44 protein-coding genes are annotated in these 46,491 nt (G+C 58.0%); 11 read left to right on the forward strand and 33 right to left on the reverse strand.

Annotated features, from left to right (window positions below; all coding sequences use genetic code 11):
* Positions 1-578, reverse strand: a 578-nt coding sequence (locus J3353_RS10410) for a class I SAM-dependent RNA methyltransferase (RefSeq protein WP_207684811.1), incomplete at its 3' end; no start/stop codon positions are given.
* 28 nt (positions 579-606) lie between these two features.
* Complete coding sequence (locus J3353_RS10415) at positions 607-1,470, reverse strand: AraC family transcriptional regulator (RefSeq protein WP_035394341.1); 864 nt, start codon at positions 1,468-1,470, stop codon at positions 607-609.
* 224 nt (positions 1,471-1,694) lie between these two features.
* Between J3353_RS10415 and J3353_RS10420 the strand changes: the two genes are divergently transcribed.
* A complete protein-coding gene (locus tag J3353_RS10420; protein WP_156060993.1) occupies positions 1,695-2,987 on the forward strand; it encodes a galactokinase family protein in 1,293 nt (430 codons plus the stop codon).
* Between the two features lie 88 nt (positions 2,988-3,075).
* On the opposite strand, the gene J3353_RS10425 is transcribed toward J3353_RS10420, so the two are convergent.
* The 10 genes from J3353_RS10425 to rpsF form a co-directional block, all read right to left on the reverse strand.
* Positions 3,076-3,405 carry a hypothetical protein gene (locus tag J3353_RS10425; RefSeq protein WP_097771250.1) on the reverse strand — a complete coding sequence of 110 codons (330 nt, stop codon included), beginning with the start codon at positions 3,403-3,405 and terminating at the stop codon, positions 3,076-3,078.
* 24 nt (positions 3,406-3,429) lie between these two features.
* On the reverse strand, positions 3,430-3,876 hold the full coding sequence (locus J3353_RS10430) for a hypothetical protein (protein WP_005933531.1): 447 nt from the start codon (positions 3,874-3,876) through the stop codon (positions 3,430-3,432).
* A gap of 318 nt (positions 3,877-4,194) precedes the next feature.
* Positions 4,195-5,673 carry a 4-alpha-glucanotransferase gene (gene malQ, locus J3353_RS10435; protein ID WP_207684812.1) on the reverse strand — a complete coding sequence of 493 codons (1,479 nt, stop codon included), beginning with the start codon at positions 5,671-5,673 and terminating at the stop codon, positions 4,195-4,197.
* Between the two features lie 13 nt (positions 5,674-5,686).
* Positions 5,687-6,529, reverse strand: a complete 843-nt coding sequence (locus tag J3353_RS10440; protein ID WP_156072151.1) for a carbohydrate ABC transporter permease — start codon at positions 6,527-6,529, stop codon at positions 5,687-5,689.
* Entirely contained in the window at positions 6,529-7,380 is an 852-nt protein-coding gene (locus tag J3353_RS10445; protein WP_005933523.1) for a carbohydrate ABC transporter permease, read from the reverse strand. The genes J3353_RS10440 and J3353_RS10445 overlap by 1 nt, the downstream gene beginning before the upstream one ends.
* A 96-nt stretch (positions 7,381-7,476) precedes the next feature.
* Complete coding sequence (locus J3353_RS10450) at positions 7,477-8,817, reverse strand: ABC transporter substrate-binding protein (protein ID WP_207684813.1); 1,341 nt, start codon at positions 8,815-8,817, stop codon at positions 7,477-7,479.
* A 60-nt stretch (positions 8,818-8,877) separates the two neighbouring features.
* On the reverse strand, positions 8,878-9,894 hold the full coding sequence (locus J3353_RS10455) for a LacI family DNA-binding transcriptional regulator (RefSeq protein WP_097771880.1): 1,017 nt from the start codon (positions 9,892-9,894) through the stop codon (positions 8,878-8,880).
* A 474-nt stretch (positions 9,895-10,368) separates the two neighbouring features.
* Positions 10,369-10,626 (reverse strand): 30S ribosomal protein S18, encoded by a 258-nt coding sequence (gene rpsR / locus J3353_RS10460; RefSeq protein ID WP_050762800.1) that lies wholly within the window; start codon positions 10,624-10,626, stop codon positions 10,369-10,371.
* Between the two features lie 46 nt (positions 10,627-10,672).
* A complete protein-coding gene (locus J3353_RS10465) occupies positions 10,673-11,152 on the reverse strand; it encodes a single-stranded DNA-binding protein (RefSeq protein ID WP_005933513.1) in 480 nt (159 codons plus the stop codon).
* A gap of 30 nt (positions 11,153-11,182) precedes the next feature.
* A complete protein-coding gene (rpsF, locus tag J3353_RS10470; protein ID WP_005933510.1) occupies positions 11,183-11,467 on the reverse strand; it encodes a 30S ribosomal protein S6 in 285 nt (94 codons plus the stop codon).
* A 326-nt stretch (positions 11,468-11,793) separates the two neighbouring features.
* Between rpsF and J3353_RS10475 the strand changes: the two genes are divergently transcribed.
* Positions 11,794-12,990, forward strand: a complete 1,197-nt coding sequence (locus J3353_RS10475; protein WP_154277697.1) for a cation:proton antiporter — start codon at positions 11,794-11,796, stop codon at positions 12,988-12,990.
* A 261-nt stretch (positions 12,991-13,251) separates the two neighbouring features.
* Entirely contained in the window at positions 13,252-14,010 is a 759-nt protein-coding gene (locus J3353_RS10480) for an RICIN domain-containing protein (protein ID WP_207684814.1), read from the forward strand.
* 115 nt (positions 14,011-14,125) lie between these two features.
* Here the strand turns inward: J3353_RS10480 and J3353_RS10485 are convergent, their stop codons facing one another.
* From J3353_RS10485 to J3353_RS10505, 5 genes are all read right to left on the reverse strand, one after another.
* The gene (locus tag J3353_RS10485) at positions 14,126-15,757 is read right to left on the reverse strand and encodes a CTP synthase (protein ID WP_097771883.1); all 1,632 of its coding nucleotides are present in this window, start codon (positions 15,755-15,757) and stop codon (positions 14,126-14,128) included.
* Positions 15,758-15,855: 98 nt separating this feature from the next.
* Positions 15,856-16,425 (reverse strand): ANTAR domain-containing response regulator, encoded by a 570-nt coding sequence (locus tag J3353_RS10490; protein WP_097771242.1) that lies wholly within the window; start codon positions 16,423-16,425, stop codon positions 15,856-15,858.
* A 75-nt stretch (positions 16,426-16,500) separates the two neighbouring features.
* Complete coding sequence (locus J3353_RS10495) at positions 16,501-17,820, reverse strand: glutamine synthetase family protein (RefSeq protein WP_207684815.1); 1,320 nt, start codon at positions 17,818-17,820, stop codon at positions 16,501-16,503.
* Between the two features lie 202 nt (positions 17,821-18,022).
* Positions 18,023-20,110 carry a glutamine synthetase III gene (locus J3353_RS10500; RefSeq protein WP_117504228.1) on the reverse strand — a complete coding sequence of 696 codons (2,088 nt, stop codon included), beginning with the start codon at positions 20,108-20,110 and terminating at the stop codon, positions 18,023-18,025.
* Between the two features lie 250 nt (positions 20,111-20,360).
* On the reverse strand, positions 20,361-21,590 hold the full coding sequence (locus tag J3353_RS10505; RefSeq protein WP_207684816.1) for a class I SAM-dependent rRNA methyltransferase: 1,230 nt from the start codon (positions 21,588-21,590) through the stop codon (positions 20,361-20,363).
* Between the two features lie 261 nt (positions 21,591-21,851).
* Here J3353_RS10505 and J3353_RS10510 point away from each other — a divergent pair, with 261 nt between their 5' ends.
* Complete coding sequence (locus J3353_RS10510) at positions 21,852-22,355, forward strand: CYTH domain-containing protein (RefSeq protein WP_098922209.1); 504 nt, start codon at positions 21,852-21,854, stop codon at positions 22,353-22,355.
* Positions 22,356-22,444: 89 nt separating this feature from the next.
* Here the strand turns inward: J3353_RS10510 and J3353_RS10515 are convergent, their stop codons facing one another.
* The 4 genes from J3353_RS10515 to J3353_RS10530 form a co-directional block, all read right to left on the reverse strand.
* Positions 22,445-23,935 (reverse strand): DUF1846 domain-containing protein, encoded by a 1,491-nt coding sequence (locus J3353_RS10515; RefSeq protein WP_098922210.1) that lies wholly within the window; start codon positions 23,933-23,935, stop codon positions 22,445-22,447.
* A gap of 203 nt (positions 23,936-24,138) precedes the next feature.
* A complete protein-coding gene (locus tag J3353_RS10520) occupies positions 24,139-25,119 on the reverse strand; it encodes a hypothetical protein (protein ID WP_207684817.1) in 981 nt (326 codons plus the stop codon).
* Positions 25,120-25,593, reverse strand: a complete 474-nt coding sequence (locus tag J3353_RS10525; RefSeq protein WP_207684818.1) for an RNA polymerase sigma factor — start codon at positions 25,591-25,593, stop codon at positions 25,120-25,122.
* A gap of 187 nt (positions 25,594-25,780) precedes the next feature.
* The gene (locus J3353_RS10530; RefSeq protein ID WP_207684819.1) at positions 25,781-26,497 is read right to left on the reverse strand and encodes a YoaK family protein; all 717 of its coding nucleotides are present in this window, start codon (positions 26,495-26,497) and stop codon (positions 25,781-25,783) included.
* 183 nt (positions 26,498-26,680) lie between these two features.
* On the opposite strand from J3353_RS10530, the gene J3353_RS10535 reads away from it, so the two are divergent.
* A complete protein-coding gene (locus J3353_RS10535; protein ID WP_005934478.1) occupies positions 26,681-27,508 on the forward strand; it encodes an RNA methyltransferase in 828 nt (275 codons plus the stop codon).
* 82 nt (positions 27,509-27,590) lie between these two features.
* Here J3353_RS10535 and J3353_RS10540 read toward each other — a convergent pair whose 3' ends face one another.
* Both J3353_RS10540 and J3353_RS10545 read right to left on the reverse strand, forming a co-directional pair.
* Positions 27,591-28,817 carry a 6-phosphofructokinase gene (locus J3353_RS10540; protein ID WP_097771220.1) on the reverse strand — a complete coding sequence of 409 codons (1,227 nt, stop codon included), beginning with the start codon at positions 28,815-28,817 and terminating at the stop codon, positions 27,591-27,593.
* Positions 28,818-28,911: 94 nt separating this feature from the next.
* The gene (locus J3353_RS10545; protein ID WP_005934476.1) at positions 28,912-30,135 is read right to left on the reverse strand and encodes a 6-phosphofructokinase; all 1,224 of its coding nucleotides are present in this window, start codon (positions 30,133-30,135) and stop codon (positions 28,912-28,914) included.
* Positions 30,136-30,509: 374 nt separating this feature from the next.
* Here J3353_RS10545 and J3353_RS10550 point away from each other — a divergent pair, with 374 nt between their 5' ends.
* On the forward strand, positions 30,510-31,538 hold the full coding sequence (locus J3353_RS10550) for a GDSL-type esterase/lipase family protein (RefSeq protein ID WP_035394488.1): 1,029 nt from the start codon (positions 30,510-30,512) through the stop codon (positions 31,536-31,538).
* Between the two features lie 79 nt (positions 31,539-31,617).
* On the opposite strand, the gene typA is transcribed toward J3353_RS10550, so the two are convergent.
* Positions 31,618-33,441, reverse strand: coding sequence for a translational GTPase TypA (typA, locus tag J3353_RS10555; protein ID WP_097771893.1), 1,824 nt, complete (start codon positions 33,439-33,441; stop codon positions 31,618-31,620).
* Positions 33,442-33,648: 207 nt separating this feature from the next.
* Here typA and J3353_RS10560 point away from each other — a divergent pair, with 207 nt between their 5' ends.
* A complete protein-coding gene (locus J3353_RS10560) occupies positions 33,649-35,256 on the forward strand; it encodes an MBL fold metallo-hydrolase RNA specificity domain-containing protein (protein WP_005934470.1) in 1,608 nt (535 codons plus the stop codon).
* Between the two features lie 140 nt (positions 35,257-35,396).
* Here J3353_RS10560 and J3353_RS10565 read toward each other — a convergent pair whose 3' ends face one another.
* From J3353_RS10565 to J3353_RS10585, 5 genes are all read right to left on the reverse strand, one after another.
* On the reverse strand, positions 35,397-35,762 hold the full coding sequence (locus tag J3353_RS10565; RefSeq protein ID WP_207684820.1) for a hypothetical protein: 366 nt from the start codon (positions 35,760-35,762) through the stop codon (positions 35,397-35,399).
* A 145-nt stretch (positions 35,763-35,907) separates the two neighbouring features.
* The gene (locus tag J3353_RS10570) at positions 35,908-36,549 is read right to left on the reverse strand and encodes a PrsW family glutamic-type intramembrane protease (RefSeq protein ID WP_005934466.1); all 642 of its coding nucleotides are present in this window, start codon (positions 36,547-36,549) and stop codon (positions 35,908-35,910) included.
* Positions 36,536-37,156 carry a hypothetical protein gene (locus tag J3353_RS10575; protein WP_207684821.1) on the reverse strand — a complete coding sequence of 207 codons (621 nt, stop codon included), beginning with the start codon at positions 37,154-37,156 and terminating at the stop codon, positions 36,536-36,538. The genes J3353_RS10570 and J3353_RS10575 overlap by 14 nt, the downstream gene beginning before the upstream one ends.
* Positions 37,146-37,490, reverse strand: a complete 345-nt coding sequence (locus tag J3353_RS10580) for a hypothetical protein (protein ID WP_207684822.1) — start codon at positions 37,488-37,490, stop codon at positions 37,146-37,148. Before J3353_RS10580 ends, J3353_RS10575 begins: the two co-directional genes overlap by 11 nt.
* The gene (locus J3353_RS10585) at positions 37,480-38,025 is read right to left on the reverse strand and encodes an RNA polymerase sigma factor (protein WP_005934461.1); all 546 of its coding nucleotides are present in this window, start codon (positions 38,023-38,025) and stop codon (positions 37,480-37,482) included. Before J3353_RS10585 ends, J3353_RS10580 begins: the two co-directional genes overlap by 11 nt.
* Before the next feature lie 186 nt (positions 38,026-38,211).
* On the opposite strand from J3353_RS10585, the gene J3353_RS10590 reads away from it, so the two are divergent.
* The 3 genes from J3353_RS10590 (at position 38,212) to J3353_RS10600 (ending at position 41,760) form a co-directional block, all read left to right on the forward strand.
* Positions 38,212-39,582, forward strand: coding sequence for a sodium-dependent transporter (locus J3353_RS10590; protein WP_156065802.1), 1,371 nt, complete (start codon positions 38,212-38,214; stop codon positions 39,580-39,582).
* 170 nt (positions 39,583-39,752) lie between these two features.
* Positions 39,753-40,478, forward strand: coding sequence for a LytTR family DNA-binding domain-containing protein (locus J3353_RS10595; RefSeq protein ID WP_242700923.1), 726 nt, complete (start codon positions 39,753-39,755; stop codon positions 40,476-40,478).
* Positions 40,471-41,760: a sensor histidine kinase gene (locus tag J3353_RS10600; protein ID WP_207684824.1), complete on the forward strand. Its 1,290-nt coding sequence runs from the start codon at positions 40,471-40,473 to the stop codon at positions 41,758-41,760. Before J3353_RS10595 ends, J3353_RS10600 begins: the two co-directional genes overlap by 8 nt.
* Before the next feature lie 481 nt (positions 41,761-42,241).
* On the opposite strand, the gene J3353_RS10605 is transcribed toward J3353_RS10600, so the two are convergent.
* The 3 genes from J3353_RS10605 to J3353_RS10615 are packed head-to-tail and all read right to left on the reverse strand — an operon-like array spanning position 42,242 to position 44,392.
* The gene (locus J3353_RS10605) at positions 42,242-42,679 is read right to left on the reverse strand and encodes an aspartate carbamoyltransferase regulatory subunit (RefSeq protein WP_005934452.1); all 438 of its coding nucleotides are present in this window, start codon (positions 42,677-42,679) and stop codon (positions 42,242-42,244) included.
* Position 42,680: 1 nt separating this feature from the next.
* Complete coding sequence (gene pyrB, locus J3353_RS10610; RefSeq protein WP_207684825.1) at positions 42,681-43,622, reverse strand: aspartate carbamoyltransferase; 942 nt, start codon at positions 43,620-43,622, stop codon at positions 42,681-42,683.
* A gap of 14 nt (positions 43,623-43,636) precedes the next feature.
* Positions 43,637-44,392 carry a GntR family transcriptional regulator gene (locus tag J3353_RS10615; RefSeq protein WP_005934447.1) on the reverse strand — a complete coding sequence of 252 codons (756 nt, stop codon included), beginning with the start codon at positions 44,390-44,392 and terminating at the stop codon, positions 43,637-43,639.
* A 187-nt stretch (positions 44,393-44,579) separates the two neighbouring features.
* Here J3353_RS10615 and J3353_RS10620 point away from each other — a divergent pair, with 187 nt between their 5' ends.
* Positions 44,580-45,122, forward strand: coding sequence for a GNAT family N-acetyltransferase (locus J3353_RS10620; protein ID WP_207684826.1), 543 nt, complete (start codon positions 44,580-44,582; stop codon positions 45,120-45,122).
* Between the two features lie 42 nt (positions 45,123-45,164).
* On the opposite strand, the gene J3353_RS10625 is transcribed toward J3353_RS10620, so the two are convergent.
* The coding region (locus J3353_RS10625; protein ID WP_207684827.1) for an MATE family efflux transporter at positions 45,165-46,491 on the reverse strand (1,327 nt) is incomplete at its 5' end.

Raw genomic sequence — 46,491 nt, forward strand, 5'->3', positions numbered from 1 at the left:
TTGCCCGTCTGCTCATCGTAGGGCTGGATGTTGTGGGCGGCAAAGAAATCGCAGAGGGTATTGCCGATCTCGTTCAGCACATCCGGCTGCAGCTTGCAGTCGGGGCAGGGAACAATGCGGTGGGTGCGCCCGGCGTAGAAACCGATGCAGGGCTTGCCATTCTTATCACAGCCCACCGGGAATTGAACTTTATTGCGGTAGCGGTCGATCTCGGGGGAGGGGAGGGGCGGCAGCACGGGTACATCCAGCCCGCCAATGCGGCGGAAAGCATCGGTAACGCTTTCGCCCTTAGCGCGCAGTTCAGCGGCATAATCCAGATGCCGCAGGCTGCAGCCACCGCAGGGGGCGGCCACTGCACAATCTACCGGGATACGGTCAGGCGAGGGAGTCTGAATGGCATCCAGAATACCGAAAGCGTAGCGGCCGCAATCTTTGACGATGCGGATGGCGGCAACGTCACCGGGGGCGGTGCCGGGTATGAACACAGCCTCACCGTCCGGGCTGTGAGCAACGCCGCTGCCATCGTTGGACAGGCGCTCAATGGTCAGGGTCAGCACCTGATTTTTTTGTAAGGGCATGGAAATTCTCCTTTGGAATGGGATTGGGTCAGGCTTCTTCCGAAGCGGGGGCATCTGCATTTTCGCTCTGGGCGGCAATGTATTTGCTGGGCGGCATCCCCTTGGCCCGCTTGAAGACCCGGGAAAAATAGAACTGGTCAAAGAAGCCCACCGAGATGGCGACCTCTGCAATGGAAAGGTTTCCGGCCCTCAGCAGCTTGCAGGCTTCGTTGATGCGGTATTCGGTCAGATAATCGATGGGGCTCTTGCCCACATTGAGCATAAACACCCGGTACAGATGACTGCGGGAAACGCCCACGCTCTTAGCGACATCATCAATGGAGATGTCGTGCGAATAGTTGAACTGGATGTATTTGATGGCATTCAGTACATATTGATTGGAGGAGGAAGCGTTGTGGGGGCGCGTCTCGCTGGTCTCCTTCATCAGGGCAGAGATGAACAGGTAGAGGTACCCCACCATGGCAGCCTCATCCTGAGGCTCTAACCCACGGGAAGAATAGATGTTGGTCAGAGCTGCCCGCATTCCCTCCGGGTCCTGCGTGTGGTGCACAGGAGCAGTATCGGTAAAGGGAAGCTGTGCCGCCAGTTTATGGGCGCAGGCACCGTTGAAGCCGACCCAGCTGTACTCCCAGGGCTGCTGCTCGTCGGCAGAGTAGCGGATAAGCTGACTGGGCCGGGCAAAGAACAGATCTCCCGGCACGACCTCAAAGGTCTTGCCGCCCACTTCAAAGGTGCCCTTGCCCGAGACCACCAGATGAATCAGGTAGTGATCCCGGATACCGGGGCCCCAGGTCTGGCCCGGGGCACAGCGTTCCAGACCACAGTTGAAGATGGATAATTCAATATTATTGGTGTAATTCTGCTTGAAGGACTGCTTGTAGACATCTGCCATGATCGTTTCCTCCAGTTGACCGCATTCTTGATTCCAGTATATCATAACTGTATCCGCAAATTCAACAAAAGTACATCCGAAACTTTGTTTTTCGCGCTGAAATTGGATTTTTTGCGGATTCAAATTGCAAAAGAGGGCGGAATGAAGTACAATAAGGCTAACCCAAGTGCATGGACCCTTCATGCACGGACTTTGCGGAGAACGTTTGTGGAGGAGGAGCGGCCATGGCGACCAGTACACAACTCAGACGGGAGATCCTTGCGGGGCAGTGGGACGAAGCGCTCTGCACGCTCTATGGCACAGAACCGGCGGTGCTGGCCCGCCAGCGGCAGCGGTATGCCGCCGCGCTGGAACAGTTTGAGCTTTACTATGGCCCCGGGCGGCAGGTGCATGTTTACTCGGCTCCGGGCCGGGCGGAGCTGGGCGGCAACCACACCGATCATCAGCACGGGTATGGTCTTGCGGCAGCGGTGACGCTGGATCTGGTCGCAGTGGCATCCCCCAGTGACGACGGTTTTATCCGGGTCAAATCCCGAGGTTTCAACAAGCTGGATGTCATTGACCTGAGCGAGGCCGAGCCCCAGCAGGGCGAGAGCACCCATTCGGCCAGCTTGATCCGGGGCATTGCGGAAGGTTTCCGGGCACAGGGAAAGACGGTGGGTGGCTTCGATGCCTATACCGCCAGCGACGTGCTCCGGGGCAGCGGGCTTTCCAGCTCGGCGGCCTTTGAGATGGGAATGGCGGCCATCCTGAACGGGGAATATGGCTGCAGGCTGACAGCGCCGGAGCTGGCGAAGATCTGCCAGTATGCGGAAAATACATATTTCGGAAAACCCAGCGGCCTGTTGGATCAGCTGACCAGCGCCGTGGGCGGGGTCATCTTTGCGGATTTTGCCGACCCAAAGAAGCCCCGGATAGAAAAGATCCACACGGCAGGGTTGCTCCCGGTGGGCATGACCCTTTGCGTGACCGATACCCGGGGCAGTCACAGCGAGCTGACCGGTGAATTTGCGGCCATCCGGCATGAAATGGAATCGGTGGCGGCTTGTCTGGGCGGTAAGGTGTTGGGGCAGGTCAAGGAGCAGGAGTTCTGGACGGCTCTGCCACGCCTGCGAAAAGCCTGCGGGGATCGTGCTGTTTTGCGTACGGTCCACTATTTTGAGGAGAATGCCCGCGCATTGGCCCAGCGGAATGCCCTGATCAGCGGGGAATTCAACGATTTCCTGCAGCTCATTCTGGAAAGTGGACATGCCTCTTTTGCCCTGTGCCAGAACGTTTACTGTTCCACAGACGTACGGCATCAGGGGCTCTCGGTGGCGCTTGCCCTCAGTCAGACTCTGCTTGAGGGGCAGGGGGGAGCCTGGCGGATGCAGGGCGGCGGCTTTGCAGGGACCATTCAGGCGTTTGTACCCGGTATGCTGACTGCAAAATATCACGACGCGATAGAAAAGGTGTTCGGTGCGGGCAGCTGCTATCTGCTCCGTCTGCGGGAGCAGGGGGCCCTGCGGGTCATTTGAACCATCTGGACACGGCCAAACAAAAAGAGCTTCACACTCCGGCAGAAGCCGGAATTGTGAAGCTCTTTTATGTTACAGGGAAAACGACTCAGATACCGCGCTGCTGCTGTTTTTGGCGCATTTCATCCGTGAAACTAGAAACGGCAGAGAAGGTATCATCGTGATAACCGAACCAGTTGGACAGGTTCTTGTAAATGTTTTCTACAAACCGGTAGCCGGAAACAACAACGTTGAACAGGAGCAGAGGCACAAACGAGATGGAGATGGAGAGGATACCCCCCTGAAAGAAGAAATCGTCCAGGTGGAGGTTATCCGTAAAGCTGTCCAATGCATCTCCCAGTTCTCCGCCGCCAAAGATCTCCGGCAGCTCTTCTTCCGGAAGCGTTGCATAAGATGCAGGCATACGCAAGTTTTCCATAAAAGGCTCCTTTCAAAGATTTACTCAGGCGGCCAGAGCTGCTGTACCTGCGGCCTGTGCCTGATTTTTGGCTTCGCTCTCGTTGTAGATGTTCCGCATGTCATTGTAAATGGACAGGAAGCTCTCAATAGCAGACCTAGCCCAGTAGTAGACATAAACGCCTGCAAAACCGGCAGCAACCACAGTCATGGTCTTGCCCACGGGAGTCTGGCGGCCCCAATAATGCTCAATGGCACCCATCGTGGTCAGACCATCGTTCCGCATGTCAATGATACCGGCAATGGTGTTGCTGATGGCAGCCTGACCCAGCATACGTACCAGGTTGACACCGACATTGACGGTGAAATTCAGGACATCCTGCGCGTTGATATTCAGCTCAAAAGCGCCGCCAACGGTGTAGACCATTTCATCTTCGGAGAGAACCGCATAGGATGCGGGCAGCTGCATCGTGCTCTGATAGGTAAATTCCATGGTGGAAAACTCCTTTCGTTCGTAAAATCCGCGCAAAGGCGGATATGAAGCTAATTGGATTATAGCATAATTGCCCAAAAACAACAAGAGAGCGATGAAACCCAAAATGCGAAAGAATTGTGAAGATACTGTGGCCGTTTTGTAAAAAAGAAACGGTTCTGCGCGGAAATATGTGGAACGTCCTATGCGGGATGCGGCGAAAAAATGTTGTGTGAAAATTGAAAATAATGCAAAAAGAGACGGCGGGCACCAGCTCCTCCGGAAAGGAGGGGCCAGGGCCTGCCGTCTTTGTATGGGGAGAAAAGAAGAAGGAACGTTTTAGCGGTCTGCCGCAGCCGGGATCCGGTCATACAGTGCTGTCAGATCGGCAATATGCTCGGCCAGCAGACTGGTAAGCGGGGTATCCAGCCGCCACTGCCAGTTGGCTCCCTGGGTGCTGGGGGTGTTGATGCGGGCCTCCGCGCCCAGATGCAGCCAGTCGGCCATGGGGATGACAGCCATATCCGAAACACTGGCAAGGCAGGCGCAGATCATGGCCTCTGTCAGATCCTCGGGCAGGCAGCGCAGGTAACGGCAGGCATAGTGGACATCCTCGGGGCTGGCAGACTGCCGCCAACCCTCGGTGGTCACATTGTCATGGGTGCCGGTGTAGACCACGCTGTTGTGAGGGTAGGTGTAGGGAAGATAGTTGCCCGGTTCCCGGCTGTCAAAGGCAAACTGCATGATCTTCATGCCCGGATAGCCGCTGGCAGCCAGCATGGTCTTGACCTCAGGGGTCAGGTATCCCAGATCCTCCGCAATGATGCCGCCCTGGCCCAAAGTCTCGTGGATGGCATCGATGAAGGCGCGATCCGGCCCCTTTTCCCAGTGGCCGCCTGCCGCCGTCTTGTTTCCGGCAGGGATGGCGTAGTAGCTCTCAAAACCACGGAAGTGGTCGATGCGCACGACATCATAAATGGAAGTAGCGTGCTGCATCCGGCGCTTCCACCAGGCAAAATCCTCGGCCTTGTGACGAGTCCAGTTGTAGAGTGGATTGCCCCAGAGCTGACCGTCTGCCGCAAAGGCATCCGGGGGGCAGCCTGCCACCTGCGTCAGGTGGGTCTGGCCGTCGGTCTGGAAGAGCTCCGGCCGCGTCCACAGATCGCTGGAATCCGGGCTGACGTAGATGGGGATATCGCCCACCAGCTGAATGCCCTTGCCGTTGGCATAGGCTTTCAGGGCGTTCCACTGGGTGTAGAAGAAGAACTGCACCGCCTTGAAATAATCCACCTGCCCGGCCAGACGCTCCCTGGCAGCGGCTACGGCAGCGGGCTGGCGGGTGCGCAGGTCATCCGGCCAGTCACACAGGCCTGCCTGTCCCTGTTCGGCCTTGACGGCCATGAACAGGGCGTAATCGTCCAGCCAGAAGCTCTGTGCCGTGCAGAAGTCTTTGTACTCTGCGCTGGCTGCAGCCAGCAGACGATCGGCGGCCTTTTGCAGCACCACCGGGCGCTGCTGGTAGAGCACGCCGTAGTCCACCGGTCCAACCGGAACCTCAGCGGGAATCTCATCAGCGGTCAGATAGCCCTGCTCGTGCAGGACACGGAAATCGATAAAATAGGGGTTCCCAGCAAAGGCGGAAAAGCTCTGGTAGGGGCTGTCACCGTAGCCAGTGGGGCCAATGGGCAGGATCTGCCAATAGGTCTGCTTTGCACGGGCCAGAAAATCCACGAACGCAAAGGCTTCTTTCCCCAGCGTGCCGATGCCAAAGGGCCCCGGCAGACTAAAAACGGGCATCAGAATGCCGCATGCTCGCATGGTGAACTCCTCCTTAACCCTTGACAGCGCCTGCAACAACACCCTCAATGATGTATTTCTGGCAGGTCATGTACAGGATGATGATGGGGATGATGGCGATGATGATGCAGGCCATCATGGGAGCCAGTTCCACACGGCCATAGCCGCCGCGGAAGTACTGGATCGCCATGGGGATGGTGCGGTACTTCTTGATATCCAGCACCAGAGTGGGCAGCAGGTAGTCGTTCCAGACCCACATGGTCTCCAGAATGGCGGTGGAGATCATGGTGGGTTTCAGGATGGGGAACACGACCTTGAAGAAGATCTGGATGGGGTTGCAGCCGTCGATCATGGCCGCTTCCTCAATCTCCATGGGAACGCTCTTCATAAAGCCGGTGAACATGAACACGGCCAGACCGGCACCAAAGCCCAGGTAGATGATGCAGATGTTCCAGGGAGTGTTCAGGTTGAGGGTATCTGCGGTCTTGGAGAGGGTGAACATGACCATCTGGAAGGGGACAACCATCGAGAACACGATGAGCAGGTTCATAAACTTGCTGAGCTTGTTGTTCACGCGGGTCAGGTACCAGCCTGTCATGGAGCAGCACAGCAGGATGAGGGCCACACTGGAAACGGTAATGACGAGGCTGTAGCCCAGACTGGAAAGGAAGCCCATTTTGATCACGCCGTAGACGTAGTTGGAAAGGCCAGCAAAGGTCTCACTGGTGGGCAGCTGGAACACGGTAGAGGTGGTAAAGGTACCCTCTTTTTTCAGGCTGTTCAGCAGGATCAGGACAATGGGGTAGATCCACAGCAGGCAAAGCAGGGCCATGATGACGGTGAGAATGTTATCCCACAACTTTTTCTGTTTAATCATTACTGCTGGACCTCCTTAGAACGGGTGAAGTGGAGCTGCGCCAGAGAGATGACCACAACGATCAGGAAGAATACCACAGCCTTTGCCTGGCCGATGCCCTTCCACTGAGCACCGGAGCGGCCATAGAAGGTGTTGTAGATGTTCAGGGCCAGCATTTCACTGGCGTTGGCAGGTTCGCCTGCGGTCAGGGCAACGTTCTGGTCGAACAGCTTGAAGCTGTTGGTCAGGGTCAGGAAGGTGCAGATGGTGATGCTGGGCATGACCATGGGCAGCTTGATCTTGAACAGGATCTCGCGGTCAGAAGCACCGTCGATCTTGGCTGCTTCGATCAGGTCGCCGGGCACGCTCTGCAGACCGGCAACGTAGATGATCATCATGTAGCCGATCTGCTGCCAGCACATCAGAATGACCAGACCGACGAAACCGGCCTTGGCATCCAGTGCCAGCAGGGGCTTTTGCAGGTTTGCCAGCACGCCGTTGAGCAGGATCTGCCAGATGTAGCCCAGCAGGATGCCGCCGATCAGGTTGGGCATGAAGTAAACGGTACGGAAAATGTTGGTACCCTTGATGCCGCGGGTCAGCACGATTGCAATGGCAAAGGCACAGACATTGATAAGCACAGTGGAGATCACGGTAAACGCTGCCGTAAAGCCGAACGCATGCAGGAACGTGGAATCCTGGAACACCGAGATGTAGTTCTGGATGCCCACAAAGGTGGTCTTGCTCACGGTGGTGAAGCGCTGGAAGGAAAGGAAGATGCCCCAGATAAAGGGCCAGATAAAGCCGATGATGAACGCGATCAGCGTAGGAAGCACGAACACCGGCCAATATTTGCTGATGGCCTTTTGCATGATATACCTCCAAAACAAAAGGAGGCGGGCGAACAGCTCGCCCGCCTCCCATTACGGTTTACACAAATAAAAGGGGAAAGAGAAAACCGAGAATGCTTAGCCGTTTGCCAGCTTGTACTCCTTAGCCCAGCCATCGACGAAAGCGGTCACAACGCCGTTCCAGTCGCCGGTGCCTGCTGCGTAAGCGGTCAGAGCGGAACCAACGCCGTTCTTCCACTCCTCGGAAGGCATGGTGGAGAAGCACCAGTCAACACTGGTCTTGCCAGCTGCAACGTAGTCGTTTGCAATGGCGATCAGGGGGTTGGTGGAGTCCTTAGCCTTCTTGAAGGGGATGACAAAGCCCATCTTGTCAGCCATCGCGCTGGTGCCGGCCTCAGAGGTGACGCACCAGTACAGGAAGTCCAGAGTAGCCTGAATGTCGGCATCAGAAGAAGCGTTGTTCACGCACCAGAAGTTCTCGGAACCGGTGCACAGACCCTGATTCTCCTCGCCATCCACGCCGATGTAGATGGGCAGCATACCCAGGTTGTCGTCGCCCAGATCCTTCACGTCATTGTAAGCCCAGGTGCCGTTCTGATAGAAGACAGCCTTCTTGCCCACGAACTCGGCCACAGCGTCGTTGCCGGTCTTGGAAGCCAGCAGGGTAGGATCGCAGGTGGAATCGGTGATGTACAGATCCCAGATCTGCTTGTAGTTGTCGAGGTAGGTGCCCTTGATGGCGTCGGTGGAGCTGATGCCGTCTGCCTTGTACTCGTAGTAGATGGGCAGGTTTGCCAGATGGGTCTTGAAGCGCCAGTCAGAAGAACCATCCATACCGGCAGAGGTGAAAGCACCGTCCACGCCCAGCTCGGCCTTGCGTGCCTGGATATCGTCAGCGACCTTCTTCAGATCGGCAAAGCCCTTGATGTCGTCCTGGGTGTAACCAGCGGCGCTCAGCAGCTCCTTGTTGTAGATGATGCCGTAGGTCTCAATGACGTATGCAATGCTGGTGACAGCGTCGCCGTCCTTCAGGGCGAAGGAGTCGCTGGTCAGCTCGCCATACAGCTTGCTGCCGGACAGGTCGTAGCAGTAATCCTTCCAGTTGGCCAGACCCACAGGGCCGTTGACCTGGAACAGGGTGGGAGCCTCGCTCTTTTCCATCTCGCTCATCAGAGTGGTCTCATACTGACCGGAAGCGGCGGTGACAACGGTCACAGGCACGCCGGTCTCCTTGGTGTACTCAGCAGCCAAGTCCTGCCAATCCTGATCCTGCTCGGGCTTGAAGTTCAGGTAGTAGACCTTGCCGTCAGCCTTTGCAGCGGTCGAAGAACCGGCAGCAGAGCTGGCAGTGGAGGAAGCGGTGGAGCTGGAAGAACCGCCACAGGCAGCCAGACCCAGAGCAGCGGCGGATGCACCGGCCACTTTCAGGAAATTACGACGAGAGATCATCTTTTTCATAGTAGTACTCCTTCTTCTTTTGGTTAATATCTGCCACCGTCCACAGCATGAGGACGGAAGTTAGACTGAATCGTTCCGGCGGCAGGGGCAAACGCTTTCGCCCTGCTGCAATTCCGGCTGGAGCGTGACGGTCTGGGCCGGGGCTCCGTGTTCGATCTGCCGCACCAGCAGCTCGATGCTCTGCAGTGCGATCTGTTCACTGGGCTGGACGATGGTGGTCATCACCGGCACGCAGTAGCGGGACATCGTGATGCCATCAAAACCGATCACTGAGACATCCTCCGGCACCCGCATACCTGCACTTACCAGCGCCCGGATGGCACCAAAGGCGATTACATCGCTCATGGCAAACAGGGCAGTGAACTCGGCCCGGCGGGCCAGCAGACTGTTCATGGCGTGGTAGGCGGACTCGAAATCGTAGTTGCACAGGCCATAGAGTTTATCGTCAAAGACAAGCCCTGCGTCCTCCATGGCATCCTGCGCACCCAAACGGCGCATCCGGCTGGGAAAGCTGGTGGCCGGGCCGCCCAGCACCGCGATCTTGCGGTGACCCTGTGCGATGAGATGGGAGACTGCCGCTTTTGCTGCGGCCCGGTCATCCACACCCACCATCGAGAGATTGGGGAAGTCCAATTCATTGGAGACCAGCGTGGCCAGCACGGAGGGAACGGAGATGTTTGCAAAGCCGTTCTGGAAGTTCGTAACACTGCCGCCCAGAAAGATCATGCCCTTGGGCTTGATCTCCCGCAGGATCTTCTCGGCAGCATCGATCTCGTTGGCGTTCTCGTCCAGGTAGGAGACGATGCCGTTGTACCCATACAGGGTAGCGGCCCGCTGCAACTGAACGAGGAAGTCGGAGAAGAAGATGTTCCGGGTCCCCTTGACCACGAACACCAAGCTGCGGGATTGCTGGATCTTCAACTGCCGCGCGTTGGTGTTAGGGGTAAAGCCTGCCTCCCGCATGACCTTGAGCACATGCTCCTTGGTCTCGGGTCGGACATCCGGCCGATCATTGATGACGCGCGAAATGGTGCTGACAGAACAGCCGCTGATGCGGGCAATGTCCTTGATCGTCATATCGCGTGCCCTCGCTTTCGGTTGGATTTTCGGGAACGGTGTCGGGAACGTTTCCAGTGGCTATAGTATGGCACATTTTGTTCAAAAAATCAATCATGTTGGAGCGATTTCGTGAAATGTGTACAAAGAATCGGTTTGGCGTTGTGCAGTTTGATTTGCCAACACATCAAAACACCGGTTGATTCCGGAAATTCCCGGTAACATTTCAGGAAATGCCGGAAAAACCGTACCGGTTTGTAACTTTTTGACCGGGTGATGCAATTTTATGGACGAGGGTGATCTGCCCGGAAATTGCGGGAACGGTTCCATAAGATGTTCCCAGAATGCGGCAAAAAAAAAAAAAAACAGGCAGACTATTGAGTGCCGGGAGCACTGCACAAACGAAAGACACAACAAAAAAGCGCTTTCACCTTGTCATCGGTGAAAGCGCTTTGCTGATTGCTGATTATTTTGAATGGGTTGATAAAGTTCTGATTAGTCGCTGACGTAGGGCATCAGAGCAACGTGACGAGCACGCTTGATGGCGGTGGTCAGTGCGCGCTGATGATAAGCGCAGGTGCCGGTCACACGGCGGGGAATGATCTTAGCACGCTCAGAGACGTACTTACGCAGACGGGGCACGTCCTTGTAATCGATGGTGTCGATGCGATCGACACAGAAGCTGCAAACCTTCTTGCGGCCGCGACGCATGGGGCGTGCGGGGCGAGAGCCTTCGGTTCTTTCAAAAGCCATTGCTTATTACCTCCTATAAGAATTGAACGGTCAGACCGTTACGGAATCAGAACGGCAGGTCATCACTGTCATCAATGACAGCAAAATCATCTGCACTGCCGGCGGAATAGCTGGGAGCTGCCTCCACAGCAGCCGGACGGGCAGGGGCTGCGTTCTGGTAGGCGGGAGCAGAATTCTGATAATTTGCTCCACCGCCCTGATTGCTGCTCTTGGGGCCTGCAAAGCTGATGTTGTTGGCTACGACTTCCACAGCCGTGCGATTGTTGCCGTTCTTATCCTGATACTGGCGGGTCTGAAGAGAGCCTTCGATGGCGATCAGACTGCCTTTCTGGAAATACTTAGAAACAAACTCGGCCTGAGAACGCCAGGCAACGATATCAATGAAGTCAGCCTGACGCTGCTCACCCTGACGCACAAAATTGCGGTCGCAGGCAATGCGGAAGCTGCACACATTGGTGCCCTGGGGCGTGGTGCGGAGTTCAGGATCCGCCACAAGACGGCCCATGATAGCAACAACATTCAACATTTTACGGTCTCCCTTTCTGTCACGAAAAGATTACTCCTCGTGGGCAACGATCAGGCTGCGCATAACACCTTCAGTGATCTTGTACACACGGTCCAGCTCAGCGGGGAAGCTGGGCTCGCTGGTGAAGTTGATCACAGTGTAAACGCCTTCCTCCTCGTCGTTGATGGGGTAGGCCAGACGGCGCTTGCCCCACTCGTCGATGGAATCGATCGTACCGTTGTTCTCGATCAGGGTCTTGAACTTACCAACCAGAGCGGCGGTAGCCTCCTCGTCGAGAGCGGCGCTGGTAATCAGCATGGTTTCGTACTTTGCCATTTTGTAGCACCTCCTTTTGGACTTAAGGGCCTCAAGGTTATGAGGCCAAGGGTACACACGACATGCGGCATCGCCTGCCGTGTGCGGCGTGTCTGTTCAGACAGCAATTTATTATAGCAAGTCCCTGCTGTTTTGTCAAGCCCTGCGGACCAAAAATCCGCACAAAAATTTGTACTGAAGCTTTGGTGAACTTTGTCTGTTTTTTTAACGAGAAAGATTGAAAAGTATTTTGATTTTGGTTCGGAGCGGCGATATAATAAAAGAATAAGGGGTCGGGCGCGGCCGACAGCCCTGTTAAATGAGATAAAACGGAGGAAGGTAAATTTATGTATTCTGTTTTTCGGAACCTTGCTATCATCATCCTCAGTGCCAAGTTCTTCGGGCTGGTGGCCCGCAAGTTCAAAGCGCCGCAGGTGGTGGGCGAGATCATCGCGGGCCTGATCATTGGGCCCTGCCTGCTGAACCTTGTGCATATCAGCGATACCATCTCGATCTTCGCAGAGATCGGCGTGGTGCTGCTGATGTTCTCCACGGGCCTTGGCACCAACCTGAAGGAGTTGATCAAGGCAGGTCCCATCGCCACCCTGATTGCCTGTGTGGGCGTGGCGGTGCCGCTGGCAGGGGGCACGCTCCTTTATAGTTTATTCTACGGCTTCTCAGCGCTGGGCAGCCAGGAGTTCTACCGCGCCCTCTTCATCGGTACCATTATGACCGCCACCAGCGTGTCCATCACCGTGGCTACCTTGCAGGAGCTGGGCCACCTGAAGAGCTTCCTTGGCACCACCATCGTCAGTGCCGCCGTCATCGATGATGTCATCGGCATCGTGGTGCTGACCTGTGTGCTGGGAGCCAGCTCCGGCACCGGCACAGGGCTGGGTAAGGTGCTGATGAACACCGTGCTGTTCTTCGCCACCGCCATCGGCGTGGGCCTCATTGCCCATTTCGCCATGAAGTGGCTGGACAAGCGCAACCCCCACACCCAGCGCATCACCATCGTCAGTATGGCGTTCTGCTTTGCCATGGCTTACATTGCCGAGGCCTACTTCGGCATTGCAGATATCACAGGTGCCTACATCGCGGGCATCGTCCTGTGCACTTTGGAGGATGCCCCCTATGTGGAGCGCCGGGTGGACATCAGCAACTATGTGCTGTTTGCTCCCATCTTCTTCGCCAGCATCGGCCTGAAGACAGATATCAGCGGCCTGACCCCGGAGATCCTGCTGTTCAGCGTGTGTTTCGTGGTGGTGGCCCTGATCACCAAGATCATCGGCTGCGGGCTGGCGGCCAAGATTTGCAGGTTCAGCTGGGGTGATTCCCTCAAGGTGGGTGTTGGCATGATGACCCGCGGCGAGGTGGCCCTGATCGTGGCCCAGAAGGGTCTGGACATCGGCGTGGTGGATTCCGTCTACTTCACCGCCGTCATCCTGCTCATCGTCGTGTCCAGTGTGGCCACTCCGCTGGTCTTGAAAGCGCTGTTCACTAAAATGCCCGTGCAGCCGCATCCCAGTCAGGCAAAGCAGTAAGGGAGCTCTGCCAGAATCCTTCTGATTTTTTCCAAAACGACAGCAGCACCTCACCAGAAATGGCGGGGTGCTGCTGCTTTATGGGGCGAAACGGGGCGAAAAGTTTTCGCAAACGGTGCAAAACAGGCCGAAAAGCGGGGGCCTTTTGTGAATAGTGCTAAAGAAATGACGGAATCCTTGTAAAAAATCACAGCAGGTGGTATAATTTACCTGTAAAACGAAAATGATTGGCTCAAAAGAAACAAACTTGGAGGGATTTACATGAAAACTGTAGCGCAGACCGTGATCGAGGCAGATCGCTTCTATACCATCGCTGCCAAGGGCGGCAGTGTCATTCAGGCCGTGGAGAAGGCCACCAATGGCGGCGATATCCGCCTGGGCAAGTACGAGCACAAGCCCGAGCAGGAGTGGGCCTTTGTGCGCGAGGGTGACGGTGTGTACCGCATCCGCAACCGCGCATCCGGCAAGCTGATCGACCTGATGATGACCGGCACCGCCAATGGCACCTGGCTGCACCTGTGGGAGGATGTGGGCGGCACCTCTCAGATGTGGACCGTGGAGCCCACCCCCGCCGGCACCGTCCGTCTGCGCTCTTCCTGGGCCAGCGGCAAGTGCATCGATACCGTGGGCATGGGTGCCAACGATGGTGCCATCCTGCAGATCTGGCAGGAGGCCGCAGGCGATGACCAGCTGTGGACCATTTCCGAGGTGAAGGATCGTGCAAAGCGTGCCCCTGCCAAGAAGGCAGAGGAGCCCGTTGTAGAGGCTGCACCTGTGGTCGAGAGCGCTCCTGCAGAGGAGGCAAAGCCGGAGGTCAAGAAAGAGCCCGTTGTGGAGGAAAAGCCCGTGGAGGAGCCTGCAAAGGCTGAGGAAAAGCCCGCTGAGCCTGTTAAGGCCGAAGAGGTGAAGGCAGAGCCTGTCAAGGCCGCTGCTCCCGCTGCCAAGGCTCCCGCAAAGAAGCCCGCCGCCAAAAAGACCAGCCGCGCCGCCCGCAAAAAGGCCGCTGCCGCTAAAAAGTAAGTAATACAAGCAAAAAACAGCTGCATTCCGTAAAAGCACGGAGTGCAGCTGCTTTTTTGTTGCGATTTTACAGGCCTCGCCTACGAGGAAAACTGGAACGAAACGCCTGAGAAGGTCAGACGTGCATCATGCCGCGCTGTGCATGGATGCGGAATTTGAGTGCGGCGGCGATAAAGCCCTTAAACAGGGGATGAGCGCGGTTGGGGCGGCTCTTGAACTCAGGGTGGAACTGTGCACCCAGATGGAAGTCACGGCCGGGCAGCTCCACGGTCTCCACCAGACGGCCATCAGGGCTGGTGCCGGAAATGACCAGTCCGGCATCCTCCATCTCCTGACGGAACTCGTTGTTGAACTCGTAGCGGTGGCGGTGACGCTCCCAGATCTCAGCCTCGCCGTAGCACTCGGCCATCTTGGTGCCGGGCTTGACGGTGCAGGGATACTTGCCCAGACGCATGGTGCCGCCCTTGGGGATGTTGCCCTGCTGGTCGGCCATCAGGGCAATGACATTGTGGGCACCATCGGGGGTGAACTCGCTGGAATTGGCATCGGCATAGCCCAGCACGCCGCGTGCGAACTCCATCACCATGATCTGCATTCCCAGGCAGATGCCAAAGTAGGGGATCTGGTTCTCACGGGCATACTGTGCAGCCTGGATCATGCCCTCGATGCCGCGGTCACCAAAGCCGCCGGGCACGATGATGCCGTCCACGTCAGCAAACACTTCTTTGCAGGCATCCTGATCGATCAGGTCCTCACTCTCCACCCACTTGATGTCTACCTGACTGTCGTTCTCAAAACCGGCGTGGTACAGGCTCTCCATCACGGAAAGATAAGCGTCGTGCAGCTTGACGTACTTGCCCACCAGCGCAATGGTGCAGGTCTTGCTGCGGGTGGCAATGCGGGAGACCACACCCTTCCACTCAGTCAGGTCGGCGGGGGGCACGTCCAGTTTGAGTTTTTCCACCACCACATCATCCAGACCATTGGTGTGGAGCATCAGCGGGCACTGGTACAGGCTGGGCATGGTCAGGTTCTCGATGACGCACTCAGGCTTGACATTACAGAAGGTGCTGATCTTGCGGCGGATATCGCCGCCCACGCTGCCGTCAGCACGCAGGATGATGATATCGGGGTTCACGCCCATGCCCTGCAGCTCCTTGACGGAGTGCTGGGCCGGCTTGGACTTGTACTCGTCGGAGCCGGAAATATAGGGCACCAGTACAACATGGATGTAGCAGCAGTTGTCGCGGCCCTGCTCCAGGCCCACCTGACGGATGGCCTCCAGGAAGGGCTGGCTCTCAATATCGCCGGTGGTGCCGCCGATCTCGGTAATGACCACATCGGCATCGGTAGAGGATGCCATGTTGTAGATGTAATTCTTGATCTCGTTGGTGATGTGGGGGATGATCTGGACGGTCTGACCCAGATAAGCGCCCTGGCGCTCCTTGTTCAGCACGTTCCAGTACACCTTGCCGGTGGTCAGGTTGGAGTACTTGTTCAGATTTTCGTCGATGAAGCGCTCATAGTGACCCAGATCAAGGTCGGTCTCAGTGCCGTCATCGGTCACGAACACCTCACCGTGCTGCAGGGGGCTCATGGTACCCGGGTCCACGTTCACATAAGGGTCCAGCTTCTGGCTGGCGACCTTCAGTCCGCGGCACTTGAGCAGGCGGCCCAGAGAAGCCGCCGTGATGCCCTTGCCCAGACCGGAGACAACACCGCCGGTCACAAAGATGAATTTTGCCATTTGTTCAGTCCTCCTCTAATTTATCTTTCAGAGATCATTCTTTCCCAGTACGGATGCGACCGCATCCGGAACAAAACATACAACACCAGATTATAATCCTAATCCTCGTAAGAATCAAGGATTTCCTGTGCAATTTCTGCACGGCTGCGCCGGGTGTCCATGGCGCGCTTTTCAATGTAGCGGTGGGCGGCATCCTCGCTCATCTGCTCCCGCTCCACCAGACAGCATTTTGCATGGCTGACCAGCCGTACCTGTGCGATCTTTTCCTGCATCCGCGCGTTTTCCTGCCGGAGCAGCTGCAGGCGGTGGTTGCTGGCCGCGGCCAGATGGATGGCCTGCAGGAACAGCGTGTTGGAGAACGGCTTGCTCAGCAGCAGCACCCCCTGCTCACTCATGGGGGCCAGCAGCTGCTCGGCGGCGGCTGCCTTGGCCAGCAGCACCACGCCTGCGTCTGTTTTTTCTACGGCAGAGGAACACAGCTCGTGGCCGAACTCGTCCGGCAAAGGCGCGTTGACCACGATCAACTCAAAATCAGATTCCAGCATCCTGCGCCGGGCCTCGGCACCACTGGGGATGATCGTAGGCCGGGTGTATCCCAGCTCTGCCAGCCGCGCGGAAATGTACTCGTTGGAGCTTGCTCCGGCGCTCACGATCAGAGCACGTCCCATTTGAATCGCTCCTTTCTCTTACATCCAGGCAAGGGGCCGAATCATTGCCCCTTCGTACTTTCCCTCAAAAGCGGTTCAAATGGCGTTGAAGTAGTGCACCCGCTCGTACTCTGCCGGGTCGGCGGCAGCTTTCAGGGCGGCACAGCGCTTCAGTTCTTCCTCATAGTACCGATGCGAAAGCTCTTCCGACAGCACGCGGTGCAGAAATTCGCTCTCCTGCGCGGCCTGCACGGCCTCCTCCAGCGTGGAAGGCAGTCTTTCCAGCCCAAGACCTGCGGCCTCGGTGGGATCGAACAGGTTCTTGTTGATGGGGGCCTGCAGCACCATCCGGTGCTCGATGCCATCCAGACCGGCGGCCAGCACCAGACCCACGGCCAGATAGGGGTTGCAGGCAGGGTCAGGGCTGCGCAGTTCCATGCGGCAGTTGTTGCCCTTGACCTGTGGGATGCGCACCAGCTGACTGCGGTTCTGGCGGCTCCAGCTCACATAGCGGGGGGCCTCGTCACAGCCAAAGCGCTGGTAGCTGTTGGGCAGGGGATTGGTGAACACGGTCAGCTCCCGGCTGTGGGCCAGAACACCTGCCATAAAACTGCCTGCAATGCTGTCCGGGGCAATGTCGCCCTCAAACAGATTGCGGCCGTCCATGCAGAGCGAAAGGTTGATGTGCAGGCCGCTGCCTGCCTGATCCGGCAGGGGCTTGGGCAGGAAGCTGGCGTGGATGCCGTTGCGCATGGCAACAGCCCGCACGATCTGCTTGAACATCATCACATGGTCGGCTGTTTTCAGGGGGCCGGCGTAGTGGCAGTCGATCTCGTTCTGACCGTGGCCGCTCTCGTGATGGCTGTGCTGGGGGCTCATGCCCATCTGCTCCATGGTCAGGCAGATGTCCCGGCGCAGGTTCTCACCTGCATCCAGCGGGGCTACATCAAAGTAGCCGCCAAAGTCGATGGGAATGCGGGTGGGGCGGCCCCGGTCGTCATTCTCAAACAGGTAGAACTCGCACTCAGCTCCCACGTTGCAGGTCAGCCCCAGTTTGCGGAAGCTGCGGCTCATCTGGCGCAGGAAGCCGCGGCAGTTGCCGCCAAAGGCCGCGCCGTCCGGTTTTTCCACGTCACAGAAGAACTGCATCACCCGGCCCTCGGTGGGCCGCCAGGGCAGGATGGTCACGGTGGAAAGATCGGGCCGGAGCACAAGATCGCTCTCCTCCACCTTCATAAAACCGGCAATGGAGCTGCCGTCAAAGCAGACACCATCCTCCATGGCCTTAGGCAGGTCGCTGGCAAGCACGGCGATGTTTTTCTGGGTGCCAAAGATATCGCAGAAGGCAAAGCGGACGAATTTGACGTTGTTGTCCTCCACAAAATCAAGGATGTCCTGTTGGGTATTATAGCTCATAGTGGTTCCCTCCGAGCCGCAGGGCGCGGCGAATGGCACATCAGTGCAAAACTGGAAAAATCAGCTTGCGTCCTTAAAAAACGCCTAAAGGCCTGCTTCGTATGCGCAAAGCAGGTCTTTAGGCTGGTGTAAGAAATAGGAAAAGGGGAATGGCTTAAAAATCCAACAACCCAGCGATGCTTATCAAGCTATGTCAGAAAGATCAGACGTAGTAGAGCATCTTGCTGTAGCTGGGCAGAGGCCAGTAGTCCTCACCGCAGATGGTCTCGGCATCGTCAGCAGCGGCGCGCAGAGCATCCATCTTGGGCAGAACGTCATCGTGGAAGGAGACAGCCTTGGCACTCTCATCGGTCATGGCCTCAGCGGTATCCACGGCAGCCTGCAGGGCATCAATGGCATCGCTCATGGCATCGGCATCGGTGGACAGGCGGGTGAGGGTCTTGGTCTCGCTGCGCACGCTGATGGCCTCGCTGACGGCCAGCTTGGATGCGGCGGTGTTGGCAACCTCGCTCATGTAGGCGTTGATGGCGGGCAGCAGCTGCTTGCGGGCCATCTCCAGCATGGTCAGAGCCTCGATGTTGATGATCTTGGAGTAGTGCTCCATCTCGACCTCGTAACGGCTGTGCATCTCTACCTTGGTCAGAACACCGAAATCCTCCATCAGCTGGATGTTCTTCGGATCGATCAGTGCGGGCAGAGCGGCGGGAGTATTCTTCTTGTTGGGCAGGCCGCGGCGTGCTGCTTCCTCTTCCCACTCGGCGGTGTAGCCGTTGCCGTTGAAGATGACACGGCGGTGGTCACGGATGGTGCGCTTGACCAGAGCGATGGCGGCGCTGGTAAAGTCCTCAGCGCTCTCCAGCTCGTCGGCGTAGCCCTTCAGCTCCTTGGCAACAGCGGTGTTCAGGATGGTGTCGCAGTCGCTCAGGTTCTGAGCAGAGCCGGGCATACGGAACTCGAACTTGTTGCCGGTAAAGGCAAAGGGAGAGGTGCGGTTGCGGTCGGTGGTGTCCTTGCTGAACTTAGGCAGCACGTCCACGCCCAGATCCATCTTCATCTTCACGGGGCCGGCATAAGGAGAATCGGATGCAATGGCATCGATAACAGCTTCCAGCTCCTCGCCCACAAAGATCGAGATGATGGCCGGGGGAGCCTCGTTGGCACCCAGACGGTGATCGTTGCCCGGGGTGGCAACGGAGGTGCGCAGCAGATCAGCGTACTCGTCCACAGCCTTGATGACGGCGGCAAGGAATACCAGGAACTGCAGGTTCTCCATGGGCGTATCGCCCGGATCCAGCAGATTCTCCTCGGTGGTGGACAGCGACCAGTTGTTGTGCTTGCCGCTGCCGTTCACACCCTCAAAGGGCTTCTCGTGCTGCAGGCAGACCAGACCGTACTTGGGAGCAATCTTCTTCATCATCTCCATGGTCAGCAGGTTGTGGTCAATGGCAACATTGGTGGTGTCGAAGATGGGGGCCAGCTCATGCTGGCAGGGAGCCACTTCGTTGTGCTTGGTCTTGGCAGGAACGCCCAGCTTCCACAGCTCCTCGTCCAGCTCCTTCATAAATTCGGAGACCTCGGGACGGATGACACCGAAGTAATGCTCCTCCAGCTCCTGACCCTTGGCAGAGGGAGCACCGAACAGGGTACGGCCGGTGAGGATCAGATCCTGGCGTGCCTCGTAATCCTCCTTCTTGACAAGGAAGTACTCCTGCTCGGGGCCGACGGTGGTGGAGACGTAATCAACATCCTTGCCAAACAGCTTCAGGATGCGGATGGCCTGACCGGACAGTGCGTTCATGGAGCGCAGCAGGGGGGTCTTTTTGTCCAGTGCCTCGCCGGTGTAGCTGACGAATGCGGTGGGGATGCACAGTACGTCATCCTTCACGAAAGCGTAGCTGGTGGGGTCCCATGCGGTGTAGCCGCGGGCCTCGCAGGTGGCACGCAGGCCGCCGGAGGGGAAGGAGGAAGCGTCAGGCTCGCCGCGCACCAGCTCCTTGCCGGAGAACTCCATGATGGCGGTGCCGTCGCCCACGGGGCTCACAAAGCCGTCGTGCTTCTCACTGGTGATGCCGGTCAGCGGCTGGAACCAGTGGGTGTAGTGGGTGGCGCCCAGCTCCATGGCCCAGCGCTTCATCACGCTGGCCACAACGTTTGCCACCTCGATATCCAGAGGTGCGCCCTTGTGCAGGGTGCGCTCCAGGCTCTTGTAAGTAGCGCTCGGCAGGCGCTCCTTCATTACATGCTCGTTAAAGACCTTGCTGCCGTAGATTTCCATAACATTTGCTGCCATAAATCCTACTCCTTACTTGATCTTATGTCTGTCCCTTCCGAAACTGTCTCCCGCCGCCGAACTGCGGCCCGGAAACAGCGAAAAGCTTTTTAACAAAAACGGCGCTGCGAGTCAGGAGGTGACCCACAGCGCCGTTGCTGTTTATGTTTTGATTATAGTCGCTGCGGGTCAAAAACGCAATTGACAAAACTAACGATTCTGCACAAACACGTTCTCGTTTTTTTGGGAGATATCGTATTTGGTATTACTTTTAGATCACCTGGAACAGGAAGAACTTCAGGTAATTGGTCTCGGGCACGCCCCACAGGATGGGGTGATCCGGGGCCTGCTGCTTCACCTCGATCTGCCGCAGCTGCCGGTGGGCATCCTTTGCGGCGGCGTGCAGCATCTTGATGAACAGCTCCTCGGTGGCAAAGTGAGAGCAGCTGGCCGTGGCCAGATAGCCGCCCCGGGGCAGCAGCTTCATGGCGCGGTAGTTGATCTCCTTATAGCCGCGCATGGCGTTCTCCACCGTGCGGCGGGCCTTGGTAAAGGCCGGCGGGTCAAGGATGATAAAGTCGTAGGGGTGGCCCTCCTTTTCCAGCCGGGGCAGCAGCTCAAAGGTGTCCTCGCAGAGAAAATCCATGTTGGTCAGGTTGTTGCGCTGGGCGTTCCGCTGGGCCATGGCAATGGCCTCGGCGCTGATGTCAGCGGCGGTGACCCGGGCAGCCCCGCCCTTGGCGGCGTTCAGCGCAAAGCTGCCGGTGTGGGTAAAGCAGTCCAGCACAGTGTGACCGGCAGCAATGCGGGCCACAGCCCGGCGGTTGTATTTCTGGTCGAGGAAAAAGCCGGTCTTCTGGCCATTCTCAAAATCAACGTGGTAGAACACGCCGTTCTCGCAGATCTCGGTCTGGGTGCTGTCGGGGTGCGTCTCGCCGGGCAGGCCAAACCAGCCCTTGCTCTGTGCCAGGCCCTCCTTGGCCCGCAGAGCCTCGTCGTTGCGCTCGTAGATGCCCTCAATGGTCTGGCCGTCAGCGCGCAGGACTTCTGCCAGAAGGGGGAAGAGGATGGGCTTGAGCTTTTCCATGCCCACGCTCAGGGTCTGGGTGACAAGGATATTGTTGAACCGGTCCACAGTCAGGCCCGGGAACTGGTCAGCCTCGCCAAAGATGACACGGCAGGCGGTCAGGTCGGCGGGCTCCAGCACGGTCTTGCGGTAGGCCCAGGCGTATTCGACCCGGCGCTTCCAGAAAGCGGCATCAAAGGTGTCGTTGGCGTTGCGGGAGATGAGCCGCACCCGGATCTTGCTTTTCAGCGAGAGAAAACCGGTGCCAAGATAGGCACCCTTTGTGCTGACCACATCGACCAGCGTGCCGTTTTCAGGCTCTGATTCCGGGGAACCCAGGATGTCGTTTTCGTACACCCAGGGGTGGCCGCCCACCAGCAGGCCCTCGGCGTGTTTGTTGACGGTGTAAACGGGGTAATTGCGAGAAGATTTCATAGTTGCTCCTGTTATAACTGGCTCGCCCTCTCAGTCTCGCTCCGCTCGCCAGCTCTCCCAAAGGGAGAGCCTTTGGCGATTTTCGATTTAGTCTCATCAAGCTTGAATACAGAGCGGCTCTTGGCTCCCCCTTTGGGGGAGCTGGCAATGCCGTCAGGCATTGACTGAGAGGGTGAGGATGCTAAAATTTCATACTGATATTTATTCTAGCATAAAAACGTGCTAGAATAAATACAAAAACACAGAAACGAGGAAAACGTCATGGAGATCGAACGCAAATGGATGGTGAACGGCTGGCCGGAGGGCGAAAACTTCCCGGCTCTGCCGCTCAAGGAAGAGTTTGCCATGCGGCAGGGATATATCAGCGTGCGGCCCACCGTGCGCATCCGGGAGGAGGCGCTCAAGGGCGGCGAGACGGCCTATATCCTCTGCTTCAAGTCCGGAAGCGGGCTTGCACGGGAGGAGATCGAGCGCCCCATCGACAAGAAACTGTTTGATGAACTGGAAACAAAGATCATCGGCAAGCCCCTGATCGGGAAGATCCGCAGAAGCTACGCATTGCCCGATGGCCTTGTGCTGGAGGTGAACCACGTGGATGAGGGCCAGCCCACTGCGTTCTGGTACGCTGAGGTGGAATACCCCACCGTGGATGCTGCCCGCAGCTGGAAGCCGGAAGCCTTTGGTCTTGCAGACTATCTGAACGATGATGTCACAGACCAGCCCGGCCAGAGCATGGGAGCCTACTGGGAACAGACCCGGAAATAAAAATGACCCTCTCCGTCGCGCAGATACGGTCGCCTAGCCCTTGGGGAAAGACGGCAGTGCAAAGCAATGACAGAGAGGGTCATTATTTTTTACTTCTTGTGGTACATCCGGTCTGCTTCCTCATAGGTGGGCTCGCAGGTCAGATACATGCCCAGCTTCTTCACGGTATCCATATCCACGCTGGACAGGATGACGGTGGAGTGCATATCGCAGCCCTTCAGGTGGGAGAGCTGCTTGAGGGCGGCTGCAGCAGTGGGATTCTGCGCGGCCGAGCTGGACAGGGCAATCAGGATCTCGTCGGTGTGCAGACGGGGGTTCTTGCTGCCCAGATAGTTGGTCTTGAGGGTCTGGATGGGCTCGATGGCGGCAGCAGAAACGAGGTCAAGCTCCTGGTCGATGCCGGCCAGCTTTTTCAGCGCGTTGAGCAGAGCGGAGGAAGCGGCACCCAGCAGGGGGCCGGTCTTGCCGGTGACAACGGTGCCGTCCGGCAGCTCGATGGCAGCGGCGGGGGCACCGCCGGTCTTTTCAGAGACTGCATGGGCGGCCTGCTCCACCGGGCGGCTGCCCAGGGTCAGTCCGGCCTGATTCATCAGCAGCTCCAGCTTGTAGACCTCACTCTGGATCTGTGCGCCGTTCTTGAGGTCGCACAGGGCCTTGAAGTAGCGGCGGACGATCTCGTTGCGGGAAGCCTCGCAGCAGGCCGCATCATCCACGATGCAGTTGCCGGCCATATTCACGCCCATGTCGGTGGGGGAGTGGTAGGGGCTCTTGCCTGCGATCAGCTCAAACATGGCGTTGACCACGGGGAAGATCTCAATGTCGCGGTTGTAGTTGACCGCGGTCTTGCCATAGGCCTCCAGATGGAACGGGTCGATCATGTTCACATCGTTCAGGTCGGCGGTGGCAGCCTCGTAAGCCAGGTTGACCGGGTGCTTCAGGGGGATGTTCCAGATGGGGAAGGTCTCAAACTTGGCATAACCGGCTTTCACGCCCCGCTTGTATTCGTGGTACAGCTGGGACAGGCAGGTGGCCATCTTGCCGCTGCCGGGGCCGGGAGCCGTGATAACCACCAGCGGGCGCTGGGTCTCGATGTACTCGTTGCGGCCATAGCCCTCGTCGCTCACGATGCGGGCAACGTCGTTGGGGTAGCCGGGGATCTTATAGTGCCGGAAGGTGCGGATGCCCAGGCTGTTCAGCCGCTTCTCAAAGGCTTCCACCTCGGGGGCAGCGGTGTACATGGTCACGCATACGCTGCCCACAAACAGGCCGCGCTCCTGGAATGCGTCGATGAGACGCAGAACGTCCAGATCATAGGTAATGCCATAGTCACCGCGCACCTTGCTGCTGACGATGTCCTCAGCGTTGATGACGATAACGACCTCGGCCTGATCCTTCAGCTGCAGCAGCATCTGCAGCTTGGAATCGGGCTGGAAGCCGGGCAGCACGCGGGAGGCGTGGTAGTCATCGAACAGCTTGCCGCCGAATTCCAGATACAGCTTGTTGTCGAACTGCGCGATCCGCTCCCGGATGTGCTCCGACTGCATCTGCAGGTATTTGTCGTTGTCAAATCCTTTTTTCATTCATTGCTCCTCTTCCTGATTTCGGTTCCCATATCCTGCCCGGGCAGCGGGTTCCACAGCGGAAGTGTGCCCGGGGAATTACACAATACAAAAACAGTATATCATATCAGAGGAGCGGGTGCAATAAAAAATCAACAAAAGTCCCGCTCTTTCCAGCAGAGAGCTTTTGCCGGAAAGAGCGGGGCAGGGAGGAACAGTGCGGATTACAGGGTCAGCTGGATGCCGCTGAGGGTCACGGTATCCGGATCGGGCTCCTCATCCTTTGCTTTGGCGCGGGTCTGTTTGGGCAGAGCGTCCTCGTGGACTACTTTGCCGCATTCCAGCTCAGGGATGGCAAAGAAGGCTGCTTCCAGAGCATCAGGCAGCTCTACTTCACCGGTAACATGCAGGAATTCGATCTGAGCCAGCAGGCCTGCGCTCTCTGCGGGGATGACAGCATCACCCAGCACATAGAGACGGGTGCCATACCGGCGCAGGGAAGAGGCGGTCAGCTCCAGGTCGTCTTCCACCACGGCGGTGCCGTCCGGCACGATGATCAGCTCGGTGGAATCCGGGAAGAGCGGGGCCAGAACGGGCGCAAGGCTTGCGCACAGGATGGCCTTTGGAGCGGAAAAGCTGCAGCCCTTTGCGGCCAGTGCGGCAGTGTCGAGCCTGGGGTCAACCGCCAGGAAGCGATGTTCATTCCAGTACAGGCGGCTTTGCGCCCGCAGCAGGAAGGTGTTGTCTAGCTTGATGGAGCTTCCCGGCAGGAGCACTGCATCATCGGGGTAGACCGCCAGCTTTCCGTTCAGGATGCAGCGGGCGGATACCACTGCCGAGAGGCACTGCGGGCAGTAGATCATACCGTTGACCAGAATGCAGGCGTATTTCTGTAAAACCTCCGCAGCATCCGGTGTGATCATCAGCTTGCCGTTGACCACCAGTACCTGCCCGGCGGCGGTCTGGCTGGCAGAGCTCAGCGTGACCTTGCCATTGACCACACCCACCGAGACCTCCTCCGGGACATTTTTGCAGAGCATCGAATCCAGAGAAATGTTGTGCTGGCTCAGGAGCGCCTGCACCCGGGGCGAGGTCAGCGCGATCATGCAGTCCAGCTTGATCTGCTCATAGCGGTCAAGAAAATCCTCCTGCACATTGCGCAGGTCCAGGATCATAGCGTCCACGTTCAGGTTCTTTTTCATCATTTAATCCTCCGTAAGTTCAGTTTTGAGGCGATGGCGTATCTGGGCAAGGCGGCTGCGGACCGTGCCGGGCGGGAGACAGAGCAGCTGACCGATCTCGCTGGCATTGTAGCCCGCTGTATAGCGCAGGGTGAACAGCCGCCGTTCTTCCGGGGTGAGCAGAGCCAGCAGACTGGCGGCTTCCACTGTGTCCAGCGCGGAATCCGGTTCAGCACTGTCCTCTTCCGGGAAAAAGGTGCTGAGCAGCTGCTCCTCCTTTGCCGTCCGGCGGAGCTGGTCGCAGTAGAGATTCCGTGCAGTGGTAAACAGCCAGGCCTTGCACTGCCGTTCCGTAAAGCTGTTGATAAGGCTCCGGTTCTGCAGTGCCCGCAGAAAGACTTCCTGGGTCAGATCCTCCGCCCGGGCTTCGTCCCGGCAGAGATTGAAACAGAAATGCTCCAGCCTGTCCCAGAAGGTCTCGTACAGCAGCTCCCACATGGGGCTTCCTCCTTTCATTGCGTCGTTCTGCCTGTAAGACGAAGGAGACCGGGGAAGTGTTGGATAGATCCGGAGAAAAATAAACCCTCAGTCTTGCTGGCGCTCGCCAGCTCCCCTACCAGGGGAGCCTTTGGCATGGCGGTAAACAGCGTGAAACTGAGGGGAACTCCTTGATTTAATGTTTTATTTAATGTTTTGCTTCCAGTGCTTCAAGATCTTCTTTGATCTCTTCCACATCTTCTTTCAGGAACATCAGGCAGAAGCTGACGGCCAGCAGCAGGCAGGAGAACCAGATGGCCTTTGCGCCGCAGAGATCCAGCGCCAGGCTGCCCAGGCCCGCGCCCAGCGCAAACAGGAGGATGATGCCCCAGTAATAAAGGGATTTTTTCAGGGCGGCAGGATTGCGGTTGAGCACCCAGCTGCAGAGGGAGTCCATGCCGCTGCGCATGTTGCCGATGCACATGGTGCTGGCAAAGGCATAACCGTTCACCTTGCGGAAGGTCTGCACCTGCATCGCACAGGCAAACGAGACCAGTGCGTTGGCCATAAGATTCCACTCCTGCGGGAAAAAGCCCACCACGAACAGCATCACGATCTCACACAGCACCACCAGCTGCCGCCAGTGGAGCCGCTGCAGATTCTGCAGCTTCTGGTGCATCAGCTCTGCCGCGAACACGCCCAGTGCAAAGAAGCACAGGGGCACAAGATAATGCAGCACATGCCCCCACTCCCCGGCAAAGGCATGGACAGCCATCAGCACGATGTTGCCGGTCTGGGCGTTGGCAAACACCTTGCCCCGGAACAGATAGGTGTATACGTCCTGCAGGCCGCCGGACAGTGAAAGGAACATTGCCGTGCAGAAGGCTTCCGACATCTGGCCGCGGCGCTTTTTCTTGGAATTCATACAAATTCCCCCTCTGTTTTTTTACCTCTATACTATAGCGCGGGTTGACGGATTTGTCAAAAACAAAAGGTGATTTTTGGCGGTTTTGACTATGTAAAACGAATATGCCTGCCATGTATTTTGCAATTGCATCCGGGTTGTGCTACAATAAGACCATTCATACAGAAAAAGGAGAATCTCCCCATGCCCAATATCATCGAGATCACGGATTTTCACGCGCCGGAGCTGGACCCCTACGCCCGCCTGACGCAGAACCAGCTGCGCAGTCGGCTGGAACCCGAAAAAGGCATCTTCATTGCCGAGAGCCCCAAGGTGATCTCCCGGGCACTGGATGCAGGCTTTGTGCCGGTCTCCCTGCTGATGGAGCGCAGGCAGATCACCGGCCCAGCGGCGGAGATCCTGACCCGCTGCGGGGATGCACCCATTTATACTGCTGACCGGGAGCTGCTGGCTGCACTGACAGGCTACGAGCTGACCCGGGGCGTGCTCTGCGCCTTTCAACGTCCGAAGCCCCGCACCGTGGAGGAGCTCTGCCGGAACGCCCGGCGGGTGGCCGTGCTGGAGGGCATTGTGGATTCCACCAACGTGGGTGCCATCTTCCGCAGCGCGGCAGCGCTGAACATGGACGCAGTTCTCGTCAATCCCTCCTGCTGTGACCCGCTCTGCCGCCGGGCCGTGCGCGTGAGTATGGGTACGGTATTTCAGGTGCCCTGGGCGCAGATCGGTGAAACGCCTGCTGATTGGCCCGAAAAGGGGCTTGCTCAGCTGAATGCCCTGGGCTTCAAGACGGCTGCCATGGCCTTGAGTGACCGTTCGGTCAGCATCGATGACGAAGCCCTTGCCCGGGAGCCGAAGCTTGCCATTGTGCTGGGCACGGAGGGAGACGGCCTTTCCCATACTACCATCGCATCCTGCGATTACACAGTCAAGATCCCCATGTCCCACGGGGTCGATTCCCTGAACGTTGCCGCCGCCAGCGCCGTGGCGTTCTGGCAGCTGGGAAAACAGTAATTCATAAGCCATACAGCAACAAAACTCCCGCCCGGAGCCGGGCGGGAGTTTTGCTATGCCTTAGAAGGATTCAAAGGAGAAATTACTTTTTCATGTAGATGTGGTGGGGCAGACCTGCAATGTACAGCGGAGTCAGCTCAGCCTGGATCAGCGGGCGGGCATACTCGAGGAATTCCTCGGTCATCTGGGTGTGATTCTCGTTCATCCAGCTCAGGGGAACCTTCTTCTCGAGGTTTGCAACTTCACTGATGGGGTGCAGCTCGGTGATGTACTGATAGGGGCTGTTGGAGATGCGCTTCAGGGCGACCATCTGACCGGTGACACCCTCAAAGGCAGCCTTGGCAGCAGCGCCGCCCACCTGGTAAGCCTCGGTGATGTCGGTGCGGCTGGTCAGGTGACCGGCGCAGCGCTGCAGGGTAGACAGCTCGATACAGCGGGTCTTGGTATCCAGATTGCGGGCGACCACATTCGCCAGATAGCGTGCGGTACCAGTCAGTGCCTTGTGGCCGAAAGCGTCCACTGCGTGCACATCATCGGCCAGCTCACAGACATAACGACCGTCCTCGAGCTTGACACCCTCGGAAACAGCGATTACGATGCTGGGCTTCTTCTCCTGCATGGCGCGGACCTTCTCAATGAAGTGCTCCACGTTGAAGGGGACCTCGGGCAGGCAGATCATATCCACGCCCTCGCAGTCATCGCTCTTGGCCAGAGAGGCAGCAGCGGTCAGCCAGCCGGCGTTGCGGCCCATGATCTCGACCACGGTGACATAATTGGTGCCGTAAACGGTGGCATCGCGGATGATCTCCTTCATCACCACACCGATGTACTTTGCCGCAGAGCCGTAGCCGGGGGTGTGGTCGGTCACCATCAGGTCGTTATCGATGGTCTTGGGAACGCCCATGAAGCGGATGTCGCTCTGGATGCGGTTGCCGTATTCAGCCAGCTTGCCGATGGTATCCATGGAGTCGTTGCCGCCAATGTAGAAGAAGTAGCCAATGTTCAGCTTTTCCAGGATGGCGAACAGCTTCTTGTAAACGGTCTCGTCATCGTGCCAATCGGGCAGCTTATAGCGGCAGCTGCCCAGGAAGCTGGACGGGGTGCGCTTGAGCAGCTCGATATCCAGGTCATCGGTCAGCACGGTGGAAAGATCCACCACGCGCTCCTCCAGCAGACCGGCAACGCCGTTGCACATGCCGTAAACGATCTCAGCGCCGCGGCTCTTGCAGCTCTCGAATACGCCTGCCAGACTTGCATTGATGACGGAGGTAGGGCCGCCAGACTGACCAACGATTGCATTTTTACCCATGATGATTTCTCCTTTTCTTCTGTTTCGGCTTTTATATTATCGTGCAGGAGCACGAAAACAGACCACGAGGGGGGAGGAAGCGCGCAAATGAAACTTACAGGCAGATATGGCGCGGGGTGCCGTTGACATAGACCGGTGTTACTTCGTCCAGGATGAGCGGACGGGCATACTCCTCAAATGCCGCCGTCACTTGCATTCCGTCCGGGGTGATCCAGTCCAGCGGCACCTTTTTCTCCAGGTTTGCCACCTGCTGGACATCCACGGACTCGGTGATGCACTGGTAGGGGTAATCGGAAATGCGCTTGAGCGAGATCATCCGCCCGGTCTCGCCCGCAAAGGCAGCGGAAGCGGCAGCGCCGCCCACGGCATAGGCCTCGTTCACATCGGTGCGGCTGGCCAGATGGCTGGCGCAGCGCTGCAGGGTCGAGAACTCGATGGCACGGCTCTTGCAGTTCAGGTTGTCGTGGATGAGATCGGAAAGGTACCGGCTGGTGCCGCTGAGGATGGCCTTGTGGCCAAAGGCATCCAGCTGCCCGGCGGTGGAGACCAGATCGCACAGATAGGTGCCGTCGGCTGTCTTAACACCCTCGCTGGCTGCAATGATGACATTGGGCTTGACCCGCTGCAGCTCGTCCACCCGGGTCAGGAACCTGTCCGGGTCAAAGGGAACTTCGGGCAGCAGAATGAGGTCGGGGCCTTCGCAGTCATCGCCGCCGGCCAGACAGGCCGCACCGGCCAGCCAGCCCGCGTGGCGGCCCATGATCTCGGCCACCGTTACGCTGCGGATGTTGTAAACGGAGGAGTCACGGATGACCTCCTTCAGGATGGTGGCAATGTACTTGGCGGCAGAGCCGTAGCCGGGGGTGTGGTCGGTCAGGCAGAGGTCGTTGTCGATGGTCTTGGGCACACCGATGAACCGGACGCTGCTGCCCACCTGGGCACCGTAACGGGAGAGCTTTGCAATGGTGTCCATCGAGTCATTGCCGCCGATGTAGAACAGTGCACAGATATCGTACTTGTCAAACAGGGTGAACAGCTTGATGAACGGGGTAGAGTCCACGTCCGGGTCCGGCAGCTTGTAGCGGCAGCTGCCCAGATAGCTGGACGGGGTGCGCTTGAGCAGCTCAATGCTCATGCGGTCATCCAGCAGAACGTTCAGTTCCAGCATCTCTTCCTTTAAAAGGCCCTCGATGCCGTACTTCATTCCGTAGACCTTATCGGCTCCCAGACTGCAGGCAGCTTTGTATACGCCTGCCAGGCTGGAATTGATAACGGCGGTAGGGCCGCCGCTCTGGCCGATGATGACATTTTTTGACATACGTCCTCCTTATCCAAAAGAACAACATTTCACGTCCTGCAAAGCGCGGCAAGTCCTTCTGTGTCCTCCCAGAGCCCTGCACTGCCCGGGGAAGGAGATTGCGGATGCGCGCCGCAAGTCGTACAAAAAGAATGCAGGATGTGCATCTGATTCAATGAAAACTGTGCAATTCCTGCAACAATACTATTGTAAACTATTTCTCTGTTGTATGCAAGACCTGATTGGTTGCACGGGCAAAAAAATTATGATACAATATTTGGCGTATCCTACAAAAACACAGGGTCGGTCGGAGTGCAGAATGCAAACTTTGCAATTTTTCGGGGATACTGACCGTAATGATAGAGAAAAGAAAACAGGGAAAGGCGGGAAAGAGAATGGGAATCTCACACGAATATCATTCCACCCATGGCCGGAGACGGCGCAGCAAGGCAGGCACCGGCCTGCGGCTGGCGGGAATCATTGCAGCGATCCTGCTGCTGTCGCTGGCCATCACGGCCATTCTGGAAAATGGCGAAAAGCAGAGCGAGGCTGTCCAGCAAAGCCCGGCGGCGGGCACAGCGGCCAATATCCTGGCTCCGCTGCCCATGCAGGGAGATACGGGAGCCTCTGCGGCAGACAGCGCCGGCGGTACGGCAGGGGAAGGCAGTGGAGCCGACGATGCGGCGGCTGTCACGCTGGAACAGTTCGGCCCCGCCCGGCAGGCAGCGGGGGCCTACCAGGTCAAGGCGTATGACAGCAGCGTGATCCGTCAGCCCAGCTGTGGGCAGGTGGATCTGAGTTACTTTTCGGATGCGGCCCTGCTGGGCGACAGCCTGACCGTGGGCTTTTCCGATTACAGCATCAACCTGGGTGGGGCGCTCATCTGCGGCTATACCGGTGTGGGCCCCGATGCCATCGTGAACCGCAGCGCGGTCAAGAGCAGCGTGCGCGGCTCAGAGGTGGCAATGGATGTGCTGACTGCGGCCCAGCCGAAAAAGCTCTATATCCTGCTGGGCACCAACACGCTGACCACGCTGGGGGCAGCAGACCGCTTTCTGGCCTACTATGGCCAGATGCTGGATCAGCTCAGGCAGGCCCTGCCCGGCTGCGTCATCTATGTCCAGTCCATCCCGCCGGTGCGGCCCCAGGCCGCTGCGGAAAAGCCCGGTCTTGCGTCCGATGTCCTGCGCTCTGTGAACGAGCAGCTGGCAAAACTGGCTGCAGACAAGGGCTGTGTCTACCTTGACCTGTGGGAGACCTTTGCCGATGAGAACGGGAATCTGAAGGAGATGCTGGCGGCTCCGGATGGAGTCCACTTCTCGGCCGGAAACGGCTATGGTGCCTGGGTCACCTACCTGCGCAACCACGCAAAGTATTCGGCTTCCAACTCCTGGACTATGGGCAGCGCATACAGCGCTGAATAAAGAGCGAAACACAAAAACGGCATCGCAGACCGATCGGTTTGCGATGCCGTTTTTTATGTTGATCGGGAAGGGAAGCAGCTTACTTCAGCTTGCTCTTGGCCTTCATGCGCTGGTCGTGGTTCAGGATCTGCTTGCGGATGCGCAGATTCTCAGGGGTGACCTCCAGCAGCTCATCCTGTGCCAGGAACTCCAGGCAGCCCTCCAGGCTCAGCTTGCTGACGGGGATCAGGCGCAGAGCGTCATCGGAGCCGGAAGCGCGGGTATTGGTCAGGTGCTTGGTCTTGCAGACGTTGACATCCACATCCTCGCCGGAAGCGGTGTAGCCGATGACCATGCCCTCGTAGACCTTTTCGCCAGCGCCCACCAGCAGGGTGCCGCGCTGCTGCGCGTTGTACAGGCCGTAGGTAACGGCATCGCCGGTCTCAAAGCTGACCAGAGAACCGGTGGAACGGTTGGCGATCATACCGGCCCAGACATCGTAGCCATCAAAGATCTGGTTGAGGATGCCTTCACCGTGGGTATCGGTCAGGAACTGGTTGCGGTAGCCGAACAGGCCGCGGCTGGGCATCCGGAACTCCAGGCGGACACGGTCGGTGCCCAGGGACTCCATCTGCTGCAGGACGGCTTTGCGCTGGCCCAGGCCGGTCATCACAGCACCCTGATACTGGGTGGGAACGTCGATGACAACGTGCTCCATGGGCTCGTAGGTCTTGCCGTCGATGACCTTGGTCAGAACGTGCGGGGGAGAGACCTGCAGCTCGTAGCCTTCACGGCGCATGGTCTCGATCAGGATGGACAGGTGCATCTCACCACGGCCCATAACGCGGAAGGAATCGGTGGTGGGAGAATCCTCCACCTTCAGAGCAACGTCCTTCAGCAGCTCTTTCTGCAGGCGGTCACGGATCTGGCGGCTGGTGACGTACTTGCCCTCACGGCCGGCCAGGGGGCTGTCGTTGACGGAGAAGGTCATTTCCACGGTGGGGTCGTTGATCTTCACGAAGGGCAGCGGCTCAACCTGAGAGGGAGCACACAGCGTGTTGCCGATGGTGACATCGGGCAGGCCGGAGAATGCAACGATATCGCCTGCGGTGATGTTGTCGCAGGGCTGGCGGCCATTGGCCTGGAAATCGTACAGCTTGGTCAGGCGGCCGCGCATCTTCAGGTCGGGGTTGTGCCAGTCGCACACGACCACTTCCTCGCCGACCTTGGCAACGCCGTTCTGGATGCGGCCAATGCCGATGCGGCCAACGAACTCGTTGTAGTCAACAGAGGAGACCAGCATCTGGAAGGGAGCCTCGGGATCGCCCTGAGGAGGCTGGATGGTGTCCAGCAGGGTATCGAACAGGGGGATCAGGTCGGTGCCGGGCACATCGGGGTCCAGGCTTGCGGTGCCCTGACGGCCGCAGCAGAACAGGATGGGGCATTCCAACTGCTCATCGGAAGCGCCCAGATCCATCAGCAGGTAAAGCACCTCATCGATGACTTCCTTGATGCGGGCATCGGGGCGGTCGATCTTGTTGATGGCAACCACCAGGCTCAGGTTCTGCTGCAGAGCCTTCTGCAGAACAAAACGGGTCTGGGGCATGCAGCCCTCAGCAGCGTCCACCAGCAGCAGCACGCCGTTGACCATCTTCAGCACGCGCTCGACCTCGCCGCCAAAGTCGGCGTGGCCCGGGGTATCAACGATGTTGATCTTGACACCCTTGTAGGTGCAGGAGCAGTTCTTGGCCAGAATGGTGATACCGCGCTCACGCTCGATATCGCCGCTGTCCATGACACGCTCTGCCACGACCTGATTGTCACGGAAAGCGCCGCTCTGACGCAGCATGGCATCCACCAGCGTGGTCTTGCCGTGGTCAACGTGAGCGATAATGGCGACGTTGCGCAAATCGTTACGAACCATAAATAACTACCTCTCTATTTTGAATCTCTGTAGAAGTTACGTCATACGAATAAAGTTTATCTCAGTTGGGGGTGGTTTGTCAAGATTGTATAAAAACTTTTTCAAAATTTCAGCGCTTTGCCCGATAACTCTTTACACGATTTGGGCAGATGGACGCGGCGAGTTATGCTATACTAAGGGTGCAAAACCGAACTGGGAGGTGTATCTATGAAGCTCACATTTTTGGGAGCCAACCACGAGGTCACGGGCAGCTGCACCCTGCTGGAAGCAGCTGGGCAGCGCTACCTCATCGACTGCGGTATGGAGCAGGGGAAGGATGTTTACGAGAACCAGCCCTTTCCTGTGGCACCGGGTGAAATTGACGGCGTGCTGGTGACCCATGCGCATATCGACCACACAGGCCAGCTGCCGCTGCTGGTGCGCAACGGCTTCCGGGGCAGGATCTATGCCACCAAGCCCACGACTCAGCTGTGCAGCATCATGCTGCGGGACTCTGCCCACATTCAGGAGTTTGAAGCTGAGTGGAAGAACCGCAAGGCGAAGCGTGCCGGTGCCGAGCCGGTGGAGCCGATGTACACCGTGCAGGATGCCGAGGCGGCCATGCAGCTGTTCCGGGGCATGGAGTATAACACTAAGATCGAACTGGCCCCGGGCCTTGTGATCCGCTTCATCGATGTGGGCCATCTGCTGGGCTCTTCCAGCATCGAGATCTGGGTCACTGAGAGCGGCACCACCACCAAGCTGGTCTTTTCCGGAGACATCGGCAACCAGCATCAGCCCATCATCAAGGACCCGACAACGATCCGGGACGCGGACTATGTGTTTATGGAGTCTACGTATGGCGACCGCAGCCACGGTCCCCGCCCGGACTATGTGGGGGAGCTGAGCAGGATCCTGCAGCGCACCTTTGACCGGGGCGGCAATGTGGTCATCCCCAGCTTTGCGGTGGGCCGTACCCAGGAGCTGCTCTACTTTATCCGTGAAATCAAAAAAGAGGGTCTGGTCACCGGCCACGGCAATTTCCCGGTCTACATCGACAGCCCCCTTGCCATTGAGGCGACCCGCATCTTCAAAGATACCGACCCCGACTGCTTTGACGAGGATACTCGGGCGCTGCTGGCCCAGGGCATCGACCCCATCCAGTTCCCGGGGCTGCAGGTCAGCGTGACCAGCGATGAGTCCCGGATGATCAACGCCGACCGGGTGCCCAAGGTCATCATCTCGGCCAGCGGCATGTGCGAGGCAGGCCGCATCCGCCACCACCTCAAGCACAATCTGTGGCGGCCGGAGTGCACGATCCTTTTTGTGGGCTATCAGGCCGTGGGAACGCTGGGCCGCACCCTGATCGATGGTGCCGTCAATGTCAAGCTGTTCGGTGAGACCATCGACGTGCAGGCAGAGATCTGTCAGCTGACGGGCCTTTCGGGCCATGCCGACCGCGAGGGCCTGCTGGCCTGGGTGAACGCGTTCAGCCCCAAGCCCAAGCGGGTGTTTGTCATCCATGGCGAGGACGAGGTGGAGAACATCTTTGCCCAGACCCTGACCGAGCAGGGCTTTACCGCCTGTGCCCCTTACAATGGGGAGCAGTGGGCCATTGGGGCCGAGGGTGCGGTCTGCCTGCAGGAAGGCTCCCGTGTCCGGCTGGAGCACAAGCCCAGCGAGGGCGCGTCCCGCGCCGCAACGGTGTTCCAGCGGCTGGTCAGCGCTGGCAAGCGGCTGCTCCGCGTCATCGAGCACAACGAGGGCGGGGCCAACAAGGACCTTGCCAAGTTTGCCGACCAGATCAACGCCCTGTGCGACAAGTGGGACAGATAACCATAGAACCAGAAAAAACAGCACGCCGTTCGGTTTCGGCGTGCTGTTTTTGGTTAAAAGGGAAAAGGCTCTGCCGGGAGAAACGGCAGAGCCTTTTCGGGGTATGGAGAAAAGTGTGTGGGAGAAGAGCATGGAGGGCGCTACTGGTCGTCAGAGAGGCTTTGGGAGGAAGCCTTGTCTGCAGCATCCGGGGAGAAGGGGCGGTGCAGTGCTTTGTACCGCCTGTACCGGATGCCGAGCAACGTGAATACAACGCCGGTGACAAAGGAGCCGACGCTGACCACGATATAAGCATCAGCGCCGCTGTGCAGCAGCACCGAGCCGTACCCGGCCAGAACGATGGAAAGACCCGGAACATGCTCCTGATACAGCAGGGATGCAATGCCGACTGTCAAAAACAGACAAACTGCGGAGAGAGTGCAGTTGATTCGATGTGCCCGCCTTTGACGAAGCCTGCGTGTGCGGCGGCGAATTTCCTCCATACGAACACTCGCCTTCTGGGTCATGGACAGTCCCTCCTTTTGAGAGATCATCAGAGCGGCTGCTTTCCGTCCTCTCTATCTCCTATAATACAGTTCGCGCCGATTCCTTTCACCCAAATTTGAAAAAAGTTCAAAAAAATTTCCCGCTCCGGAAAAGAGCGGGAAACGGTCAGTGAAAAACAGTGTGCCTGCCCCTGTGGAGCAGCCTTGCCGCAAACAGGGTGACGATGATGGCAGAGGGAAAGAAATACCCGACCATCTGCCAGAAGCCGTCGGCGGTGATCAGCAGGTTGTAGATGCCGTGCAGCACCATGCAGACCCCCAGAATCCCCACCGTGCCGGTGCAGGTGAGCCACGGACGGCGGAACACATAGGCCAGTGCCAGACCGGTCAGGATGCCGCAGACCAGATGCAGGGCCCCGGCGGACATGCCGCGGATGAGCAGGAAAACAAAACTTCCTGCACCGTTTTCGGTCAGGTAGCAGACGTTTTCAAAGGTAGCAAAGCCCACTGCAATGCCAATGGCCGCAGGAGTCAGCTTGTGGGAATCCGGCTCAAAGATCAAAAAGTAGAGCAGCAGAGGCAGCAGCTTCAGGATCTCCTCGCAGACAGGTGCAATCTCAATGGCGGTGGTCACGGCACTGCACTGGTGCCGCCCCATGAAAAAGCTGCTGACATAAGCCGAAAGCAGGCAGGTGGCCATGCCCAGCACCACGAACAGGGTAAAGCGCCGGGGGCTGCCCGATGTGAACAGCAGGGAGAGCAGCATGGGAAGCGCCAGGCACAAAAAGATGTTTTCAATGTAGGTCATGGGGCTCCTCCCGCAGGATATGGGGCAGGAAGCTGACCAGCGTGAGGGTCAACAGGATGTCCACAGCATAGTAAAGGCTGAACCGGGTGTAATCACGGATGAACTCGGAGGCAACGAACAGAAGGACCTGCAAAGACATTTCAAACAAAAGTGCGATCTCATAAGGCCGGAGTCGTTTTTCCTTTTGCAGAGCCGAAAAACAGAGATAGGCCAGCGCGCCAAAGGTGAGCGCCAGCGCGCCGGACATCAGCGGAGAGGGGCCAAACACCTGCACCCGCATGACAACTCCGGCAATGACCACCCCGGCCGCCAGCGCAAAAGGGGAGAACGGCGGGCGCAGGCCCTCCCAATAGAGGATCTCCAGCGAGAGAAAAAAGAAATACGAGGCCATCCAGGAGCATTCGGCCACATAAAACACCTGCGGCCCATGGCCCAGAATGATCAGATGGAGCAGGTAGTACAAAGTGCCCATCATAAAGCTGGCGTAGCCGAACGCCAGGATCAGGCAGGAGCGGCTGCTGCGCCGGAAGGCGAGGAGAAAGGCGAGGAGCGCCATCGCAGCCAGCACGATCACCTGAAAGGTGTTGTCAATGATCTCAAAGCTCATCGTCGTCCCTCGTGTGCTTCTTTTCACTGCTGCGGCGCAGGCGGTAGAGCAGGATGGTCACGCAGGAGCCCAGCAGGAACGAGAGTACGCCCACCAGGATATAACCGTCGGCTCCGCGCTCACTCAGCATCCCGGCGGTGCCGGTGGGGGAAACATGCAGCGCGACCGATGTGCCTGCCCAGCCGGGCATGGCAAGGCCCAGGCAGACCACCAGCGCCAGACAGGCCGCCATACAGCCTGCATCGATCAGCAGCATCTGCCGTGCGCGCGCCTGACGCTGCAGCTGGGCCGTGCGCTGGCGGATCAGCGCCATCCGTTCGGCATCAGTTTTCATACTGATATCCCTCCTGTTCCAAAAGTTGTTTCAGCTGCTGCTTGCCCCGGTACACAAGGTTCGTTACCTGCTGCTCGGTGCGTCCCAGCACCTGTGCGGCCTGCCGGTAGCTCAGTTCTTCAAAATAGACCAGAAAAAGTGTCTCCCGGTATTCCTTTTTGAGCTTGCCCAGTGCGGCGTACAGCTGCTGGTGCTGTTCGTTCTGGAACAGCCCGGTTTCGGCCAGTGCCTCGTCCGGCAGTTCAAAAGGCAGTTCCTCCAGCGGCAGAAAAAACCGCCGCCGGGTCTTGCAGCGCAATGCGAGATTGCGTCCGGTTTTATAGAGGTAAGCCTTGAAGCAGCCATCCTGAATGGGCCGCTCTCTTGCAAAAATATGGGCAAAGGCTTCGATCATCAGATCCTCTGCCTCGTGGATATCGCCCAGCACGCCGTTGATGTAAAGGGTCAGCGCGTCGCCATACCGCTCCACCAACAGCTGAGCGGCAGCTTCGTCTCCGGCCAGATACTTCCGGTAGGCTGTTTCGTCTGAGACCATCCGGTTGTTCCTTTCCGTGTTGTACACATTTCATCTTGTCTATTTTATATAAGATGAAAGAAATTTGCAAGGGAAAATACGAAAAAGCACTCCATTCTCTTCCAATTTGTGATATAATAAACTGATTTCGCCTGTTTTTCGTGCAGAAGGCGGGCGGCTGAAATTATTGGAGGGGACAAATTTATTATGGAACGTGAAACGCTGAAATCGCGGCTGGGCTTCATCCTGCTGTCGGCAGGCTGTGCCATCGGCATTGGCAACGTGTGGAAATTTCCTTATATGGCAGGTCAGGGCGGCGGAGGAGCCTTTGTACTGTTTTACCTGCTGTTCCTGGTCATTCTGGGTCTGCCCATTATGACCATGGAATTTGCTGTGGGCCGTGCCAGCCGCAAAAGCCCGGTGCGCGCCTATCAGGTGCTGGAAAAGCCGGGCCAAAAGTGGCATATCCACGGCTATTTTACCCTGATCGGCTGTTACCTGCTGATGATGTTCTACACCACCGTTGCAGGCTGGATGCTGCACTATTTCTATATGACTGCCGCCGGAAAGCTCTCCGGCTTGAACGCAGACGAGGTGGCGGGCAAGTTCACCGAGATGCTGGCAAGCCCCGGCATTATGACCTTCTGGATGGTGTTCGTGGTCGTTCTGAGCATTCTGGTCTGCGCTAAGGGCCTGCAGAATGGTCTGGAGCGTGTGACCAAGGGCATGATGATCGCTCTGCTCCTCATCATGGTCATTCTGGCCGTGAACAGCCTCTTCATGGACGGCGCAAAGGAGGGCCTTTCCTTCTTCCTGGTGCCTGACTTTGGCCGTATGAAGGAGGTTGGCATCGTCAACACCCTGGTGGGTGCGATGAATCAGGCCTTCTTCACCCTGAGCCTGGGCATCGGTGCTATGTCTATTTTTGGCAGCTACATCGGCAAGGAGCACTCCCTGCTGGGCGAGAGCGTCCGTGTGGTGGTGCTGGATACCTTTGTGGCCATCACGGCCGGTCTCATCATCTTCCCGGCCTGCTTTACCTTTGGTGTGGATCAGACCGCAGGTCCCAGCCTGATCTTCATCACCCTGCCCAATATTTTTGCCAACATGGCGCTGGGGCGGCTGTGGGGCAGCCTGTTCTTCCTGTTCATGGCATTTGCTGCCCTGTCCACTGTGCTGGCGGTGTTTGAGAACATCATCTGCTGCGGCATGGAGCTGACTGGCTGCACTCGTAAAAAGTCCAGTCTGGTCAACCTGTTCCTCATCATCCTGCTGTCCATGCCCTGCGTGCTGGGGTATAACCTCTGGGCCTGGGATGGCTTTGCCGTGTTTGGCGGTGCAGTGCTGGACTTCGAGGATTTCCTTGTCAGTAACCTGTTCCTGCCGCTGGGCAGCCTGGTCTACCTGCTGTTCTGCGTTTCCCGCTATGGCTGGGGCTGGGACAACTATAAAAAAGAGGTCAACACCGGCAAGGGGCTGAAGATCCACGATTGGATGCGCGGTTACCTGACCTACGGTCTGCCCGTGATCGTGCTGTTCATCTTCGCCTTTGGCATCTACGACAAGTTCTTTGCTTAAGAGGAAATAAACCCTCTCAGTCTCGCATTCGCTCGCCAGCTCCCCAAGGGGGGAGCCAACGCATCTGATGGGGAAGCAACTTGCACAGCCTGAAGTCAGAGCAGCAATTGCCTCGCCCTTTGGGAGAGGCGGACGCACTGGCGGAGAGGGCGTTTTTGTTGGAGGACACAATGCACATTTTGATCTGTGATGATGATGCGGTATTTGCTGCCCGCGTGGAAACGCTCGTCCGGGATTTCTTTGCGCGGCGGGGCCTGCAGGTGGAATGCACCGTCTGCCACAGCGGGGAAGAGACACTGGCCCGGCGGGACCTTGATCTGTATCAGGTGGCGCTGCTGGATGTGGATCTGGACACCATGAACGGCATCTCACTGGGAAAGCAGCTGCGCCAATGCAGCCCGGAGATCTGCCTGGTGTATGTGTCGGCCTATCTGGAATTTGCCCCGGAGGGCTACACCGTGAATGCGTTCCGCTATATCCTCAAGCGCGATCTGGACTGCCAGCTGCCCCGCTGTCTGGATGCCATTCTGCACGAGCAGGATCACCGGACTCCCAAGACCCTGACCATCCGGCAGAACCGCACCGAGACTGAGCTGCCCTACGACAGCATCTACTACCTCGAAAGCGACCTGCGCAAGATCAACGTTTACGGAGATGTGGCTCATCAGCCCCTGTGCTCCTACTATGGCAAGCTGAACGAGCTGCCGCAGGCCCTGTTTGAGAACGGCTTTCTGCGGGTGGGGCGGAGCGCGGTGGTCAATATGAAGTACATCCGGCAGATCAGCAGCTATATGGTCACCCTGCGCAATGGGGTCAAGCTGGGCGTGAGCCGGAACGGCTATGCTGAGATCCGCAGAACCTATCTGGAATGGAAGGGGCAGTTTGGGGATGACTAAGGAAATGCTCTGGCTTCTGATGGGGCATCTGGTCTGCATTGGCCAGTGGGCGGCCTTTATCATGGTGAACTATGCATTTCTGGGCCGCGGCAGGAGATTCCGCTTCCCCTGCCTGTGGGCAGCCCTGCTGGCAGCAGTATTTCTGGCGGCCTCGATCCGGCATGACATTGGTTTTTTCAATATCGGATCTGTGATATTGAACATCATCTACCTGTTGGTTACGGTGCTCTTTTTCGGTGGAAGCTGGAACCAGAAGCTCTCGGCCTGCCTTGTCAACGGCATTATGTGCCTGCTGACGGAAAATACAGTCAGCTACACCTTTGCCTGGTGTAAGCACATTCCCGTCCGGGAGGTCTGGCGCTACCGCAGCTGTCTGTTCCTGCTGGTAGCTGCTGTTGTGGGGGCTGGCCTGCTTGCAGCCTACATTATCCGGCGCTGGCGGCGGGAGCAGGCGTTGACCCCGCTGCAGATGCTGGTCATGTCCTTTTTTCCTGGCATCGTTGTGGTGCTGAACATCGTGCTGATGGTATCCGGCGGCAGTGAAGTGCCCAGCATGATGAACATGATGCTGACCTTTGGTCTGACCATAGCAGTGCTGATCCATCTGGGGATCGTGCAGATGGTCAACGACCAGATGCTGCTGCAGCAGACACTGATGGTGGAGGCTGTGCGCCAGAAGAAGAGCGCAGAAGCTCTTCTGGAATCCTACAAGACCCAGCGGCGGCTGACCCATGAGTTCACCAACCACACCGAGGCACTGGCTCTGCTGCTCCAGCAGGGCGATTACGAGGGCGCAAAGGCCTACCTCTCCACGCTCACAAAGACCATTGCGGCGAATACCACCATTATGAACACCCATAACCCTTTATTGGATGCTCTGCTCAGCAAAAAGTACGAGGAAGCCAGCCGAAAAGGGGTCATGGTCTATTTTGATCTGCCCGATCTGCGGGATATGCCCATGGGCCAGACGGATCTTGTGATCGTGCTCTCCAATCTGCTCAACAATGCCATTGAGGCCGCCGCGCAGGCTGATCCGCCGGAGGTCTATGTGCGGATGCGGAAGAGCGAGGACGAGGTGGTGCTCTCTGTACGCAACCGGGTGAAAAAGGACCTGAACCTCGTGGACGGTCAGCTGCCCCGCATCTCTCAGAAAGGGGCGGGCCACGGCTTCGGGCTGTGGAACGTGCGGGATGTGCTGAAAAAATACGGCGGCGAATATACCATCAGCTGCCGGGGGTGCTGGTTCCGCTTTACCTGCACCATCCCGCTCCGCAAATTATGACATGAAACCCTGCAGAATATGACATTTGGGGTGAAAGTTTCATTGGAATCTGCTACAATGAAATCAAGTTAAAGGCAGGAGCGCCTCCCCGCTGTATGGTTTGCGGCCGACAGAGGAAGGAACATCCGGGATCGCAGGCGTGTGTGCGTGGGCCGGAACGTCTTTACGAATAAAAAGTCTGACGAAGCTCTGAATGGCGATCTTGGGGGATTGCTGCAGATAGAGACCTTCTGAATGCACTGCACCTGCACGGCATCGTATGTGGGAATGGGATGCCGGGCGGTGCTGCCGGAGGGAGCTTTGTCGGGCTTTTTTTTGTTTGAGATCGGGCCGGAAGGAGGACGGTGTGGAGCATGGCTGCACCTGCACGGAAGCGGGCATCCTGCTGGATATCTTCACTCCGATGCGGGAGGATTTCGTGTAGCAAACAAAAAAAGGCAGTGCGCCGCGTGGGACGCACTGCCTTTTGCTTTTGTACCGATTATTCCGGCTTCACCTGCAGCTCCTGCTCACAGTAGATGCAGCGGTATTTGCCGTTGGAGCTCATCTCAAAGATCTGGTCGCATTCCTCTTCAATGGAGGAGATGCAGCGGGGATTGCGGCACCGCACAATGTTCACCAGACGCTTGGGGGGCTTCGGTTTTTCCTTGCGCACAGCCTTGCCGTTTTCGATCACGGTCACGCTGATGTCAGGGTCGAGGTAGGCCAGCACATCCAGGTTCAGCCAGGAGGCATCCCCCTCGACCTTGATGATGTCCTTGCGGCCGCAGTCGGCCTTGTGGGAGCGCGCATTCTGGATCAGTGCCACGTTGGCGGTCTTGTTGCCGGTGATGCCCAGCAGCTCCATCAGGCCCACAGCGGTGCCTGCCTTGATGTGGTCGATCACAATGCCGTTCTGGATCTCGTCAATATTCAGCATATCAGTTGCCCTCCTTCGGTGCCTTGGGGTCGGCAAGACCCAGCAGCGTCATGATCAGTGCCATGCGGATGTATACGCCGTTCTGCACCTGCTCAAAGTAGGCAGCACGGGGGTCGTTGTCCACATCCAGTGCGATCTCGTTCACGCGGGGCAGGGGATGCAGCACTGCCATTTCAGGCTTGGCAAGGGCCATCTTTTCGCTGGTCAGGATGTAGCTGTTCTTCAGGCGGATGTAATCCTCCTCGTTGAAGAAACGCTCCTTCTGCACACGGGTCATGTACAGGATATCCAGCTCGGGCATGGATTCCTCCAGGCTCCGGGTCTCACGGTACTCGATGCCGTTGGCTTCCAGCACGTCCTTGATGATGTAGTCGGGCACCCGCAGCTCCTCGGGGCTGATGAGCACAAAGCGGATGTTCTTGCAGCGTGCCATGGTCTTGATGAGAGAATGGACGGTGCGGCCGAACTTCAGATCGCCGCACAGGCCGATGGTCAGATTATCCAGCCGACCCATCCGGGTGCGGATGGTCATCAGATCGGTCATGGTCTGGGTGGGGTGCTGGTGGCCGCCGTCACCGGCATTGATGACCGGGATGCGGGAGTAGCGGGAAGCGCGGAACGGTGCGCCTTCTTTGGGATGGCGCATTGCCACGATATCAGCATAGCAGGAGACCACACGGATGGTATCTGCAACGCTTTCTCCCTTGGAAGCGCTGCAGACGCTCTCGCTCGGGAAGCCCAGCACATGGCCGCCCAGGTTCAGCATGGCCGCCTCAAAGGAAAGGCGGGTGCGGGTAGACGGCTCATAGAACAAGGTGGCAAGCTTTTTGTGAGCCGCAACGTCCTGGTAAGCGGCAGGATCGGAGCGGATGCGGTCGGCCAGATCCAGCAGAGAGGTGATCTCCTCCTGGCTGAAATCCAAGGGATCGATGAGATGGCGCATGAATTTTACCTCCGTCAAAGTAATTTTCGTAGAATGGAAAAATCGAAGAAATTCGTGTAATAACTCAGTGAGCGCATGACCGGGTGGCACAGACGGTTGAAGCAGATCTCGTCCAGCAGCAGCATGGCCTCGCCGGGGGCAAGACGCATGGCAGCCCGGATGGCCTCGTCGCCGCAGCTGGCCTTGAGGTGGGCCACATTCGAAGAGATCTGCTGGTTGCATTCCTGCTCCAGGATATCAAACACGCCGCCGCTCAGGTCGATACGGGTGTAGTCCCGGCTGCCAAAGAGGGCGCGGGGCAGATAATCGATGGAGTAGATGACCGGGGTGGTGTCGGCCAGGATGCGTTTTTTGATGCAGATGACCTCATCCCCCGGTGCAATGGCAAGATCCCGGGCAAGTTCGGCCCCGGCGCGGATGGGATAGATCTGGATGCCATCGGCGTGGGGGTAGCTGCCAAAGCTGCGGATCAGCGGGTAATATTCCAGCTTCTGGTCAAGGCGGCTGCGCAGGCCGAGCACGGTGCGGTTGACCACTGTGCCAATGCCGCGCACACGCTCGATGTAACCGGCGCGCTCCATCTCGCTCAGCGCGTCCCGGATCACGGTACGGCTGACACCGAGTTCCGCGGCCAGATCGACCTCGGCGGGCAGGCGGTCGGCATCGGCGTAGCGGCCGGTGCGCAGTTCTTCCAGAAGCGCCGCGACGACACGGTCACTGATGACCGCACCGCCCAGGCGGATGGATGACGAAGAGCTGGATTCTTTCATGGGCTGTTCCTCCGGTTCGCGGGCGGGGCAGTGCCCGCCTGGACTTGGGAAAACCTGCCCTGCATCCCAAAAGCTGCGCCGGACAGATTCTCTTACTTTCATTATAGCATGATTTGACTTTATTTTGAATGGTAATTATACTGGAATCCAGCAGAAAGTATGATTTTATTTTTGGAGGGTTCACAAAATGGAACTGATATTGCAAAAAGTGTGTGGCCGGCCTGCACAGCTTCCCATTCGCCTGCGCCGGTGCAGCCCTGCGGATGCCGCCGCATTCTTTGCTTTGCAGAACGAAGTGCGGGCCGCCATGCCCCACCCGGAGCAGTTTGTGCCGGACACACTGGAGAATATCACGGCCTACCTGAGGGAGGACCTGTGCATCGGGGCATACGACGGCGAACGGCTGGGGGCGTACTTTATCCTGCGCTACTGTGGCCGGAGCGCGCACAACTATGCGGCCTTTCTGGGGGTGCCCCGGGAGGAGTGGGAGCACTGGGCCAATGCAGACAGCGCGGTGGTCCACCCGGACTGGCGGGGCAACGGCCTGCAGCGGAAGCTGCTGGAAGCTGCGCTGCCCCTTGTCCGGCCCGGCATCGTGGGCATCGGGGCCACCGTCAGCCCGGAGAATCAATACAGCCTGAACAATGCCCTTGCCTGCGGTTTTGTCATTGCCGACCGCCGTGAGATGTACGGCGGGTATGACCGATATCTGTTAAAGAAGATGCTGTAAACAAAAAATGCCCTCCTGCTGAGCACAGGAGAGCGTTTTTTGTTAGGTGGCCAGGCGGCTCTCTTCCTTCAGCTGATCGTTCATCTTTTTGCGCACGACCAGCAGGCAAATGAGATGCACCCCTGCGGTCAGGGCCCAGCTGAGGGGATAGCTGATGTACAGCGTGCCGGTAGAGCGGAACATCCGGAAGATAGTTGCGATCCAGACCAGACGGAGCAGGCAGCTGCCCACCAGACTGACGATCATGGGAATCACCGAGTAGCCGCGGCCGCGCAGGCAGCTGGCCAGAGTGTCCATTATGCCGCACAGGAAGTAGGCAGTGCAGATGATCTGCATCCGGGACAGGCCGGCAGCCACCACGGCTTCATCCGTGGAGTAGAAGTGCAGCAGGACCTCACCGCCAAAGTAAGCGCCGCAGCCCAGGAACAGGCCCGCCACAGTGACGCAGAGCAGACAGTTGCGCATGACGCGGTCGAGGTTGTCGTACCGGCGGGCACCCACGTTCTGGCTGGTAAAGGTCACGGCCGCCTGCGCAAAGGCATTCATGCCGGTGTAGATGAAGCCCTCGAGGTTGGATGCGGCAGAGTTTCCGGCCACGACCGTGGAGCCAAAGGAATTGATAGCCGACTGGATCACCACGTTGGACAGGCTGAACACGGTGCTCTGCAGACCGGCGGGCAGGCCGATCTGGATGATCTGCAGCAGGGCTTTCTTGTGGAAGCCCAGATGCCGCAGGTCAAGGTGCATGGCACCCTCTTCCTTGACCAGCAGCACCGTGACCATAATGGCGGATACCGTCTGGCTGAGGATGGTGGCCAGCGCAACACCCGCCACGCTCATCTGGAACACGATGACGAACAGCAGGTTCAGCACCACATTGATGACACCTGCCACCGCCAGACAGACCAGCGGGCGGCGGGTGTCGCCCACGGCACGCAGCAGGGAGGCGTTGAAGTTGTACAGCATGGTCATCGGCATTCCGATGAAGTAGATCTTCAGGTAAAGGGTGGCAAGGTCAATGACATCCTCGGGGCTGGACATCAGTTCCAGCAGGCCGTGGGCTGCAAAAAAGCCCACAAAAGCCATCAGTACGCCGCCCACAAGGCTCAGGGTAACAGCGGTCTGCACCGCTTCGTGCACGCCCTGGTCATCCTTTGCGCCATAGCAGCGGGCAGCCACAACGTTTGCACCCAGCGCAAGGCCGACAAACAGGTTGACCAGCAGGTTGATGAGCGCACCGTTGGAACCAACTGCTGCCAGCGCGGCGCTGCCGACGAACCGGCCCACCACGACCACATCGGCAGCATTGAACAGCAGCTGCAAAAAGCTGGATGCCGCCAGCGGCAGGGAAAACAGGATGATCTTTTTC

It is taken from the genome of Faecalibacterium sp. Marseille-Q4137 (assembly GCF_017377535.1).
Classification (GTDB): Bacteria; Bacillota; Clostridia; order Oscillospirales; family Ruminococcaceae; genus Faecalibacterium; species Faecalibacterium duncaniae.

Excerpts from the sequence above, each read along its gene's own strand:
- J3353_RS10415 (WP_035394341.1), bottom strand. The coding sequence starts at position 1,470 with ATGGCAGATGTCTACAAGCAGTCCTTCAAGCAGAATTACACCAATAAT.
- J3353_RS10420 (WP_156060993.1), top strand. The coding sequence starts at position 1,695 with ATGGCGACCAGTACACAACTCAGACGGGAGATCCTTGCGGGGCAGTGG.
- J3353_RS10425 (WP_097771250.1), bottom strand. The coding sequence starts at position 3,405 with ATGGAAAACTTGCGTATGCCTGCATCTTATGCAACGCTTCCGGAAGAA.
- J3353_RS10430 (WP_005933531.1), bottom strand. The coding sequence starts at position 3,876 with ATGGAATTTACCTATCAGAGCACGATGCAGCTGCCCGCATCCTATGCG.
- malQ (WP_207684812.1), bottom strand. The coding sequence starts at position 5,673 with ATGCGAGCATGCGGCATTCTGATGCCCGTTTTTAGTCTGCCGGGGCCC.
- J3353_RS10440 (WP_156072151.1), bottom strand. The coding sequence starts at position 6,529 with ATGATTAAACAGAAAAAGTTGTGGGATAACATTCTCACCGTCATCATG.
- J3353_RS10445 (WP_005933523.1), bottom strand. The coding sequence starts at position 7,380 with ATGCAAAAGGCCATCAGCAAATATTGGCCGGTGTTCGTGCTTCCTACG.
- J3353_RS10450 (WP_207684813.1), bottom strand. The coding sequence starts at position 8,817 with ATGAAAAAGATGATCTCTCGTCGTAATTTCCTGAAAGTGGCCGGTGCA.
- J3353_RS10455 (WP_097771880.1), bottom strand. The coding sequence starts at position 9,894 with ATGACGATCAAGGACATTGCCCGCATCAGCGGCTGTTCTGTCAGCACC.
- rpsR (WP_050762800.1), bottom strand. The coding sequence starts at position 10,626 with ATGGCTTTTGAAAGAACCGAAGGCTCTCGCCCCGCACGCCCCATGCGT.
- J3353_RS10465 (WP_005933513.1), bottom strand. The coding sequence starts at position 11,152 with ATGTTGAATGTTGTTGCTATCATGGGCCGTCTTGTGGCGGATCCTGAA.
- rpsF (WP_005933510.1), bottom strand. The coding sequence starts at position 11,467 with ATGGCAAAGTACGAAACCATGCTGATTACCAGCGCCGCTCTCGACGAG.
- J3353_RS10475 (WP_154277697.1), top strand. The coding sequence starts at position 11,794 with ATGTATTCTGTTTTTCGGAACCTTGCTATCATCATCCTCAGTGCCAAG.
- J3353_RS10480 (WP_207684814.1), top strand. The coding sequence starts at position 13,252 with ATGAAAACTGTAGCGCAGACCGTGATCGAGGCAGATCGCTTCTATACC.
- J3353_RS10485 (WP_097771883.1), bottom strand. The coding sequence starts at position 15,757 with ATGGCAAAATTCATCTTTGTGACCGGCGGTGTTGTCTCCGGTCTGGGC.
- J3353_RS10490 (WP_097771242.1), bottom strand. The coding sequence starts at position 16,425 with ATGGGACGTGCTCTGATCGTGAGCGCCGGAGCAAGCTCCAACGAGTAC.
- J3353_RS10495 (WP_207684815.1), bottom strand. The coding sequence starts at position 17,820 with ATGAGCTATAATACCCAACAGGACATCCTTGATTTTGTGGAGGACAAC.
- J3353_RS10500 (WP_117504228.1), bottom strand. The coding sequence starts at position 20,110 with ATGGCAGCAAATGTTATGGAAATCTACGGCAGCAAGGTCTTTAACGAG.
- J3353_RS10505 (WP_207684816.1), bottom strand. The coding sequence starts at position 21,590 with ATGAAATCTTCTCGCAATTACCCCGTTTACACCGTCAACAAACACGCC.
- J3353_RS10510 (WP_098922209.1), top strand. The coding sequence starts at position 21,852 with ATGGAGATCGAACGCAAATGGATGGTGAACGGCTGGCCGGAGGGCGAA.
- J3353_RS10515 (WP_098922210.1), bottom strand. The coding sequence starts at position 23,935 with ATGAAAAAAGGATTTGACAACGACAAATACCTGCAGATGCAGTCGGAG.
- J3353_RS10520 (WP_207684817.1), bottom strand. The coding sequence starts at position 25,119 with ATGATGAAAAAGAACCTGAACGTGGACGCTATGATCCTGGACCTGCGC.
- J3353_RS10525 (WP_207684818.1), bottom strand. The coding sequence starts at position 25,593 with ATGTGGGAGCTGCTGTACGAGACCTTCTGGGACAGGCTGGAGCATTTC.
- J3353_RS10530 (WP_207684819.1), bottom strand. The coding sequence starts at position 26,497 with ATGAATTCCAAGAAAAAGCGCCGCGGCCAGATGTCGGAAGCCTTCTGC.
- J3353_RS10535 (WP_005934478.1), top strand. The coding sequence starts at position 26,681 with ATGCCCAATATCATCGAGATCACGGATTTTCACGCGCCGGAGCTGGAC.
- J3353_RS10540 (WP_097771220.1), bottom strand. The coding sequence starts at position 28,817 with ATGGGTAAAAATGCAATCGTTGGTCAGTCTGGCGGCCCTACCTCCGTC.
- J3353_RS10545 (WP_005934476.1), bottom strand. The coding sequence starts at position 30,135 with ATGTCAAAAAATGTCATCATCGGCCAGAGCGGCGGCCCTACCGCCGTT.
- J3353_RS10550 (WP_035394488.1), top strand. The coding sequence starts at position 30,510 with ATGGGAATCTCACACGAATATCATTCCACCCATGGCCGGAGACGGCGC.
- typA (WP_097771893.1), bottom strand. The coding sequence starts at position 33,441 with ATGGTTCGTAACGATTTGCGCAACGTCGCCATTATCGCTCACGTTGAC.
- J3353_RS10560 (WP_005934470.1), top strand. The coding sequence starts at position 33,649 with ATGAAGCTCACATTTTTGGGAGCCAACCACGAGGTCACGGGCAGCTGC.
- J3353_RS10565 (WP_207684820.1), bottom strand. The coding sequence starts at position 35,762 with ATGACCCAGAAGGCGAGTGTTCGTATGGAGGAAATTCGCCGCCGCACA.
- J3353_RS10570 (WP_005934466.1), bottom strand. The coding sequence starts at position 36,549 with ATGACCTACATTGAAAACATCTTTTTGTGCCTGGCGCTTCCCATGCTG.
- J3353_RS10575 (WP_207684821.1), bottom strand. The coding sequence starts at position 37,156 with ATGAGCTTTGAGATCATTGACAACACCTTTCAGGTGATCGTGCTGGCT.
- J3353_RS10580 (WP_207684822.1), bottom strand. The coding sequence starts at position 37,490 with ATGAAAACTGATGCCGAACGGATGGCGCTGATCCGCCAGCGCACGGCC.
- J3353_RS10585 (WP_005934461.1), bottom strand. The coding sequence starts at position 38,025 with ATGGTCTCAGACGAAACAGCCTACCGGAAGTATCTGGCCGGAGACGAA.
- J3353_RS10590 (WP_156065802.1), top strand. The coding sequence starts at position 38,212 with ATGGAACGTGAAACGCTGAAATCGCGGCTGGGCTTCATCCTGCTGTCG.
- J3353_RS10595 (WP_242700923.1), top strand. The coding sequence starts at position 39,753 with ATGCACATTTTGATCTGTGATGATGATGCGGTATTTGCTGCCCGCGTG.
- J3353_RS10600 (WP_207684824.1), top strand. The coding sequence starts at position 40,471 with ATGACTAAGGAAATGCTCTGGCTTCTGATGGGGCATCTGGTCTGCATT.
- J3353_RS10605 (WP_005934452.1), bottom strand. The coding sequence starts at position 42,679 with ATGCTGAATATTGACGAGATCCAGAACGGCATTGTGATCGACCACATC.
- pyrB (WP_207684825.1), bottom strand. The coding sequence starts at position 43,622 with ATGCGCCATCTCATCGATCCCTTGGATTTCAGCCAGGAGGAGATCACC.
- J3353_RS10615 (WP_005934447.1), bottom strand. The coding sequence starts at position 44,392 with ATGAAAGAATCCAGCTCTTCGTCATCCATCCGCCTGGGCGGTGCGGTC.
- J3353_RS10620 (WP_207684826.1), top strand. The coding sequence starts at position 44,580 with ATGGAACTGATATTGCAAAAAGTGTGTGGCCGGCCTGCACAGCTTCCC.